This is a genomic window from Bacillus sp. FSL W8-1202, assembly GCF_038006165.1.
In the GTDB taxonomy this organism is placed as follows: Bacteria; Bacillota; Bacilli; order Bacillales; family Bacillaceae; genus Bacillus; species Bacillus subtilis.
On record NZ_JBBOUR010000001.1, the window covers coordinates 3,417,711 to 3,473,276 of the forward strand.

The 55,566-nt window shown below is 43.7% G+C and carries 68 protein-coding genes, 1 tRNA gene and 1 riboswitch (2 of these 70 running past the window's edge); of the genes, 13 read left to right on the forward strand and 56 right to left on the reverse strand.

Going from position 1 to position 55,566, the window contains the following annotated elements; all coding sequences use genetic code 11:
* The 8 genes from NSQ09_RS18000 to NSQ09_RS18035 form a co-directional block, all read right to left on the reverse strand.
* Positions 1-53, reverse strand: partial view of a bifunctional 2-methylcitrate dehydratase/aconitate hydratase gene (locus tag NSQ09_RS18000; RefSeq protein ID WP_086344056.1) — the beginning only. 1,366 nt of this gene lie to the left of the window's left edge; 53 of the gene's 1,419 nt are visible here — the first part of the coding sequence; it begins with the start codon at positions 51-53; the stop codon falls past the left edge of the window.
* Positions 54-67: 14 nt separating this feature from the next.
* The gene (gene mmgD / locus NSQ09_RS18005; RefSeq protein WP_129137778.1) at positions 68-1,186 is read right to left on the reverse strand and encodes a citrate synthase; all 1,119 of its coding nucleotides are present in this window, start codon (positions 1,184-1,186) and stop codon (positions 68-70) included.
* 33 nt (positions 1,187-1,219) lie between these two features.
* Positions 1,220-2,359, reverse strand: a complete 1,140-nt coding sequence (locus tag NSQ09_RS18010) for an acyl-CoA dehydrogenase (RefSeq protein WP_128738009.1) — start codon at positions 2,357-2,359, stop codon at positions 1,220-1,222.
* A gap of 27 nt (positions 2,360-2,386) precedes the next feature.
* Positions 2,387-3,250, reverse strand: coding sequence for a 3-hydroxybutyryl-CoA dehydrogenase (locus NSQ09_RS18015; protein ID WP_270580864.1), 864 nt, complete (start codon positions 3,248-3,250; stop codon positions 2,387-2,389).
* A 24-nt stretch (positions 3,251-3,274) separates the two neighbouring features.
* Entirely contained in the window at positions 3,275-4,456 is a 1,182-nt protein-coding gene (locus NSQ09_RS18020; RefSeq protein WP_106073553.1) for an acetyl-CoA C-acetyltransferase, read from the reverse strand.
* 126 nt (positions 4,457-4,582) lie between these two features.
* Positions 4,583-5,314: a glycerophosphodiester phosphodiesterase gene (locus NSQ09_RS18025; RefSeq protein ID WP_341032262.1), complete on the reverse strand. Its 732-nt coding sequence runs from the start codon at positions 5,312-5,314 to the stop codon at positions 4,583-4,585.
* A gap of 78 nt (positions 5,315-5,392) precedes the next feature.
* Complete coding sequence (locus NSQ09_RS18030) at positions 5,393-6,013, reverse strand: N-acetylmuramoyl-L-alanine amidase family protein (protein WP_080031089.1); 621 nt, start codon at positions 6,011-6,013, stop codon at positions 5,393-5,395.
* A gap of 19 nt (positions 6,014-6,032) precedes the next feature.
* Positions 6,033-6,329: a hypothetical protein gene (locus tag NSQ09_RS18035; RefSeq protein ID WP_014480225.1), complete on the reverse strand. Its 297-nt coding sequence runs from the start codon at positions 6,327-6,329 to the stop codon at positions 6,033-6,035.
* Positions 6,330-6,636: 307 nt separating this feature from the next.
* Here NSQ09_RS18035 and NSQ09_RS18040 point away from each other — a divergent pair, with 307 nt between their 5' ends.
* Together NSQ09_RS18040 and NSQ09_RS18045 are read left to right on the forward strand one after the other, a co-directional pair.
* Positions 6,637-6,789 carry a hypothetical protein gene (locus NSQ09_RS18040; protein ID WP_129137781.1) on the forward strand — a complete coding sequence of 51 codons (153 nt, stop codon included), beginning with the start codon at positions 6,637-6,639 and terminating at the stop codon, positions 6,787-6,789.
* A 71-nt stretch (positions 6,790-6,860) separates the two neighbouring features.
* On the forward strand, positions 6,861-7,979 hold the full coding sequence (locus NSQ09_RS18045) for an NADH-dependent flavin oxidoreductase (RefSeq protein ID WP_017696437.1): 1,119 nt from the start codon (positions 6,861-6,863) through the stop codon (positions 7,977-7,979).
* A gap of 432 nt (positions 7,980-8,411) precedes the next feature.
* On the opposite strand, the gene spo0A is transcribed toward NSQ09_RS18045, so the two are convergent.
* The 27 genes from spo0A to NSQ09_RS18180 all read right to left on the reverse strand — a co-directional run bounded on the left by spo0A (position 8,412) and on the right by NSQ09_RS18180 (position 31,217).
* Positions 8,412-9,215 carry a sporulation transcription factor Spo0A gene (gene spo0A, locus NSQ09_RS18050; RefSeq protein WP_341032268.1) on the reverse strand — a complete coding sequence of 268 codons (804 nt, stop codon included), beginning with the start codon at positions 9,213-9,215 and terminating at the stop codon, positions 8,412-8,414.
* A 275-nt stretch (positions 9,216-9,490) separates the two neighbouring features.
* Positions 9,491-10,771, reverse strand: coding sequence for a SpoIVB peptidase (spoIVB, locus tag NSQ09_RS18055; protein ID WP_041334924.1), 1,281 nt, complete (start codon positions 10,769-10,771; stop codon positions 9,491-9,493).
* Between the two features lie 174 nt (positions 10,772-10,945).
* Positions 10,946-12,676 (reverse strand): DNA repair protein RecN, encoded by a 1,731-nt coding sequence (recN, locus tag NSQ09_RS18060; protein ID WP_017696435.1) that lies wholly within the window; start codon positions 12,674-12,676, stop codon positions 10,946-10,948.
* A 36-nt stretch (positions 12,677-12,712) separates the two neighbouring features.
* Complete coding sequence (gene argR, locus NSQ09_RS18065; RefSeq protein ID WP_017696434.1) at positions 12,713-13,162, reverse strand: arginine repressor ArgR; 450 nt, start codon at positions 13,160-13,162, stop codon at positions 12,713-12,715.
* Positions 13,163-13,259: 97 nt separating this feature from the next.
* Positions 13,260-14,105 (reverse strand): TlyA family RNA methyltransferase, encoded by an 846-nt coding sequence (locus tag NSQ09_RS18070; RefSeq protein WP_003230264.1) that lies wholly within the window; start codon positions 14,103-14,105, stop codon positions 13,260-13,262.
* Positions 14,102-16,003: a 1-deoxy-D-xylulose-5-phosphate synthase gene (gene dxs, locus NSQ09_RS18075; protein WP_017696433.1), complete on the reverse strand. Its 1,902-nt coding sequence runs from the start codon at positions 16,001-16,003 to the stop codon at positions 14,102-14,104. The genes NSQ09_RS18070 and dxs overlap by 4 nt, the downstream gene beginning before the upstream one ends.
* Before the next feature lie 174 nt (positions 16,004-16,177).
* On the reverse strand, positions 16,178-17,068 hold the full coding sequence (locus NSQ09_RS18080; protein ID WP_003230262.1) for a polyprenyl synthetase family protein: 891 nt from the start codon (positions 17,066-17,068) through the stop codon (positions 16,178-16,180).
* Positions 17,058-17,312, reverse strand: a complete 255-nt coding sequence (locus NSQ09_RS18085; protein ID WP_003226409.1) for an exodeoxyribonuclease VII small subunit — start codon at positions 17,310-17,312, stop codon at positions 17,058-17,060. The genes NSQ09_RS18080 and NSQ09_RS18085 overlap by 11 nt, the downstream gene beginning before the upstream one ends.
* The gene (xseA, locus tag NSQ09_RS18090; RefSeq protein WP_015251733.1) at positions 17,309-18,655 is read right to left on the reverse strand and encodes an exodeoxyribonuclease VII large subunit; all 1,347 of its coding nucleotides are present in this window, start codon (positions 18,653-18,655) and stop codon (positions 17,309-17,311) included. The genes NSQ09_RS18085 and xseA overlap by 4 nt, the downstream gene beginning before the upstream one ends.
* Before the next feature lie 137 nt (positions 18,656-18,792).
* Positions 18,793-19,644, reverse strand: coding sequence for a bifunctional methylenetetrahydrofolate dehydrogenase/methenyltetrahydrofolate cyclohydrolase FolD (folD, locus tag NSQ09_RS18095; protein ID WP_003230259.1), 852 nt, complete (start codon positions 19,642-19,644; stop codon positions 18,793-18,795).
* Between the two features lie 11 nt (positions 19,645-19,655).
* Positions 19,656-20,051, reverse strand: a complete 396-nt coding sequence (nusB, locus tag NSQ09_RS18100; protein ID WP_003230256.1) for a transcription antitermination factor NusB — start codon at positions 20,049-20,051, stop codon at positions 19,656-19,658.
* A 262-nt stretch (positions 20,052-20,313) separates the two neighbouring features.
* Positions 20,314-20,721 carry a fatty acid biosynthesis protein YqhY gene (gene yqhY, locus NSQ09_RS18105; RefSeq protein WP_003230254.1) on the reverse strand — a complete coding sequence of 136 codons (408 nt, stop codon included), beginning with the start codon at positions 20,719-20,721 and terminating at the stop codon, positions 20,314-20,316.
* 20 nt (positions 20,722-20,741) lie between these two features.
* Complete coding sequence (gene accC, locus NSQ09_RS18110; protein WP_341032274.1) at positions 20,742-22,094, reverse strand: acetyl-CoA carboxylase biotin carboxylase subunit; 1,353 nt, start codon at positions 22,092-22,094, stop codon at positions 20,742-20,744.
* Between the two features lie 11 nt (positions 22,095-22,105).
* Positions 22,106-22,588, reverse strand: a complete 483-nt coding sequence (gene accB, locus NSQ09_RS18115) for an acetyl-CoA carboxylase biotin carboxyl carrier protein (protein ID WP_341032277.1) — start codon at positions 22,586-22,588, stop codon at positions 22,106-22,108.
* A 155-nt stretch (positions 22,589-22,743) separates the two neighbouring features.
* Positions 22,744-23,400: a stage III sporulation ratchet engulfment protein SpoIIIAH gene (gene spoIIIAH / locus NSQ09_RS18120; protein WP_041334928.1), complete on the reverse strand. Its 657-nt coding sequence runs from the start codon at positions 23,398-23,400 to the stop codon at positions 22,744-22,746.
* A complete protein-coding gene (gene spoIIIAG / locus NSQ09_RS18125) occupies positions 23,401-24,090 on the reverse strand; it encodes a stage III sporulation protein AG (protein WP_014477307.1) in 690 nt (229 codons plus the stop codon).
* Positions 24,083-24,703, reverse strand: coding sequence for a stage III sporulation protein AF (spoIIIAF, locus tag NSQ09_RS18130; RefSeq protein ID WP_341032282.1), 621 nt, complete (start codon positions 24,701-24,703; stop codon positions 24,083-24,085). Before spoIIIAF ends, spoIIIAG begins: the two co-directional genes overlap by 8 nt.
* 13 nt (positions 24,704-24,716) lie before the next feature.
* The gene (gene spoIIIAE / locus NSQ09_RS18135; RefSeq protein ID WP_340956028.1) at positions 24,717-25,916 is read right to left on the reverse strand and encodes a stage III sporulation protein AE; all 1,200 of its coding nucleotides are present in this window, start codon (positions 25,914-25,916) and stop codon (positions 24,717-24,719) included.
* 18 nt (positions 25,917-25,934) lie between these two features.
* On the reverse strand, positions 25,935-26,336 hold the full coding sequence (gene spoIIIAD / locus NSQ09_RS18140) for a stage III sporulation protein AD (RefSeq protein ID WP_003230228.1): 402 nt from the start codon (positions 26,334-26,336) through the stop codon (positions 25,935-25,937).
* A gap of 6 nt (positions 26,337-26,342) precedes the next feature.
* Positions 26,343-26,549 carry a stage III sporulation protein AC gene (spoIIIAC, locus tag NSQ09_RS18145; protein WP_003153142.1) on the reverse strand — a complete coding sequence of 69 codons (207 nt, stop codon included), beginning with the start codon at positions 26,547-26,549 and terminating at the stop codon, positions 26,343-26,345.
* Between the two features lie 22 nt (positions 26,550-26,571).
* Positions 26,572-27,087 carry a stage III sporulation protein SpoIIIAB gene (gene spoIIIAB, locus NSQ09_RS18150; RefSeq protein WP_221776801.1) on the reverse strand — a complete coding sequence of 172 codons (516 nt, stop codon included), beginning with the start codon at positions 27,085-27,087 and terminating at the stop codon, positions 26,572-26,574.
* Entirely contained in the window at positions 27,081-28,004 is a 924-nt protein-coding gene (gene spoIIIAA / locus NSQ09_RS18155) for a stage III sporulation protein AA (RefSeq protein ID WP_029317922.1), read from the reverse strand. Before spoIIIAA ends, spoIIIAB begins: the two co-directional genes overlap by 7 nt.
* Before the next feature lie 75 nt (positions 28,005-28,079).
* Positions 28,080-28,361 carry a YqhV family protein gene (locus NSQ09_RS18160; protein ID WP_004398639.1) on the reverse strand — a complete coding sequence of 94 codons (282 nt, stop codon included), beginning with the start codon at positions 28,359-28,361 and terminating at the stop codon, positions 28,080-28,082.
* Positions 28,362-28,507: 146 nt separating this feature from the next.
* Entirely contained in the window at positions 28,508-29,065 is a 558-nt protein-coding gene (gene efp / locus NSQ09_RS18165) for an elongation factor P (protein ID WP_003226377.1), read from the reverse strand.
* 24 nt (positions 29,066-29,089) lie between these two features.
* Positions 29,090-30,151, reverse strand: a complete 1,062-nt coding sequence (papA, locus tag NSQ09_RS18170) for an aminopeptidase PapA (protein ID WP_014480240.1) — start codon at positions 30,149-30,151, stop codon at positions 29,090-29,092.
* Complete coding sequence (gene aroQ / locus NSQ09_RS18175) at positions 30,148-30,594, reverse strand: type II 3-dehydroquinate dehydratase (protein ID WP_015384075.1); 447 nt, start codon at positions 30,592-30,594, stop codon at positions 30,148-30,150. Before aroQ ends, papA begins: the two co-directional genes overlap by 4 nt.
* 86 nt (positions 30,595-30,680) lie before the next feature.
* Positions 30,681-31,217, reverse strand: a complete 537-nt coding sequence (locus tag NSQ09_RS18180; protein ID WP_072557057.1) for a YqhR family membrane protein — start codon at positions 31,215-31,217, stop codon at positions 30,681-30,683.
* A 226-nt stretch (positions 31,218-31,443) separates the two neighbouring features.
* On the opposite strand from NSQ09_RS18180, the gene NSQ09_RS18185 reads away from it, so the two are divergent.
* Positions 31,444-32,400, forward strand: coding sequence for a DUF1385 domain-containing protein (locus NSQ09_RS18185; protein WP_341032291.1), 957 nt, complete (start codon positions 31,444-31,446; stop codon positions 32,398-32,400).
* A gap of 39 nt (positions 32,401-32,439) precedes the next feature.
* Positions 32,440-32,835 carry an SA1362 family protein gene (locus NSQ09_RS18190; RefSeq protein WP_003226367.1) on the forward strand — a complete coding sequence of 132 codons (396 nt, stop codon included), beginning with the start codon at positions 32,440-32,442 and terminating at the stop codon, positions 32,833-32,835.
* Here the strand turns inward: NSQ09_RS18190 and NSQ09_RS18195 are convergent.
* The 3 genes from NSQ09_RS18195 to lipM all read right to left on the reverse strand — a co-directional run bounded on the left by NSQ09_RS18195 (position 32,832) and on the right by lipM (position 35,197).
* Positions 32,832-33,707 (reverse strand): patatin-like phospholipase family protein, encoded by an 876-nt coding sequence (locus tag NSQ09_RS18195; RefSeq protein ID WP_017696208.1) that lies wholly within the window; start codon positions 33,705-33,707, stop codon positions 32,832-32,834. The two genes, NSQ09_RS18190 and NSQ09_RS18195, sit on opposite strands and share 4 nt — an antisense overlap.
* Before the next feature lie 125 nt (positions 33,708-33,832).
* Positions 33,833-34,261: a transcriptional regulator MntR gene (gene mntR / locus NSQ09_RS18200; protein ID WP_003236923.1), complete on the reverse strand. Its 429-nt coding sequence runs from the start codon at positions 34,259-34,261 to the stop codon at positions 33,833-33,835.
* Between the two features lie 99 nt (positions 34,262-34,360).
* A complete protein-coding gene (lipM, locus tag NSQ09_RS18205) occupies positions 34,361-35,197 on the reverse strand; it encodes an octanoyltransferase LipM (RefSeq protein WP_041334941.1) in 837 nt (278 codons plus the stop codon).
* A 190-nt stretch (positions 35,198-35,387) separates the two neighbouring features.
* Between lipM and NSQ09_RS18210 the strand changes: the two genes are divergently transcribed.
* Complete coding sequence (locus NSQ09_RS18210) at positions 35,388-35,768, forward strand: rhodanese-like domain-containing protein (RefSeq protein WP_041334944.1); 381 nt, start codon at positions 35,388-35,390, stop codon at positions 35,766-35,768.
* Between the two features lie 34 nt (positions 35,769-35,802).
* Here NSQ09_RS18210 and gcvPB read toward each other — a convergent pair whose 3' ends face one another.
* From gcvPB to gcvT, 3 genes are read right to left on the reverse strand one after another with little or no spacing between them, the layout of a single operon-like run.
* Positions 35,803-37,269, reverse strand: a complete 1,467-nt coding sequence (gene gcvPB / locus NSQ09_RS18215) for an aminomethyl-transferring glycine dehydrogenase subunit GcvPB (protein ID WP_069837630.1) — start codon at positions 37,267-37,269, stop codon at positions 35,803-35,805.
* A complete protein-coding gene (gcvPA, locus tag NSQ09_RS18220) occupies positions 37,262-38,608 on the reverse strand; it encodes an aminomethyl-transferring glycine dehydrogenase subunit GcvPA (RefSeq protein WP_017696205.1) in 1,347 nt (448 codons plus the stop codon). Before gcvPA ends, gcvPB begins: the two co-directional genes overlap by 8 nt.
* A 29-nt stretch (positions 38,609-38,637) precedes the next feature.
* Positions 38,638-39,726, reverse strand: a complete 1,089-nt coding sequence (gene gcvT / locus NSQ09_RS18225) for a glycine cleavage system aminomethyltransferase GcvT (RefSeq protein WP_341032299.1) — start codon at positions 39,724-39,726, stop codon at positions 38,638-38,640.
* A 170-nt stretch (positions 39,727-39,896) separates the two neighbouring features.
* A riboswitch (glycine riboswitch) is annotated at positions 39,897-39,998 on the reverse strand.
* A 168-nt stretch (positions 39,999-40,166) separates the two neighbouring features.
* Here gcvT and NSQ09_RS18230 point away from each other — a divergent pair.
* The 4 genes from NSQ09_RS18230 (at position 40,167) to sinR (ending at position 43,380) form a co-directional block, all read left to right on the forward strand.
* A complete protein-coding gene (locus NSQ09_RS18230) occupies positions 40,167-41,840 on the forward strand; it encodes a DEAD/DEAH box helicase (protein ID WP_017696203.1) in 1,674 nt (557 codons plus the stop codon).
* A 20-nt stretch (positions 41,841-41,860) separates the two neighbouring features.
* Entirely contained in the window at positions 41,861-42,655 is a 795-nt protein-coding gene (locus NSQ09_RS18235; RefSeq protein ID WP_017696202.1) for a YqhG family protein, read from the forward strand.
* Between the two features lie 182 nt (positions 42,656-42,837).
* Entirely contained in the window at positions 42,838-43,011 is a 174-nt protein-coding gene (gene sinI / locus NSQ09_RS18240) for an anti-repressor SinI (protein WP_003230187.1), read from the forward strand.
* Between the two features lie 33 nt (positions 43,012-43,044).
* On the forward strand, positions 43,045-43,380 hold the full coding sequence (gene sinR / locus NSQ09_RS18245; RefSeq protein WP_003226345.1) for a transcriptional regulator SinR: 336 nt from the start codon (positions 43,045-43,047) through the stop codon (positions 43,378-43,380).
* A 92-nt stretch (positions 43,381-43,472) separates the two neighbouring features.
* On the opposite strand, the gene tasA is transcribed toward sinR, so the two are convergent.
* The 3 genes from tasA to tapA form a co-directional block, all read right to left on the reverse strand.
* Positions 43,473-44,258: a biofilm matrix protein TasA gene (gene tasA / locus NSQ09_RS18250; RefSeq protein ID WP_014477324.1), complete on the reverse strand. Its 786-nt coding sequence runs from the start codon at positions 44,256-44,258 to the stop codon at positions 43,473-43,475.
* Positions 44,259-44,322: 64 nt separating this feature from the next.
* Positions 44,323-44,895, reverse strand: a complete 573-nt coding sequence (gene sipW, locus NSQ09_RS18255) for a signal peptidase I SipW (RefSeq protein WP_144453308.1) — start codon at positions 44,893-44,895, stop codon at positions 44,323-44,325.
* On the reverse strand, positions 44,879-45,634 hold the full coding sequence (gene tapA / locus NSQ09_RS18260) for an amyloid fiber anchoring/assembly protein TapA (protein WP_017696199.1): 756 nt from the start codon (positions 45,632-45,634) through the stop codon (positions 44,879-44,881). The genes sipW and tapA overlap by 17 nt, the downstream gene beginning before the upstream one ends.
* A gap of 270 nt (positions 45,635-45,904) precedes the next feature.
* On the opposite strand from tapA, the gene NSQ09_RS18265 reads away from it, so the two are divergent.
* On the forward strand, positions 45,905-46,231 hold the full coding sequence (locus NSQ09_RS18265) for a YqzG/YhdC family protein (protein ID WP_026113671.1): 327 nt from the start codon (positions 45,905-45,907) through the stop codon (positions 46,229-46,231).
* A 41-nt stretch (positions 46,232-46,272) separates the two neighbouring features.
* On the opposite strand, the gene NSQ09_RS18270 is transcribed toward NSQ09_RS18265, so the two are convergent.
* The 9 genes from NSQ09_RS18270 to corA form a co-directional block, all read right to left on the reverse strand.
* The gene (locus tag NSQ09_RS18270) at positions 46,273-46,452 is read right to left on the reverse strand and encodes a YqzE family protein (RefSeq protein ID WP_014480252.1); all 180 of its coding nucleotides are present in this window, start codon (positions 46,450-46,452) and stop codon (positions 46,273-46,275) included.
* 71 nt (positions 46,453-46,523) lie between these two features.
* On the reverse strand, positions 46,524-46,898 hold the full coding sequence (gene comGG / locus NSQ09_RS18275) for a ComG operon protein ComGG (RefSeq protein WP_144453292.1): 375 nt from the start codon (positions 46,896-46,898) through the stop codon (positions 46,524-46,526).
* Positions 46,899-47,282, reverse strand: coding sequence for a ComG operon protein ComGF (gene comGF / locus NSQ09_RS18280; protein WP_041334965.1), 384 nt, complete (start codon positions 47,280-47,282; stop codon positions 46,899-46,901).
* Between the two features lie 25 nt (positions 47,283-47,307).
* A complete protein-coding gene (comGE, locus tag NSQ09_RS18285) occupies positions 47,308-47,655 on the reverse strand; it encodes a ComG operon protein 5 (RefSeq protein WP_041334967.1) in 348 nt (115 codons plus the stop codon).
* Positions 47,639-48,070: a comG operon protein ComGD gene (gene comGD / locus NSQ09_RS18290; protein ID WP_041334970.1), complete on the reverse strand. Its 432-nt coding sequence runs from the start codon at positions 48,068-48,070 to the stop codon at positions 47,639-47,641. The genes comGE and comGD overlap by 17 nt, the downstream gene beginning before the upstream one ends.
* Complete coding sequence (comGC, locus tag NSQ09_RS18295; RefSeq protein WP_041334973.1) at positions 48,060-48,356, reverse strand: comG operon protein ComGC; 297 nt, start codon at positions 48,354-48,356, stop codon at positions 48,060-48,062. Before comGC ends, comGD begins: the two co-directional genes overlap by 11 nt.
* A gap of 13 nt (positions 48,357-48,369) precedes the next feature.
* Positions 48,370-49,407, reverse strand: coding sequence for a comG operon protein ComGB (gene comGB, locus NSQ09_RS18300; RefSeq protein WP_041334977.1), 1,038 nt, complete (start codon positions 49,405-49,407; stop codon positions 48,370-48,372).
* The gene (gene comGA / locus NSQ09_RS18305) at positions 49,394-50,464 is read right to left on the reverse strand and encodes a competence protein ComGA (RefSeq protein WP_017696192.1); all 1,071 of its coding nucleotides are present in this window, start codon (positions 50,462-50,464) and stop codon (positions 49,394-49,396) included. Before comGA ends, comGB begins: the two co-directional genes overlap by 14 nt.
* Before the next feature lie 409 nt (positions 50,465-50,873).
* A complete protein-coding gene (gene corA / locus NSQ09_RS18310; protein ID WP_272516111.1) occupies positions 50,874-51,827 on the reverse strand; it encodes a magnesium transporter CorA in 954 nt (317 codons plus the stop codon).
* Between the two features lie 142 nt (positions 51,828-51,969).
* On the opposite strand from corA, the gene NSQ09_RS18315 reads away from it, so the two are divergent.
* Entirely contained in the window at positions 51,970-53,298 is a 1,329-nt protein-coding gene (locus NSQ09_RS18315) for a hemolysin family protein (RefSeq protein WP_017696188.1), read from the forward strand.
* A 52-nt stretch (positions 53,299-53,350) separates the two neighbouring features.
* Here NSQ09_RS18315 and rsbRD read toward each other — a convergent pair whose 3' ends face one another.
* Positions 53,351-54,187, reverse strand: a complete 837-nt coding sequence (rsbRD, locus tag NSQ09_RS18320; RefSeq protein ID WP_017696187.1) for an RsbT co-antagonist protein RsbRD — start codon at positions 54,185-54,187, stop codon at positions 53,351-53,353.
* Positions 54,188-54,273: 86 nt separating this feature from the next.
* Here rsbRD and NSQ09_RS18325 point away from each other — a divergent pair.
* Positions 54,274-54,344: transfer RNA gene (locus NSQ09_RS18325), tRNA-Gln, on the forward strand.
* A gap of 66 nt (positions 54,345-54,410) precedes the next feature.
* Here NSQ09_RS18325 and mgsR read toward each other — a convergent pair.
* Complete coding sequence (gene mgsR / locus NSQ09_RS18330) at positions 54,411-54,791, reverse strand: transcriptional regulator MgsR (protein WP_003230147.1); 381 nt, start codon at positions 54,789-54,791, stop codon at positions 54,411-54,413.
* A 231-nt stretch (positions 54,792-55,022) separates the two neighbouring features.
* Here mgsR and NSQ09_RS18335 point away from each other — a divergent pair, with 231 nt between their 5' ends.
* Positions 55,023-55,268, forward strand: coding sequence for a DUF2626 domain-containing protein (locus tag NSQ09_RS18335; protein WP_041334980.1), 246 nt, complete (start codon positions 55,023-55,025; stop codon positions 55,266-55,268).
* Positions 55,269-55,307: 39 nt separating this feature from the next.
* Here NSQ09_RS18335 and NSQ09_RS18340 read toward each other — a convergent pair whose 3' ends face one another.
* Positions 55,308-55,566: the final stretch of an MBL fold metallo-hydrolase gene (locus tag NSQ09_RS18340; protein WP_014480263.1), read on the reverse strand. The gene runs 377 nt beyond the window's last position; the window shows 259 of its 636 coding nt (coding positions 378-636); the start codon falls outside the window, past its right edge; the stop codon is at positions 55,308-55,310.

The window sequence follows — 55,566 nt, forward strand, 5'->3', positions numbered from 1 at the left end:
TTTTCAAGCACATAGTCTGTGATTTCTTCGATAACACGATCCGTTTTCGGCATTCTACCAGTTCCTTTCATGGTTTTGTTTGATATCGCGGGCCCATGTAACTGACACGGGGACGGAAGAGCCGATTATTGGCATGCTGTTCGATCACATGGGCGCATAAACCGGACGTTCTCGCGCTGAAAAAGACCGGCGTATATAAAGGAATCGGTATGCCGAGCATCCAATACACCGGGGCAGCATAGTAATCCAAATTCGGGTAAAGCCCTTTTTCCTTCTCCATCAGCCGCTCACCCGCTTCACACATCTCATATAAACGATAGTCACCGGCTTTATCGCATAATTGCTGCAGCGCCTCTTTCATCATGAGTGCTCTCGGGTCCATTTTTTTCATATACACCCGGTGGCCGAAGCCCATGATTTTTTCTTTTCTTTTCAGTTTTGTTTGCAGAAGCTGCTCAAAATCAGATGTCGTTTTTGCCTCCAAAAGCAAATACATCACAGCTTCGTTTGCTCCTCCGTGAAGATTCCCTTTCAGGGAAGCGACAGCCCCAGTCAAAGCCCCATAAAGATCTGAATGTGTAGATGCAATGACCCTGGCCGCAAAGGTTGAATTCGGCATCTCATGCTCACTGTACAGGACGAGCGACCGGTCAAAAATCTGTTCTTCCAATGAAGACGGCAATTTCCCTGTCATCATGTATAGAAAATTCGCACTGTAGGATAGGGTATGAAGCGGAAGAATCGGCTCTTTTTTATTAATGATCCTGTAGCTGGCAGCAGTGAGGGCAGGCATTTTCCCAAGAAGCTGATAGGCGCGTTCTTTGTTTGCGGAAGGAGACCGATCATCAATTTGCCGATCATAGCCAGCAAGTGCCGACAGGCCGGTACGCAGACTATCCATTGGATGAGTGCCCTCAGGGAGCAGCTCAAGCAGACGGAGATGATCAGCAGGCAGGCTTGAGGCACTGTTTATTTTACGTTCCAGCGTCTCCATTTCACTTTCTTCTGGCAGCCTGCCCTCCAGCAATAAATGGACAAGCTCCAGATAGCTTTTTGTTTCAGAAAGTTCTATTAAATCATAGCCTCGTATCAAAATCTGGCTGGACTGGGTGTCAAGATAAGAAATATGAGTTTCTGCCGCAATCACACCGTCCAACCCTGGAGAATATTGCTGTTTCTCCTCCATATCCTCAACCTCCGTTTTTGCGTTTTTTGTCTATCAGGTTCCGCCAAGCAAATACTTGGAAATAATCAGTCTTTGAATCTCATTCGTCCCTTCATAGATTTGCGTCACCTTTGCATCGCGAAGCAAGCGCTCAACCGGATAATCCTTCATATAGCCATATCCTCCATAAATTTGAACGGCGTCTAACGCTGCCTTCACGGCTGCATCGGAAGCAAATTGTTTAGCCATAGACGCTTCTTTTCCACAATTTAGGCCGCGGTTATGAAGGTCTGCGGCGTGGTAGACAAGATGCCTTGCCGCCTCTGCCCTAGTCGCCATGTCAGCCAGCTTAAATGATATGCCTTGATTGGCTGCAATCGGCCTTCCAAATTGCACTCGCTGCTTCGCATAATTAACGGCATGCTCAAGAGCCGCCTCTGCAATTCCGAGGGCCTGTGCCGCAATGCCGATCCGGCCGACATTTAAATTCGCCATCGCAATGTGAAAGCCATCACCCTCTTTGCCAAGCAAATTGACTTCAGGCACTTCTGCATTATCAAAAATCAGTTCCGTAGTATTGGAGCCATAAAGCCCCAGCTTTCTTTCTTTTTTTCCAACGGTAAAACCGGGTGTGTTTTTTTCAACAATAAAAGCCGAAATCCCGTGCCTGCCTTGATCTGGAGCTGTTAAAGCAAATGTGATATAGATATCAGCTGCTCCGCCATTCGTTATGAATATTTTCGATCCGTTTAATAGATATTTGCCGTTCTTTTTGATTGCTGTTGTGCGGAGGCTCCCGGCATCTGACCCCGAGTGAGGCTCCGTTAGTGCAAATGCGCCCAAATGGTCTCCTGACGCGAGCTTTGGTATATATTTCATCTTCTGTTCTTCGTTGCCGAAATACAGAATCGGATTTGTGCCGACTGAGGTATGAACGGAGAGAATCACGCCGACAGCCGCGCTGATTCTAGAAATCTCATGAATTGCCAAAATATAAGAAACAACGTCCGCTCCGGCACCGCCGTATTGTTCCGGCACCGGTATTCCCATCAGTCCGTGTTCACCCATTTTTTTGATCAGCTGAAAGGGAAATTCGTCCGTTTTCTCCATGATTTCCGCAGCGGGAGCAATTTCTTTTCGTGCAAAATCACGCACCATTTTTCGCATCATGACTTGCTCTTGGGTTACATGCAACTCGGCCACCCCCGGATGGAATAGACTTCAGGAAGTCCTCTCCTCATAGTCATAAAAACCGCGTCCGCTCTTTTTGCCAAGCCAGCCTGCTTTGACATACTTGCGGAGCAGCGGGCATGGACGGTATTTGGAATCGCCAAGGCCTGAGTGAAGGACTTCCATAATTGATAAACACGTATCCAGTCCGATAAAATCCGCTAATGCAAGCGGACCCATCGGATGATTCATGCCCAGCTTCATCACTTCGTCTATTGCCTCCGGCTTCGCCACTCCCTCATACACGCAATAGATGGCTTCATTAATCATTGGAAGAAGCACACGGTTGGAAACAAACCCAGGAAAATCATTGACTTCTACCGCTGTTTTCCCCATCTTTTCCGCTAATGCCATAACATCTAAGGCCGTTTCTTCTGATGTAGCCAAGCCGGGAATCACTTCAACCAGCTTCATTACAGGGACGGGATTCATAAAATGCATGCCAATAACCCGTTGAGGCCGGTTTGTTACAGCAGCGATTTCTGTAATAGGCAAGGAAGATGTATTGCTGGCCAAAATCGTATGAGGCGGGCAAATGCGATCAAGTGTTTTAAACATCTCAGTTTTTGCCGCCATGTTTTCTGCGATAGCCTCAATCACAATGTCCGCATGCTCTGCCTCCTCAAGCGTTTGAGAAATCGAAATGCGGCTGATTACGCTCTTCACTTCCGTCTCGGTCCTTTTTCCTTTCTCAGCATCACGGGCCAGCTGTTTCTTCAGCCGTTTCAATCCTGCCTCCGCGGCCTCTGGATTCACATCATACATCCGCACATAAAAGCCCGCGCCGGCGGCTGTTTGAGCAATTCCGCTTCCCATCTGACCTGCGCCAGCTACCATGATTTGTTTGATTTCCATTCAAATCCCCTTTTTCATCATGTTTTAATGAACCTGCACTAAGACGGCGTCTCCCTGTGCTGCCCCGCTGCAAATAGCGGCAACGCCCAGACCCCCTCCCCGGCGCTTTAATTCATAAACAAGCGTCATGAGAATTCTCGCCCCGCTCGCGCCGATCGGGTGGCCGAGCGCGATCGCACCGCCATTCACATTTACTTTTTCAAGATCGAAACCTACGATTTTTTCACATGTCAAAACAACTGAAGCAAAAGCTTCATTTACTTCAAACAAGTCAATATCTTGGACAGTTAAACCATTCTTTTTCAGGAGCTTGTTAATGGCAAACCCCGGCGCTGCCGCCAGCTCGTGCGCTGGCATTCCCGTAGTTGAAAAACCAAGAATTGTAGCCAGAGGCCGTTTGCCAAGCTCAGCAGCTTTTTCCTCAGACATCAGCACGAACGCGCCGGCTCCGTCATTGACCCCGGGAGCATTGCCGGCTGTGATAGAACCGTCACTTGCATAAATCGGAGCAAGTTTCGCGAGCTGATCCAGACTTGTGTCACGGCGAATCGCTTCATCTTTATCAACAACGTTTGGTTTTCCTTTTCGGCCGATCCAGTTGACGGGAACAATTTCATCCTGAAACTTCCCTTCATCGGCTGCCTTAGCTGCCCTTGCATGACTTCTCAACGCCCATTCGTCCTGCTCTCTTCGTGAGATTGTATATTCCTTGGCCGCTGTATTTCCGTGAACAGCCATGTGCACCTCGTCAAATGCGCACGTTAATCCGTCATACACCATTAAGTCCCTAAGCTCGCCGTCCCCCATCCGTGCTCCCCAGCGCCCGGCGGGAACGGCATACGGAATATTGCTCATGCTTTCCATTCCCCCCGCAACAAGTATGTCCGCATCCTGCGCCCGAATCATTTGATCACATAAAGTGACAGCGCGAAGGCCGGAAGCACAGACTTTATTCAGTGTTTCTGACGGCACACTCCAAGGCATTCCCGCCAGACGGGCAGCTTGACGGGAAGGTATCTGCCCTGAGCCGGCCTGGACAACCATGCCCATGACGTTTCCTTCTACATCATCTCCAGAGACTCCAGCCCGTTGCAGCGCCTCCTTCATCACAATGCCCCCAAGCTCAGCAGCTTTCACCTCTTTCAATACTCCGCCGAATTTGCCAAATGGAGTTCTTGCAGCACTTACAATGACTGTTTTCCTCATGGTTTCACCTCATTCAGAAGATAGACAGCGCTTACAATTTCTAGTTGTCTTCTATGAATGTATGCTTTGAAACGGGCATGAATGAATGAAAAAAGAAGGCTGCGTCAAACAGCCTCCTTCTAACAACTATTCATTTTTCAGCAATGCCGAAGCCTTTTCTGGAAAGTCGGTAAACATGCCGTCTGCTCCCGCTTCAATGAGACGCTTCATATCTTCCGGACGATTGACTGTATACGGCCTTACCTTAATCAAACCGTTCCTCATTTTCTTCAGCACTTCATCTGTGACCCCTGGGCTGTTTAACTTCGGGTGATAGCCGGAAGCCGGAATAGACGCGATATATCGATCTGCCTGATAAAGCACATCTGAAGTTAATACTGCCCGTTCGATATGCGGCGCAAGCCGGGCGCATATCGCCAAGCTGTCATGATTAAAGGTGGATAGGATGACTCTTTCCTCTACATTGAATCGCTTCACTGCCTCCAGCACTTTTTCTTCCATTCCCTCATAGCGGATCACGCTGTTTTTTAATTCAATGTTGATGAGAAAATCCTTTTTTACCGCCCACGAGAGCACATCTTCTAGCAGCGGCACTTTTATATCGCTGTACGCTTGATCGTGACCAGCGGCCGCATTCGCAGTCTTTACCTCATCATAGGCTGTATCCTTCACGAATCCTTTAAGTGATGTCATGCGATTAAGTCTTTCATCATGAATCACAACAATGCGTCCGTCTTTCGTCAGCTGTACATCAAGCTCTATCCCATCCGCTCCGGCTTCAATTCCTTTTTCAAATGCAAGCATTGTATTTTCGGGAAATTGACCTGATGCCCCCCGGTGTGCAAAAATCTTTGTCATCGTTTCACCTCAAACCCTAAAGTTTTCTCCATTATACTTATTTTGTCGGCTCCACTCTAGGATTAAGGCTGTATCAATCTACTGATCATAATAAGAATCAATGCCGTTGACAATCGCATCTGCGGCCTTTTGCTGGTATTCTTCACTTCCCAGCTTGTCCGCGTCAGAGCTGTTCGTGATAAACCCAAGCTCCGCCAACACACTTGGCATTTGTGAATATGTAATGACGTAAAAGTCTGATTCTTTCACGGCCCTGTCTCTCGTTTGTAAGGAAGAAACGAGCTGTGACTGAATATCGGATGCCAGACGCCGGCTGTTCTCCCTTTCATAATCAGATTGAAAATACGTTTCTGTTCCTGAAACTGAAGCAACCCCAGAATTCACATGAATACTGACAAAAAGGTCAGCCTGATTGGCACTTGCCTTAGCCACTCTTTCCTCCAAGGTCAGAAAATGATCGTCAGACCGGGATGCAACAGGATTGGCTCCCTCCTCTTTTAGTTTGTCTGTCACATGCTCTGAGACAGCCAAATTAATATCCTTTTCAAAGAGCCCGTTTCCGACCGCTCCACTGTCTTCACCGCCGTGTCCGGCATCAATATACACTGTTTTTCCTTCTATCGGCTCTGCTGCCTGTGCACAAGGCGCGAGCGTCAAAGCCAATCCGCACAGCGCCAAGCTCCTCCATAACATTCTCAACTTACTCCCTCCGGTCTTTTTATGACGAGTTCTTTCGCAGCTGAATATCTTCCAGCTGTAAAGTTCCATTATCCTTCTTTGTATATTTCACCAGGACATGTGTCTGATCTGGCAGTGATTCACATTCATCACGTTTATCCTTCGGAACTTGTATCATGGTTTCTTCTCCATTAAGAGAAACCGCAATCGTATGAGGATCAGCCGAGCCAATGTATTTTCCCTCTTCGGTAAACCTTGGCACTGAGTCATCCGCACTTGCAACACTGCACCCCGATAGAAAGAGCGCAGTAAACAGCAAAAGAACCGTTTGTTTCACATGACCACCTCTTCCTGATGTTTGGCTTTTATCTTTGACCAGAATGGCGAATTTGTAAAGACAACGCGAATGCAGGCGAGCAAGTTCCATGATTTTCAAAAGGGCTATACGACCCGATCATTTCCTGTTGTTAGAAAGATAACGAGCAGATTTGTCTATGAGGATGGCTCTAATTGAGGCGCCAATTAGAAAAAATTAGCGGAAAGAAGCAACTTTTTATTCATTTTAAAAAATTTGAGAATAGGGTGAGCAAATCGTTTGACGGGTGGGTCAGCCAAGCGTAACCTTTTAAAGGATATTTACTTTATTGAAAGAAGGTAAAGCCATGAAAAAATTCGTTCTGCTGCTGGCGGCAGCTGTCATCACATGCTCCATCGGCCACCAAATCAGCGGCGGCTACAAAGGCCCCGAAAAAGAGCGGCGAAAACATCACTCTGCACTCAAGATATTCAGTCGGTAAAGCAGATCAATTCATTAATTTTTACATATAGGCTAGAATATGTGCGAATCCAAACGAAAGAAGATGATCAAATGAATCCTAAGTATAAGCCACTTTTTGAACCATTTACGTTTAAAAGCGGCGTCACAATCGACAACCGGATCGCAGTAGCACCGATGACTCATTACGCTTCTAATGAAGACGGTACAATATCTGAAGCGGAGCTTGACTACATCATCCCCCGTTCAAAAGAGATGGGAATGGTGATTACAGCCTGCGCAAATGTTACACCTGACGGAAAAGCATTCCCCGGGCAGCCGGCCATCCATGACGATTCCAACATTCCAGGTTTAAAAAAGTTAGCACAAGCCATTCAGGCACAAGGCGCTAAAGCCGTTGTGCAAATTCATCACGGCGGTATTGAGTGCCCGTCTGAGCTCGTTCCTCAACAGGATGTTGTGGGGCCAAGTGACGTGTTTGATAACGGCAAACAAATTGCTCGCGCATTAAAAGAAGAAGAAGTGGAAAACATTGTGAAGGCTTTTGGAGAAGCGACAAGACGCGCCATTGAAGCCGGCTTTGACGGTGTCGAAATTCACGGTGCAAACGGCTACTTAATTCAGCAGTTTTATTCTCCGAAAACCAATCAGCGCACGGATCGCTGGGGAGGAAGCGATGAAAAACGATTAGCCTTCCCGCTCGCTATTGTCGATGAAGTGAAAAAAGCCGCTTCAGAACATGCGAAGGGTGCGTTCTTAGTCGGCTACCGTCTGTCTCCGGAAGAACCTGAGACACCGGGATTGACAATGACTGAAACTTATACGCTTGTTGATGCTTTAGGGGATAAAGAATTGGATTATCTTCATATCTCACTGATGGACGTGAACTCAAAAGCGCGCCGCGGTGCAGATCCGACTCGCACACGCATGGACTTATTGAATGAACGTGTCGGAAACAAAGTGCCGCTGATCGCCGTCGGTTCCATCCATTCCGCTGATGACGCGCTTGCCGTCATCGAAAACGGTATTCCGCTAGTCGCTATGGGACGCGAAATTCTAGTTGACCCTGACTGGACGGTAAAAGTAAAAGAAGGCCGTGAAAAGCAAATCGAAACAGTGATCAAAGGCACAGATAAAGAAAAATATCATTTGCCTGAACCGCTATGGCAAGCAATTGTGAACACGCCAGGCTGGGTGCCTTATAAAGATTAATGTGCAAAGACTGCCGAAACGATTCGGCAGTCTTTTTTCCCTTTATATAAATAGTTTGTGTACACATCTAAACAGCAAAAGAAAGAGCTCCCCACCAACTTCGAAAAGAAAATCCAGGAAAAACCCCTCACGCTTTCTTGCTTTTTTCTTTTTCATTCGTACGTCTCCTTTTTACATGAATACGCCTTACTTACGATTTTGCAGATGAAAGGTTTCATTTTACAACGGAAACATCTAATGAATGGACCAAGAATGCAGGTAATAACGCCATTAGCTTTCCTTACTTTTCAAACCCATCCTTTACTATATGCGGGTACTTAATATTCTTCTCCCATACTAACAAATGTCCCCAAAACAAAACGCCTCCTATTTATCAGCGCAAACTAATAAATAAAAGACGTTTGATTTAATGACCACTTAATAAGCTCATGTTTAAGAAGCCTTATGCTCTAACCTCAGCTTATCCGCAACCATTGCAATGAACTCCGAATTTGTCGGTTTAGCTTTTGTCATGCTGACAGTATAACCGAACAACGAGGAAATGGAATCAATGTTTCCTCTGCTCCATGCCACTTCAATTGCATGACGGATCGCTCTTTCTACACGGCTTGCGGTTGTGTTAAATTTTTTGGCGATGTCCGGATAGAGGACTTTTGTAATGCTGCCGAGCAATTCGATGTCATTGTATACCATTGAGATTGCTTCGCGCAGATAGAGATAGCCTTTAATATGGGCTGGGACGCCGATTTCATGGATAATGCTTGTGATGCTCGCGTCGAGATTTTTCTTCTTTGGTTCAGGCTGGCTGCTGCGTATAATACTGCTTTGCGATGATGGCGCACGATGCGTCACACTGCTGGCATTTCCGCTGACCTGGCGGATATGGCCGACAAGGTTTTCCATATCAAACGGTTTGAGAATAAAGTAGGACGCGCCTAAATCGACGGCCTTTTTCGTGACATCTTCCTGCCCAAAGGCTGTCAGCATAATGACATTCGGCTGTTTTTTCAGATCTGATTCCCTCAGCCTCTCTAAAACCGCAAGTCCGTCTAAATGCGGCATAATAATATCTAATACGAGCACATCGGGATCTTTTTCTTTAAACAGCGACAGGCATTCCTGTCCGTTATAAGCAACGCCGATCACTTCCATGTCTTCCTGTCCTTCTATATATTCACTTAACAGGTTTACCAGCTCTCGATTATCATCAGCAACACAAACTTTAATTTTCTCCACGTTTCTTCCTCCCCAAATGTAGTTAACAGGATTCACCCTTGCTACATGTTTACATTCGACAAAACCGCTATATACCCTCTAAAAAAATCATAATCACCAATATTAGTGGCATATCTTTGTTATTCTATGTTTTTCTCTGTTTTTCGACTAAAAATGAAATTTGACAAACAAGGAAACGTGAATTTGTCGAAAAATCTTCTTTTGTATATTTTACCGTATGTATTCTGAGAAGTGAAGAGGGATCAAAATAAAAAAACTGCCGGAAACTCCGGCAGTCAGCTTGCTTTTTCTTTTCCATAAATATCGATTCCTGCTTCTGACAGCATCCATTCAATATGAACACCGTAGCCGCTTGTCGGGTCATTTACAAATACATGGGTGACAGCACCGATCACTTTTCCATTTTGAATAATCGGGCTTCCGCTCATCCCCTGTACGATGCCTCCTGTTTCTTTCAACAGCCTTGGATCGGTAATTTTCAACACCATTCCTTTTGTCGCAGGGAATTTTTGCGGCGTTGTGCTGACGATTTCAATATCGAATTTTTCTACTTTGTCATCATCAATAACCGTTAAAATTTCAGCCGGCCCTTTTTTGACTTCGGTAGAAAACGCAACCGGCAATGCTTGATCTGATATGTTGTTTTGAATCGGCTGATGCAGTGTGCCGAAAATCCCAAACGGGCTGTTTCTGTTAATATCCCCGATCGTTTTGCGTTCTGAGGAAAATCGCGCCAGTTTTTCTCCCGGATTACCGCCTGTCCCTTTTTCAATTGATGTTACAGTGGATTTAACGATTTCTCCATTCTCCACTACAATTGGTTTCTTTGTGTCCATATCGGAAATCACGTGGCCAAGTGCTCCGTATTTTTTTGTTTTCGGTTCATAAAAGGTCATAGTGCCGATGCCGGCAGCAGAATCTCTGATATATAACCCGATTCTGTATTTGCCTTCTCCTTCATCCTTTTCTGGGATCAGCTTCGTTTTGATTTTCTGTTTGTCACGTTTGATCAGTAAGTCTAAAGATTCACCAGTTTTCCCAGCCTTTTGAATAAATGGGGCTACATCATTCATTTTTTTAATTTTCTGTCCATTCATCTCAATAATGATGTCGCCCGATTCAATTCCGGCCGTTTCTCCCGGAGATTTTTTGCCTTCACTTGTATTGATTTGATGAAATCCGACGACAAGAACACCGACGGAATGAAGTTTTACACCGATTGATTGTCCGCCAGGTATAACCTTTAAATCAGGAAGAACATGCACTTTTGTTTTTTTAATTGGAAATCCGGCAAGATCATATACCAATTCTGACTCACCTGATTTTTTGCCCGTCACCTTGATTTCATGCGGATCTTTCTTTACTGTAAACGCTTCTGAGGATTCTGGTGTCTGAGCGTTTACCGATAAACTTGTTTCAATCGCTTGTGTTTGGGTTTCAAATACTCTCATTTGCGTTGGAATCAATAAATATTCTTTTAGCGGTTTGCATAAACCTACACTTAATAACGAAACAAGGAGAATTAAACCTACTGCTTTTCTGATGTTATCGGGCATTCACTACTTCACTCTCCTCGCTCCTATCCCACACCTTCTTTATGACTTGCTGCTACATCATTTAATTTTGCCTTCTGACGGCTTATTTATAACTGTCATATGAAGAAAAACATTGGATATACTGATGAACGAATGGATGTGCACGAAAAAAATAAGCTGCGCTTCTCGCGCAGCTTACCCAGTTGTTTTGACTTGATCCGCTTGTTTTAAAAGTTCTTTCGCATGGCGTTTCGTTAAGTCGGTTACTTCGACACCTGCAATCATGCGCCCGATTTCCGCTACCTTTTCCTGCTTAGAGAGCGGCTTGACACGTGTCGTCGTTCTGCCGTCTTTTAACTCCTTCGCAATATAAAGATGCGTATCCGCCATGGCAGCCACCTGAGGCAGGTGTGTAATGCACAGCACTTGTGATCCTATTGACACCTTATGGATCTTCTCTGCGATTGCCTGTGCGACCCTGCCGCTTACACCAGTATCAACCTCATCAAAAATGATCGATGTCACATCCTGCTGTGAGGAAAAAATGCTTTTTATGGCAAGCATCACCCGTGACAGCTCTCCACCTGAAGCGACTTTCGAAAGGGATTTCAGCGGCTCACCTGTATTGGTTGAAATTAAAAACTTCACCAGGTCAATCCCTTGTTCAGTCAGCTGAACGGGCTGGCCGTTTACAAGCGGAGCCTCTTCATTGCGTGACGCTGTTCTAACCTTAAATTCCGTATCAAAAGTTGATTTTTCCATGTACAGGCTTTTTAATTCCCGATGAATCTCATCAGCCAGCTTTTTCGCCCATGTTTTTCGGATTTGTGACACATTTGCCGCTTCCACTGCGACATCTTTGCCGACGGAGTCAAGCTCCTTTTTCAAGCTTTGAAGGTGGCTGTCCCTGTTTTCAATTTGGTCAATCTCTTCTTCAATTTTAGAAGCATATTCCAAAATGTCTTCAACAGTGGCACCGTATTTTCGTTTCAGCTGTTTGATTTCATTAAGTCGTGTCTCAATATAGTTCAGGCGTTCCGGATCAAATTCAAGCTCATCCAGCATATTTCTCATCTGAAATGTGGCATCCTCAAGCAAATAGTAGGAGTTCGAAACACTTTCAGACAGTTTTTTCAGCGGTTCGTTAATATCAGAGATATCTTCAAGCTGCGCTGATGCCATTCCGACCCAGTCCAATCCGCCCTGCTCACTGCGAAGCGCGTTATATGCATTTTGCAGGGATTCATATATCTTCTCAAAGTTTGAAATTTCCTGGCGCTCTTCTTGGAGCTGTTCATCTTCGTTAAGCTCAAGCTTTGCCGATTCGATTTCTTCGAGCTGAAATTGAATAAGATCAAGACGATGGGCCATTTCCTGTTCGCTTTCAGAAAGCTGCTTAAGCTTTTTGAGCAGCTTCATATACCGCTGGTACCCTTCCTGATACGTTTTGAGCGCGCTTTCCACTTCGGCCCCGGCAAACTTGTCCAAAAGCTGGAGATGATTTTCGTCTTCCATTAACAGCTGGTTATCGTGCTGCCCGTGAATATCTAATAAAAGCCTGCCGATCTCTCTTAGCGAGGCAATCGTGACAAGCTTGCCATTGACACGGCAAACGCTTTTCCCGCTCGTGCTGATATCCCTTCTCATGACGATCATTTCGTCTGAAACGTCGATTCCCTGCTCAGCGCATACGCCTAAAACAGGATGGCCGCTCTCCAACAGAAACAGCCCTTCAAGTTCGGCTTTTGCTTCCCCATATCTAACAAATTCAGATGATCCGCGACCTCCGACTAAAAGAGAAATGGCATCTATGATGATGGATTTGCCGGCTCCGGTTTCTCCTGTTAAAACCGTAAGCCCGCGTTCAAAAGAAACCGTCAGTTCCTCAATAATGGCAAAGTTTTTAATCGATAGTTCAGCTAACAAACAGCATTACACCTCTTATCTTTGTTAGATTTTCTGTTACAGCAGTTCAAGCAGCCTGTTTTTTACGCCTTCTGTATCTTCAGGAGTCCGGCAAATAATTAAAATCGTATCATCTCCGCAAATGGTCCCCATCATTTCATCCCAGTCCAAATTGTCCATCAGCGCCCCGATTGCCTGGGCATTGCCCGGCATCGTTTTCAGCACAATCATATGGCTTGCTGAGTCTATTTTCACAAATGCGTCCATCAATGCCCGCTTTAGTTTAGACAGCGGATTGAAACGCTGGTCCGCCGGAAGACTGTATTTGTAAGAACCATTATTTGTAGGCACTTTTACAAGGTGAAGTTCTTTAATATCCCGTGATACCGTGGCCTGCGTTACTTTGTATCCATCCTGCTTCAGCATGTCGACCAATTCATCCTGCGTTTCGATTTCATTTCTTGTAATGATCTCTCTGATTTTAATATGCCTCTGGCCTTTGTTCATGTAAGCACCTCTATTTCCAAGCTTATCTGTTCTTTTATGTTATATGATTCTCTGCACATTGTACATGAATGCAGAAAAAAGGAATAATAGCGCCCTATTATTCCGGTACATCTGCTTTTTTTTCTTTTAACGTCTTATGTGCTTCTTCTACAACGCGCATGATCTCTTCTTCCGGCAGCTCCTGGCCTTCCTGTCCCTCTCCCGGCCAATGCAAATGAAGGAGAAACTCAATATTTCCGTCTCCTCCCGTGATTGGAGAAAATGACAAGCCTTTACAGATATAGCCTTCAGCGGCAGAAAAACTGATCATTCGCTTGAGCACATCAGCATGCACTTTAGGATCTCTGACAATCCCTTTTTTGCCGACGGATTCCCGTCCCGCTTCAAACTGAGGCTTAACTAAAGCCATGCAGTCGCTGCCCGGTACGAGCAAAGTTCTTAGGACAGGCAGGATGAGCCGCAGTGAAATAAAGGACACATCAATTGTGGCAAACTCCGGCATGCCCTTTGTAAAGTCTGCCGGTGTTGCATAACGAAAGTTCGTCCGTTCCATCACGACGACCCGTTCATCCTGTCTAAGCTTCCATGCAAGCTGATTATAGCCTACATCCACAGCGTATGACTGTTTAGCTCCATTTTGCAAAGCGCAGTCCGTAAAACCGCCGGTGGAGGAGCCAATATCAATCATAATTTTATCTTTGACAGAGACGGGAAATTCCTTCAACGCTTTTTCGAGCTTTAAGCCGCCCCTGCTCACATACCTCAACGGGTTTCCTTTGACAGTTAACGGAAGGTCGCGGTCAATTTTTTCTCCAGGCTTGTCCAAGCGGTTTTCGTTTGAATAGACGATCCCCGCCATAATGGCTCTTTTGGCTTTTTCACGCGTTTCCGCCAGCCCTCTTTCCACTAATAATACATCTAATCGTTCTTTCTTTGACGTCATGATCCAATTCCTTTGTGTGTCTTTGGCGACATCAGTAATCTAATACGATTTGCCACCTGCTGTTTTGTCAGTCCAATTTCCTCAAGAAGCGCTGTTACGCTTCCGTGTTCAATAAACCGATCAGGTATACCCATTCTGTCAATCGGAGTATGATATTCACCTTGATCATGAGCGAATTCTAAAATCGAGCTTCCGAAACCGCCTTCTAAGACCGCTTCTTCAATTGTTAAAATTGGCAAGCCTTCTTTTAGGATACTCTTCATCATCTTTTCATCAATCGGCTTAATAAAACGCGCATTCACAACGCGCACGGAAAGGCCTTCTTTCTGCAGCTCTTCGGCTGCTTCAATCGCCATTTCGATTGTTGTGCCGAATGTTAAGATGACAGCATCGTTCCCCGGACGCAGCACCTCCCACGTACCGATCGGAATCGTTTTCAACTGTTCATCCATTTTTACGCCGAGTCCGTTTCCGCGCGGAAAACGCATCGCTATCGGGCCTTCGTCATAGCTAAGTGCTGTATGAACCATGTGCTGGCCTTCATTTTCGTCTTTCGGCATCATTAAGACCATGTTTGGAATGTGGCGCATAAACGCAATATCAAACACGCCTTGATGTGTCTCTCCATCAGCGCCAACGAGTCCTGCACGGTCAATTCCAATAAACACATTGGCTTTTTGGCGGCAGATGTCATGGACAACTTGGTCATATGCCCTTTGCAGGAAGGTTGAGTAAATCGCCAAAAACGGCTTCATACCCTGCATTGCCATAGCTGCCGCCATCGTTGCGGCATGCTGTTCTGCGATTCCTACGTCGAACATCCGGTCAGGGAATTCCTTTGCGAAACCTTCAAGCTTTGAACCGACAGGCATAGCCGGCGTAATGGCTACAATGCGTCCGTCCTCGCGCGCCATTCGCTGCACAGTTCCGCTGACAAGACCGCTCCACGAAGGAGCTGCGGCTTTCGGCTTTACAAAGTCACCGGTATTAATTTTATATGGTCCGGTACCATGCCATGTCCCAATCGTATCGGTCTCAGCCGGTTTGTACCCCTTCCCTTTTTTCGTGATGACATGCAGAAGAACAGGGCCTTTCGTTTTTTTGGCGTATTGAAGATTCTCAATCAGCTCATGATAAGAATGTCCGTCCACTGGACCCAAATACGTAAAACCGAGCTCCTCGAAAAACATTCCGGAGACGAGCATGTATTTCAGGCTGTCTTTGACTCGTTCCGCCGTGGCGGCAAGCTTGCCCCCAACTGCCGGAATCTTTTTAAATAAGTATTCAAGCTCATCTTTGACCCACTGGTATTTCCCCGCAGTACGGAGCCGTCCGAGCATAGAGTGAATGGCACCGACATTTGGTGCAATACTCATTTCATTATCATTAAGGATGACAATCATGTCTTTTTTCTCGTCGCCGATGTGGTTAAGGGCTTCGAGCGCCATACCGCCGGTCAGCGCGCCGTCACCAATGATCGGAATAATATATTCATCCGTTCCTTTAATATCACGGGCAGCTGCCATCCCCATCGCGCCTGACAGAGAAGTCGAGCTGTGCCCGGTTTCCCAAACATCGTGCTCGCTTTCACTCCGCTTTGGAAATCCGCAAAGCCCTTTGTACTGGCGAAGCGTCGCAAATTCTTTTCCGCGTCCTGTCAGCAGCTTATGGACATACGACTGATGGCCTACATCCCATAAAAATTTGTCTTTCGGGCTGTTAAATTCCTTATGCAGGGCAACAGTAAGCTCTACGACACCTAAGTTTGGGCCGATGTGGCCGCCGGAAGCGGATAAACTTGTAATTAAAAACTGACGGATTTCATCACTTAATTTCTCTAATTCATCAATGGACATGTTTTTTAAAAACGACGGGTCCTGTATTGATAAAAGATCCAAAGCGGATCAACTCACTTTCAGCATGAATTTCTGCAATGATACATGTCTTTTGCATGCCGAGCTGACAATAATCTCAGACATAAAAAAAGACAAACGCGCTTTTCCTTTTCATTTTTCATATAAACTGCTTACATTTTACCATATCTCGTGCAGCCGCTTCAAATTAGGATCGTTTTAATGATCTCTTGCCGCAATTAAATCACATAGCTCATATAAAAGGTCTTTTTGAAGAGAGAGTCCGCCGATCAATCGCTTCGCCTCTTTTATATGAACATCCAATTTATGTTTGGCCCCTTCCAATGAAAGAAGCGACGGGTATGTCGATTTGTCATTTGTGGTATCCGAGCCGACACGTTTGCCGATTTTCTCTTCACTGCCTTCTAAATCTAAAATATCGTCTCTGATTTGAAATCCGATTCCAATGTGGCTGCTGAAGGTACGCAGTGTTTCAATGTCTTCCTCAGGCGCATCAGCCAAAATAGCACCGGCTATTACACAAAAGCCAAGGAGCTTGGCCGTTTTCCGTTCATGAATGGATTCGAGCTCTTCAAGCGTGACTTGTCGGTTTTCCGCTTCCATATCAGCTACTTGCCCACCGACCATGCCTTCGGTGCCTGCCGCTGAAATCAGTTCATTCACAAGCCGCAGGCGCTTTTCTGCTGACACCTCGTCTGACACGTGGGAGGTAATCAGCTTAAAGCTTTCTGTGAGTAGCCCGTCACCCGCTAATACTGCCGTCGCTTCACCAAACACTTTATGGTTTGTCGGCTTCCCGCGGCGCAAATCGTCATCATCCATGCATGGAAGATCATCATGAATTAACGAATACGTGTGAATCATTTCGACAGCACAGCCCACCGGAATGCCGTCTTTTTCGCTTTTTCCATATGCGTTTAAAACAGCCAGTACAATCAGAGGCCGCAGCCGCTTTCCGCCGGCCTGTAGAGAATATAGCATAGATTTCTTTAATGAGTCCGGCATATCAAGCTTTTCTGTATAGACAGAAAGCTGATTTTCAATTGTTTTTTTCCGGTCCGCCAGAAAGCTCGTTAATTTATTTGTCACCTTCGTCTTCCTCCTGAACACTGAAAGGTGCCAGTTCGCCGTCTTCTTTTAAAATGAAGTCCATTTGCTTTTCGACTTTTTGCAGCTTTTCATGGCACATTTTTGACAGAGCCATGCCTTCTTGGAAATAGTTAATGGCTTGCTCTAGAGGCACATCTCCCTCTTCAAGCTTTGATACAATGCTCTCAAGCCCTTTCATCGCTTCTTCAAATGTCATGTTTTCATTTTTTTTCACGTCTGTCATTTTTCTTCCCCTCTCTTTTCTAATACTTCACAGGTCAGCACGCCATCCTTCAGCTTGACTTCAAGCCGGTCCTGCTCTTCTATTTGACTGACACTTTTAATGAGTTTATCTTCTTTATAAGCCAAGCTGTATCCTCTTTCCATCACTTGAAGAGGACTTAGTGCATTCAGCTTGCCAAGAACGGTTTGAAATTGGGAATGCAGCTGCTTCATTTGGATATTCATATTTTTTCTCAGCTGATTTGTTTGTTCCTGGTATCGTGTTCTCGCTTGTTTCAGCTGTTCATGAGGATGCAGTGCCTCTAATCTGTACGTTTCACGCTCCAGCTGTCTGCTTTTCCGATCTAAAAGAGCGGTCAGCTGTGCTTGAAACTGCTGGTACGCGAGGTCAAACTGCTGCTCTTTTTGCGCATACAAACGCTTTGGAAAACGAAAGGCATAGGACGATTGCAGCGTTTGAATCCGTTCTTTTTTCTGGCCGAGGTGCTGCTGCATCGCTCTTGTCATTCTGACTTCCGCTGTTTTTGTGCGTTCGATTAAATCAGTGGTATGAGGCACAGCAATCTCAGCTGCTCCTGTCGGCGTCGCGGCTCTGATATCGGCGACAAAATCACTGATCGTAAAATCCGTCTCATGTCCGACTGCCGATATAATCGGAATATTGGAAGCAAAGATGGCGCGTGCTACAATTTCTTCATTGAATGCCCACAGTTCTTCTATCGAACCGCCGCCTCTCCCGACAATTAATACGTCGCAAATCTCTTTTTCATTTGCCTCTTCAATGCGCGTAACGATGGATCTGCTCGCATTTTCACCTTGTACGAGCGCTGGAAGAACAATGACTTTTACAAGGGGATATCTTCTTTTTAGAGTTGTAATAACGTCTCTGACAGCGGCACCCGTAGGAGATGTCACAACCCCGATTGTGGCTGGAAATGCGGGGATTTGTTTTTTGTAGCGGTCGTCAAATAAACCTTCTCCGGCAAGCTTCTTTTTTAATTCTTCGTACGCTAAATAAAGCGCTCCAACCCCGTCAGGCTGCATTTCTTTGGCATATAATTGATAGTTTCCGCTCGGTTCATATACGGAAATTCCGCCTCTGACCAGCACTTTCATTCCGTTTTCAGGTTTAAAAGGCAGACGCTCGCTTTGTCTCGCGAACATCACCGACTGCATTCTTGCGTTTTCGTCTTTTAAAGTGAAATAAATATGCCCTCGTGTGTGTATCTTTACATTCGACAATTCGCCTTTAATCCAAATATTTTCAAGGTGAGGATCTACATCGAATTTTCGTTTTATATACTTTGTCAGCGCTGAGACGGTCACATACGCTGCTTCACCCATGTCTAAAAACTCCTCTCCTAAGCATTCCTGCACCATAACTAAAGAAAACCCGCCCTGGCTTTAGGAGCCTGAAGAAGCGGGTATCGTGCTCATATTCAAGGCGGGTAAACATTTCGCCTGTGAATATCTCCAATTATCTATGATAACGTACGTTTCGCAGATTTAACAGTATTATGCGCAAGCATCGTGATGGTCATCGGACCTACTCCGCCCGGAACCGGCGTGATGAAGGACGCTTTTTCCTTTGCCCCTTCAAATTCAACGTCTCCGCAAAGCTTTCCGTTTTCCAGACGGTTAACGCCGACGTCAATGACAACAGCGCCCTCTTTGATCTGGTCTGCACTGATGAAGTTGGCTCTGCCGACTGCCACCACCAGGATGTCCGCTTTTTTCGTATGTTCAGTAATATTTTCTGTTCTTGAATGACAGTAAGTAACCGTCGCGTTTTCATTTAATAAAAGCTGGCCGACAGGTTTGCCGACAATGTTGCTTCGGCCGACTACAACAACCTCTTTACCGGAAAGGTCAATATTGGTTTTCTTCAAAAGCTCAACAATTCCATGAGGCGTGCAAGGAAGAAACGTATCTTCGCCAAGCAGCATTTTCCCTACGTTTAACGGATGAAAACCGTCTACATCTTTATCAGGAGAGATACGTTCGATCACCGCTTTTTCAGAAATATGGTCTGGGAGCGGAAGCTGAACGAGAATGCCATGAAACTCAGGGTCTTGGTTATATTGATCAATAATGGAAAGCAGTTCAGCTTCTGTGAGGCTGCTGTCAAATTGATCGAGCTTGAAATTCATTCCCATTGTTTCTGCCGCTTTTTTCTTTCCTCGCACGTAAGAGTGAGAAGCAGGATCATCTCCAATCAAAATAACCGCCAGTCCGGGAGTGACGCCTTGCTTTTTAAGCTCTTCTACCTCTTTTGCCAATTGTTCGCGTTTTTCTCTAGCCGTTTCTTTTCCGTCGATGATTGTTGCAGTCATTTTCTTTCCTCCTATGATTGTTCAATATCAGATTTAATGTTAGAAAGAACCCCGTTTACAAACTTTGTCGCTTTGTCATCACCAAACCGTTTTGCCAGCTCAATCGCTTCGTTCATGGAGACATTAACCGGAATGTCTTCGGCATATGCCATTTCATATGCTGCCAGGCGCAAAATCGCACGGTCAACATTGGCAATCCGATCGAGCTTCCAATTCACCAGATGCTTGGAGATCATTTCATCCAGCTGGTCTTGGTGTTCCAATACCCCGTGTACAAGCTGTTCAAAGAAAGGATCTGTTTTTTCTTCATCCAGTGCGTGTTCTATGGCTTCATTCACTGCAATATCGCTGACATCAATTTGAAATAGTGCCTGCAAAGCTTTTTCTCTTGCTGTTCTTCTTTTCATTTTCTTTCTCCTTTGATCCTCTTTATCCGCTTGTCGTTAAGCCACAAAGAGATCATAACATATTTTTTTCGTATCCGCATATTGAAATCAAGGTTTTTTACCCTATTGCCGAATATTTTCACACACCTTAATATGATTATTCGGATTTCACGTTCATGAAGAAACTCGGCTATGTAAGCCGGCTTTCTTCATGCTTTGAAATAAAGGGTAACGTGTAAAAAAACCAAAGGGCCGCCCTCCCCTTGGTTTCGTGTTAAGCCATTTACATTTCTTCGTCGATTTGGACTTCTTGGGCTTTTGTGTCAAATTGAATGCCGACGATGTGAATATTGATCTCGTTAATCGAAAGAGACGTCATATTTAATAAGGTTTGACGAATGTTTTCCTGAACGGATGCTGCAACTTTCGGAATCGAAACGCCAAATGTAACGACACAGTATACATCGATCGTAATTCCGTCATCCGCCAGGTCGACTTTGACACCTTTGCCATGATTCACTTTGCCAAAGCGCTCAACGACGCCTGTCGCAAAGTTTCCGCGCATTTCGGCAACCCCATCAACTTCTGATGCTGCAATGCCGGCAATGACCTCAATGACCTCCGGTGCAATCTCAACCTTACCCAAATGCGTATCTTCGTGATCCATTTTAAGCAAGCTGTTGTCTTTCATTCAATTCACCTCCGTAAAAATTATGAGCCCATTACATCATATGTTTCTAAAAATTTCGTATTAAACTCTCCGCTCACAAATGTTTCGTGTTCAAGCAGTTTTAAATGGAAAGGGATTGTTGTCTCAATGCCTTCGATGACGAATTCGCTCAATGCGCGCTTCATGCGGGCAATCGCTTCATCCCTCGTTTTTCCGTATGTGATTACCTTTGCAATCATGCTGTCATAGTACGGTGGGATGGAATAGCCAGGGTACGCAGCTGAATCGACACGGACACCAAGACCGCCAGGAGGCAGGTACATTTTAATTTCACCAGGTGACGGCATGAAATTTTTACTTGGGTTTTCTGCGTTGATTCGGCATTCGATGGCCCAGCCTTCAAATTCAACATCTTCTTGCTTGAGGCTCAGTTCCATTCCTGATGCCACTTTGATTTGTTCCTTGATCAGGTCAGTTCCCGTCACCATTTCTGTGACTGGGTGCTCCACCTGAATTCTGGTGTTCATTTCCATGAAGTAATAGCGCTGTTCATTGTAGTCATAGATAAATTCAACTGTTCCAGCACCAGTATAGCCAACCGCTTTTGCAGCCTTTACCGCTGCATCTCCCATTTGCTCCCTGATTTCTGAATCAAGGGCAGGAGATGGTGATTCTTCCAAAAGCTTTTGCAGGCGTCTTTGGATCGAGCAGTCGCGTTCGCCCAAATGGATCGTATTTCCATAGTTATCAGCAAGCACTTGGATCTCAACGTGGCGAAAATCTTCTATGTATTTTTCGATGTATACACCTGGATTTCCGAATGCAGTTGCCGCTTCCTGCTGTGTAATCTTAATGCCATTAATCAATTCCTCTTCAGTGCGGGCAACCCTAATTCCTTTTCCGCCTCCGCCTGCGGTGGCTTTTATAATTACAGGATACCCAATTTCATTAGCAAGCGAAACCGCTTCTTCCACATTTTCTATAATTCCCTGTGAACCCGGTACGATTGGCACGCCCGCCTGTTTCATCGTCTCCCGCGCAACGTCTTTTGTTCCCATTTTTGAAATGGCCTCAGCGCTTGGTCCGACAAACGTGACATTCACTTCTTCACATAATTCCGCGAAGTCGGCGTTTTCAGCTAAAAATCCGTATCCCGGATGAATAGCGTCTGTGCCGGTAAGCTTGGCGACACTTACGATATTTGTAACGTTTAGATAGCTGTCTTTTGATGCTTTCGGTCCGATACAAAAAGCCTCATCAGCCATTTGCACATGCAGGGCATCTTTATCAGCTTCTGAATAAACAGCGACAGTCTCAATGCCGAGCTCTTTGCAGGCTCTGATGATTCTGACAGCAATTTCTCCTCTGTTGGCGATCAATAGCTTTTTTATCATGTTAAGTCTCCTTACTCCGCTTTTACAAGAAATAGAGGTTGTCCATACTCAACCAGCTGGCCGTTTTCAACTAATACTTCAACGATTTCGCCTTTTACTTCCGCTTCGATTTCGTTGAATAGCTTCATTGCTTCCACAATGCAGACAACTGTGTTTTCATTTACTTTAGAGCCTGCAGTTACATAAGGACCGGCTTCCGGTGATGAAGAAGCATAAAATGTTCCTACCATTGGTGAAGTGATTTTATGCAAATTCTCATCTTGCTTAGGTTCTTCTTGGGCAGGTGCAGGCGCTGCTTGCTGCACTTGCGGCTGAGTTGCCTGCGGAGCCTGTGCCTGTACAGGTGCTGCCGGCGCCTGCTGCATGACTTGAACAGTGCCTGCTTCATGTTTTTTCAATTTTAAGGATGCACCTTCATTTTCATATACGAATTCGTCAATTGTAGACTCGTCAATTGCTTTAATCAGCTCGTGGATTTCTTTGATATTTAACATTCAATCGCACTCCTATGTATGAAATTTCTTTTTTATAGGTTACTACTAAAAGTACATACTATGTTCATCTTACAGGAGCGGACTTTTGAATTCAACTCTAATATGACAGCAACGCAAAAAGCCCGCTTGTTTAGCGGACTTCTTTTTCCTCTTTCTTACTTGGATGGTTCAAATGTGACAGCGACATCTTTCATTGTTTTAATTTCTTTTGCCACAAGGTCTATAATGGCTGTCGCCTTCGATTTGGAGTGTTTGTCTGATTTGACTGTAATATTGATTTTATCTCCTTCAGCATTAACAAGCGCATCCTCGTAACCTTGTGTTTTAATCAGCGTTTCCAGCTGTTTTTCTGTTCCTTCCACTTCACTGAGAGCCGTCATTTTATCGTATGCTTCGCTTTTCTCCTTGGCTGTTGCATCATCGCTTGACACAATGGCATTCAGCTCTTCTCTTTCTTTGCTTCTGGCATCTTCTAAATCAAGACGGTACGTTGTAAACAAATCATCATCGGCTGTTTCCGTAACAACAGTTCCTTTTTCACTGGCTTCAGCGGATGTTTCCTTGTCTGCTGATGAATCTTTCGTTCCCTTTGTTCCATCTTCTTTTCCTTTTTCAGTTTCTGTACCGCTTTTTTCCTTCGTGTCTTGCTTGGCAGGCGCTTTTTCAGTTGCGACCTCTCCGCTGTCAGACGAGCTTTTTTCACTTTGCATCTGCACGGCGTTTTTGCTTTCCGGCGACATGATATAGTAGACGCTTAACACCACGACAAGACTAAGCATTGTTAATAGCCAAACGGTTTGTTTTTTAAGCATTTATGAATCCTCCTTTATTTTTTTAGGGGCAACCGCAACCCGGTGGCTTGGAACATCCAGGACCCGTGTCACCGCTTCGATAATGGTTTGTTTTATTTGAACGTTGTCCACTCCCTGAGCAACAACGAGTACACCGCGTATATCAGGTTTTTTCGTTTGGACGACGACAGGTGTTTCTTTATCGCCGTTTTTGATCATGACGATTTCTTCCTCCGATGTTTGGTCTGTAACGCTTCTTGTTCCGCCTTCTTTGTCAGTTTCTTCAGTGGTTGTATTTTTGTTTGATTTGTTTTTTTCGTATACTTTCAGCGACGTTGCATCTACATTCACGACAACCGAGACATCGTCCACACCAATGATTGTTTCAAGAATTTCTTTCAGCTGATTTTCGTATTCTTTTTCATAGTCATCGATCGAGTCTTTAGGTTTATCAGATTTTGAGGCTTTAAACACTTCGGCTGTTTTCTCTTTGCTGTCTGCGGAATGTTGTGATGATACGGCCGTTATCGTTTTGGCGTTTTCTGTTTTCTCAGGTGAAGAAAACAGCTGGCTGACAAGCATAAAGGAAACTCCGAGAACAAAAACGAATAGAAAGTAATGATATTTGGTCAGCTTCGGCTTTTCGCCGTCCTTCGTTTGTCCCGGAAGAAACTGCTTTTTCAATACATTCCATAATCCGTTTTTATTCATTGCCGACACTCTCCCCGCCATCCATATGAACCGTAATTTTCTCACTTCCGATTTCCCAAATGTCCGCGAGCTGCGTTTTTATCTGTTTGGCTTCTTTTTGTTCGGCTGCTTCTTTCGTTACGTATGCATGATCTGTATCAATGTGGACCGGCGCGACCGTTTGGACCGTTTTTTCAGAAGACGGGGCCATATACACGCTGATTGTTTTAATATCCTCTTCTGAATCTACCTTTTCTCCTGCCGTGAGTTTGATGCGGCCTACTTTATATTCATCATGACTGAATCTCTCCTCCGCTTTCTTTTTTAGTTGGACAGCCATTTCTTCTAGAATATATGCGCGCTGGGAAGCTTGTATTTCTATTTTTTTTGAATTGATTTGATTTTTTATGTCGGCAGACTCTGACTGCCCATTTTTTGTGAGATATTCAAAGATGACTTCGGGGTCTGTCTTGAAAAGTTTAAAAATCGGCGTAAGCATGACGACAATCAAGAGCAGGCTGACTACCATTTTTGCGTACTTTTGCATGCTGGAGCTCGGCAGCAGCATATCAATCACAATTGCAAATAGGATAAACAACACGATGGTGGTAAGCCATTCCGTTAAAAAACTCATTCGCCTGCCTCCTTCATTTCATCATCATCGTGAGGTTTCCGGCTGTGATTATGACAGTAAGGCTTAAAAAAAACATGAGAGACACAATGGCGAGAGCTGCAAAAATATAAATGACGCTTTTGCTGATGACGTCGAGGCAGGTGATGACGGGCCCTCCTCCTAGCGGCTGAAGAATCGCGGCTGCCAGCTTATAAATAAAAGCGAGGGAAAGCACTTTGATTGCCGGAAATGCCGCGATACAGATCAAAATAGCGACACCGAGAATCCCTACCGTATTTTTCAGCAGTAAAGAGGCGCTGATTACTGTATCTGTTGCGTCTGTAAACATTCGGCCAAGCACAGGAATAAAATTTCCGGTTATAAATTTAGCCGTCCTGAGCGTAATGCCGTCTGTCACTGCAGCCGAGGCTCCCTGAACAGAGATGACGCCGAGAAAGATGGTAAGAAAAACAGCCAGCGCTCCGATGGCGATATTTCTGAGCAGGTTGGCCAGCTGCGTTACTTTGTATTGTTCGGTCATGGTGCTGACAATGCTCAGAATCGCTGATAAGAAAATCAGCGGCATGACGATATTCTGAATCAAGAGACCGCTCGTGTTCATCAGGAAGAGGATAACAGGATGAAAGAAGGCAGCAGATACAGCTCCGCCTGAGGAAGCCAAAAGCGCCAAGAGGAGCGGAATGAGCGCCAGGATAAAGCTGGTCATCGTCTGAATCGCCTCAGTTGCATAGTTAATTGCCACATGAAAGCTATTAAGCGCAAGGATAATCAGCACCATGTACACAATTGAGTAAGCGACCTTACTGACGGTGCTTTGCTGAAAAGCATTTTGCAAAAGCTGCAGAATGACGCAAAAAATCGTGAGCAAAATCAATGTGCCCAGCAGCTTTCCGTTGGCAAGCACTTCATGAAACAAATAAGAAAAGAGAGCTTTCAGCCATTCTTGCGGTGAGAATGATTTATCGCCATTGATAAACTCCATTAAGCTGCCTTTTTGGCTTTCCGGCAGCAGTCCGCCGTATTCTGTCATAATGTCATTCCAAAATTCCCCGATCTTATCTGTTTCAAGCGAGGCTGCTGTCCTTTCCGCTAATTGCTCAGCTGTTTCAGCATGGTCTTCCGTTTTTTCTGCATTACCAGCTGCTTGTACAATTTCTGCACGGCCTGCTATGATCAGCACGGCCAAAAGCAAAGCCCATTGAAAGCGCTTCAATCTACCGCCTCCTTTCGGTTATGACATAGAAGGTATAAGTCCGAGAATCGTTTCAATAATGACGGTTAAAATAGGCACAGCCATTACGAGTATTAAAATTTTCCCCGCCAATTCTATTTTCGAGGCGATGGCTCCTTGACCGGCATCTTTTGTGAGCTGTGCCCCGAATTCAGCAATATAGGCGATTCCGATAATCTTTAAAATGGTTTCAACATAGACCATGTTGACATTTGCATTAATCGCAATTTTTTCTATCATTCGAATAATGTCGTAGATTTGGTCTACCAAATAAAGAAAAATGGCACATCCGGCAAAAACGACGATTAAAAACGCAAAAGTCGGCTTTTGTTCTTTTACAATTAAAGAAAGGAAGGTGGCGATCAGCCCTAAACCTACAATTTGAACAATGTCAATCTGCAAGCCCCCCTATCCTTGGAATAAAAACACAGCTTTTATCTTTTTAAATAGGTCATCTACAATCGTGGCGACCATAAATAAAATATAGATAAAACCTAACAGCGTCACCCACTGAGCGTATTCTTTCTTGCCCATCTGATCCAATATCGTGTGTAAAAAAGCGACCACGATTCCCACTCCGGCAATTTGAAATATGACATTCACGTCTACTCCCATTTTATTTTTGCTCCCCTCACGTTTACATCAATAGAAGAATGAGTAACAAGCCCGCTAAAAAGCCCAAACTTTTTATCATTTTTTCATTTTTCGCTTGCGCCTGCTCAGCATCCGCTTCAGAGGCTTCCAAATGTGTCAGCGCCAGCTTGATGTGCTTTTGCTGAGAGATTCGATCATGAATCCCGAGCGTCTCGCCAAACTGCTTCAGCACTTCGTATTCGCTTTTTTTCAAAGACAGGGTGTCCCATACCTTCTTTAAGCTTTGATCCCACGCCGTTTTCGCGGAATCACTTCCCTTGTCCAGCTGATCACTGAATGCGGAAAAAAGAGCTGAAACAGGCTGTGCGAGCTGTTTGGCAATCTGCTGTGAAGCAGTATGAAGCGGTGTATGGCCGTACATGATTTCAGCCTCGAGGGATTGAAGCGCCGCACGCAGCTGGCGGATTTGCCGCGGCCGTTCTGTATAAATCTTCGCCATCTCAAAACCTGTCCATGTTGTCGCTACCACAATAAATACAGCGCCCAGCAGCTTCAGCATGTTTTCACGCCCGTCGTCCTAGACAGCACATTTCCGTCTTTGTCATAAATTTGGCTCACTGTGCCCGGCCCTTTTGCTCTTGATAATTCCAAATAGCGGTCAAAGGCTCTTTCTTCCCACAAACGCTTCAATGAAGGCCGCTTCATCAGGTCGGATATGCTCCAGCCATGCGCCGATACGATTACTGAAACACCGGCATGCAGCGCCTCCAGAAGTGCATCTGTATCTTCCATACGCCCGATTTCATCGACAATCATCACCTCAGGGCTCATGGATCGAATCATCATCATCAGCCCTTCAGCTTTTGGACAGGCGTCTAACACGTCAATTCTCTGACCAAATTGATGCTGCGGAATGCCGCGAAGACATCCGGCAATTTCTGACCGTTCATCGACGATTCCTGTCTTAACGGGCAGCATGGGTTTTTTGCCGGTGCTTGAGAGCCTCGCAAGGTCCCGGAGAAGTGTTGTTTTGCCTGTTTGGGGCGGTCCGATAATCAGCGTATTCAGCCAGCTGTTTTGATATAAGTATGGAAGCAGCGGCTCCGCAATCCCCAGCTTTTGCCGGGCAATTCGTATATTAAAAGATGCGATGTCACGGAGGCCTTTCACACCTCCGTTTTCCGTAATGACTCTGCCCGCCAGTCCGACTCTGTGGCCGCCTCTGATCGTGACATACCCTTTCTTCAGCTCTTCTTCAAGAGTATACATACTATAGTTGCTAAGCCGGCTCAGGATCAGATGGGCATCCTCGGCCGTGCCCGCATAGGACAAATAAACAGGTTGTCCTCTTCGAATCAATTCAACAGGGCGGTTGATCCGAATTCTGACTTCTTCGATTTCCAGCCATTGTTGTTCCGGTATTTCAGAAAGGGCGTTTTTCATGGATTCGGGGAGAACCTCAGCGATTTCATTCAACAGAGCCTCCTCCTTTCTACCGATTGGCTTCTTTAAAATGTATGATGTGAGGCAGACTTTATGACAAGCCTCTCTTTATTTATGAACACCCGCCAAAATCAAAACAACACCCGTAAAAATCAGAATCAGCTTTGCATACGAAAGCTGCCCGGCAATTTGGTAGATTCCGACAGTCATCGTAATGATAAAAATCAACGGACCGACAATAGCGAGAATGCTGTTAACCACAACCGCCTTCCGGACATCGTTGGTCACAAGCATGACAATTGCTGCCGTCAGCTCAATCATAGAGGATAAAACTCGTAATCCCGCCATTGTTAAAACAGTAGAATTGATATTTCCAAGTAAAAATTTCATAGCACTCTCCCAACCTCCCATTTTTTTATATGATATGCTCTAGCTTGCTGAAGTAGTCTTGTCATTTTCGTATAAAAGAAAGATTCTGTTTTTGGGCACAAAAAAAAAGCCTGCTCCCATTTGGGAACAGACTTCTTTTTTTCTTTCTATGCTCTTGAAACGTAAGAACCGTCTGATGTATTGACAACAAGTGTGTCGCCTTCATTCACAAAGAACGGCACGTTTACAACAAGCCCGGTTTCAGTTTTCGCAGGTTTTGTACCGCCTGACGCTGTATCACCTTTAATACCAGGTTCAGTTTCAACAACTTTCAGCTCAACTGTGTTTGGAAGTTCGATACCAAGTGTTTCATCCTGGTACATCATGATATGCACAGACATGTTTTCTAGCAGGTATTTTAATTCTTCTTCGATTTGAGTTGCGCTCAGTTCAAGCTGCTCATAAGAAGAAGTATCCATAAATACGTGCTGATCTCCGTTTGCATATAGATATTGCATTGTTTTGGTTTCGATTTGCGCTTTCGCTACTTTTTCACCAGCGCGGAATGTTTTTTCCTGAATGGCGCCAGTGCGAAGGTTGCGGAGTTTAGAGCGGACAAATGCCGCACCTTTTCCAGGTTTTACGTGCTGGAAGTCAACGACGCGCCAAATGCCGCCATCTACTTCAATTGTTAATCCTGTACGGAAATCGTTAACTGAAATCATGTTTAATGTCCTCCTATATTCCAATCACAAAATAATAAGTTCTTTTGGGGAATGGGTGATTGTCCGGTTGCCGTTTTCTGTAATCACGATGTCATCTTCAATGCGGACACCGCCTGTTTCTGGTATGTAAATGCCCGGCTCCACTGTGACCACCATACCCGGTTCAAGGATAGCTGAAGATCTGACGGATAATCCCGGCGATTCATGAACTTCCATGCCGAGCCCGTGCCCGGTTGAATGGCCGAAATAGTCACCGTAGCCTTTTGCAGCAATATGATCCCTTGTGAGGGCGTCAGCCTCTTTTCCTGTCATTCCCGGCTTAATATGTGCGACGCCGAGCGCCTGAGCATCAAATACAACCTGATAGATCTCCTTCAATTGATCACTGGGCTGACCTACAGCGACCGTCCGGGTAATATCAGAACAATATCCTTTATAATAAGCGCCAAAATCAAGCGTAACAAGGTCTCCGCTTTCAATCAGTTTGTCACTGGCCACACCGTGCGGAAGGCTTGAACGAAGGCCTGAGGCGACAATCATATCAAAAGAAGAGCTGTCTGCTCCCTGGCTTCTCATATAAAACTCCAGCTCATTGGCAACAGCGATTTCAGAAATGCCGGGTTTCATAAACGTCAAGATATGTCTGAAGGCATCATCTGCAATCTTCGCAGCTTCCTCTAATATCTTAATCTCTTCACTAGACTTAATCAAGCGCAACTTTTCCACGGATTCAGCCACAGGCACTAATTCGGCATCACTGATAACGGCGCTGTATGAAGCATAAGTGCCATATGTCATGCTGTTCTGTTCAAAGCCGAGACGCTTGATGCCAAACGATTCAACAGTGTCGGCAGTGGTCTGAATCAAGCTGCCGCCATGTTCAATGATCTCAAAACCCTTTACCTGAACCTTCGCCTGCTCAGTATAACGAAAATCCGTAATAAACGCTGCTTTGTCACCCGATATAACAGCCAAACCCGCTGAACCTGTAAACCCTGTCATATAGCGTACATTCGTGCTGCTTGTAACCAGCATGCCGTCAATTCCCAGCTGTCCAAACAGGTTTCTTAATTTCTCTAGCTTCATCTTGATTCTCCCCCTTGCTGGCTTAATAAGTAGCGAACAGCAAGCTTGTAGCCTTCAGCTCCAAGACCGACAATCTGCCCTTTCGCAACAGGAGCGATAACCGACTGATGCCTGAATTCTTCCCTGGCGTATAAGTTTGATAAATGCACCTCTACCACAGGAAGACTGATGCTTGAAACAGCATCCCTGATCGCATAGCTGTAATGACTCAGGGCGCCAGGGTTCAGAACAATCCCGCTGTATTGCTCCTCAGCCTCATGTATCGCATCTATCAAATCACCTTCGTGATTAGACTGGAAGAAAGTGAGCTGGATATGTAAGGCTTCAGCAAACTGAAAAAGATCTGTTTCAATATCGGTCAGTGTCTGGCGGCCGAATACTTCAGGCTCACGCTTCCCAAGCCGGTTAACATTCGGTCCGTTCAAAATCAAAAAATGAGGCACATAATCTCTCCTTTTCGCGAGGGTTTCTCATGTAAAAAATGTTCACTTCTCGTGAACATTTTATCATACTGGAAAAGGATTATACACTATTCTCTATGCATTCCCAGCGCACGTGCAAGCTTTTCCGAATTCAGCTCATTGTATTCAAATGAAATGGAATACCCGACAAACAGCCCGTAAAGCAAATAAATGCAAATGGTCGTAATAATTGTATCTGATGTCAGTTCGGTCACCGTGCGCACTTCTGGAAAAATCGGATTAAAAACAAAAAACACGAGCAGCCAAAGCACCAAGCCGTATAAAATACCCGGCCACATTGTTTTTAAACGTTTCAATAGAAGAAAATAAAGAAACGCTGCGCCAATTGAAATTACTCCAATCAAAATGATGCTGATTACCGTTCCCAGCCCATGTTTTTTCCACTCTCCGAGCACAAACGGCTGCAATATCATATTCGGGCTGATTTCGGAAAAATGAAACAAATATGCGATATAAGCAACGAAACTCCAAAGTACACCTCCGCAAAAACCTGTTGCCGCCACTCTGCCGGCCATTGAAACAGGCGGCTTTTGCTTCTCATTCAATTCTTCATTTTGTTCTGTATCTTTTTCGCTTGTCATCATGGCACCTCCAGTTAAAGTGTGCCCAAAAAATGAAATGTCAATAAAAAAGCTCACACTTTTTGGCAGCTGCGAGTAAAATTTGAAAATAACGGGTATAATGCATGTAGAAAAAGCAAGGCTATGGCAATTTTTTCAGCCTGTCAATCTAGAGGTTTAGCGCTGTTTCCTGTACAATAGAGTGAAAGGAAATGGTTAGCAATCCTAAAGAAATAGGCAGGTTGATAATATGTCAAAACATAAAGTTCCGCCCGCTTACGGCGGGCAGGCTGTTGTGGAAGGCGTTATGTTTGGCGGAAAGCATCATTACGTTACAGCCATCAGAAGAACGGATGGAAGCATTGACTTTTTTAAGCTTCCACGCAAACACAACCCGAAACTGAACATCGTGAAAAAGATACCGTTTTTACGGGGGATCGCGGCCATTATCGAAGCGAGTGCAAACGGCACAAAGCATCTGAATTTTTCAAGCGAACGTTACGGGCTCGATCCATCTGAAGACGAGACACTTGAGCAGGAAGAAAAAAAATCCTCCGGGCTGTCTATGTATCTCAGCCTCGCAGTTATAGGCGTCCTATCATTTTTGTTCAGTAAATTCGTATTTACATTGGTTCCAGTTTTCTTAGCTGAACTGACAAGGCCGATTTTTTCCTCGGACACAGCGCAAATCGCGGTTGAAAGCCTGTTTAAGTTGATTTTGCTGCTCGGTTACATCTATTTTTTGTCCATGACACCGCTCATTAAAAGAGTGTTTCAATATCATGGAGCCGAACATAAAGTCATAAACTGTTATGAACAGAATTTGCCAATTACCGTAGAGAATGTCCAAACCCAATCTCGGCTTCATTACCGCTGCGGATCAAGCTTTATTTTATTTACGATTATTGTCGGCATGTTTGTTTATTTACTCGTTCCGACAGATCCGCTTTGGCTGCGTGTTATAGATCGTGTCGCACTGATACCGGTCGTGCTTGGTATATCCTTTGAAGTTCTGCAGCTGACAAACAAAGTGCGTGACATTCCCGGTCTGAAATTACTTGGGTACCCGGGACTTTGGCTTCAGCTGTTAACCACAAAGGAACCTAAGGATGACCAGGTTGAAGTTGCCATCGAAAGCTTTAACGAACTTCTCAGACTCGAAGCATTGTCTGAGCAAAATCAGAAGCCTTCTCACAACGTCATCTAAAATCCGTTGCCCTGCTATTACTTTCGGAGGTGGACAGTTATGAATCATCGTGTACAACCTATTATTGCTGTATTAATTGCGCTGGGAGCGTTCGGTTTCCTCTATGTGCTGGTAACCAATCCCGGAGAAATGGCAAAAATGGCGGTAACCGTCATCGTGGCAGGTATCATTATTTATTTTATTGTGAAATATGTAATGAATCGAAATGCGGGCAGCGAAGGAGCAGCCTTCAAAAAAGCGGCGAAACAATCGCGGCGCCGGATGAAAGAACAAAAAGCAAAACACCGCGCCGGACATAAGGGACGTGTCAGCCACCTGCGAAGCGTTCCGAGCGCCAGCAAGCCTAAGCCGATGATTCTCAAGAAAAAAAGCCAGACTCAGCTGACTGTTATAGAAGGGAAAAAAAATAAAAAGAAAAACAGAGCGCTTTTTTAATAGGTCCACTGCTTTAAAAACAGCTCTGTCCGTCTTTTACCTAGCTCAATCAGGGCTAGTTTTTTTTGTTGTGTTAAATGAAAATCAGTGGCCATTACGTCATCGACAGGGAGAAAAATGATATTTTGTTCATAGCGTGACGCAATGTGCCTTGCGTCATGAGCATCCTTCATCGTTTCAAACAGGGTGCCGAACAGTTCAAAAGCGTTGCGGATATTTTTTTTCGGACGCTCTCTTTCACGCGGCGCAAGCGTGACACCGATCACAGGGCGCTTTCTTTCCTTTGAAAACAGCCAGATTGGGAAATTGCTTAACACACCTCCGTCGACAACCGTGGCGGTGCCTGTGTCCGTTTTTAATTTTATCGGTTCAAAGAAATATGGAATGCTGCAGCTCATTCTGACCGCTCTGGCAACCGGGAACATATCTGGATTTAACCCGTAACGGGCCAAATCGTCTGGCAAAACAATCATGGTGCCGTTTGTCAGATCAGAAGCAATAAGGCGCAGAGACCCTTTCTGCAAATCGCCGAAAACCCTTATGCCTTTCGCTCTTAACAGATCAGCAATCCATTTTTCTATCGTATCTCCTTTGTATAAGCCAAGACGCCAGTAGATGGACACCCACTGGAGCATCTTTAAGGGGAGAAATGAGTACCTCTGATCCAGCAATTTCTCTCCGTCCACTTCTTCAATTAAAGCGTGGATTTCCTTACTGGTGTAACCTGACGCAATGAAAGCAGCAATAATGGCGCCGACGCTTGTACCCGCAACTCTTTTAAAGCGGAAGCCTTTTTCCTCAAGCACTTCATAAGCGCCTGCGAGCGCAATGCCTTTTACTCCTCCGCCGGAAAACACACCGTCAATATACATCTCATTCCCTCCCCCTCCATCCGATCGTTTATTACCATTTTAAGAAAACACGCGAAGAAATAGACCAACGAATGACGGGTGGCGTCAGCGTATCAAAAAAGACGGCCTCCTTCGAGACCGCCTTTTTACTGATTATGATGTTCTGTTTTCTTTTGGATTGATTTCAGATCTTTTTTACGGGCATCATCTTCTTCAAAATATTGAACAAGATCCCCGATGCGATCAATACTGTTCCAGCTTAAATGATGTTCGATTCCTTCGACATCGTTATATATTTTCTCTTCATCAACACCAATGATTCTTAAAAACTGCTCAAGCAATTCATGTCTGTATACCAGCCGTTTGCCTATTTTTTTCCCTTTAGACGTTAACACGAGACCGCGATATTTTTCATAAATTAAATATTCGTCTTTATCTAGTTTTTGAACCATTTTTGTTACAGAGGAGGGATGGACTGCCAATGCTTCCGCGATATCGGAAACTCGTGCATATCCTTTTTCTTCAATCAGCATATAAATCTGTTCAATATAATCTTCCATACTTGGTGTTGTCATCGAAACCCTCCCAAAAAGCACCTTAACTTTATAAACCATTACAAGTTTACACTAATGAACTTGAAAAAACAAGGATGCTCCGCGGGTCAAAAGCCCTGTTTACCGCTTATAATTCCATTCATCTGAAGCGTACTTTGTTTCAGCCAAGTGATGAACAAAATCAAGCTCTTCCTGAGAAAGTTCATATGGCTCCAAATGAATGTTAAGACCTGTTTCAAACCCTTCTTTAAAGGCTTTACGAGCCTCATCCATCGTCACCCGCTTTTCAGTGAGTTCATTAATGGCAACCGCTTTATTTTTGAAATTGCGCTGCATCCGTTCTCTTACTCTTTCACTCGGATATAAGAACAGATCGAACAGCTTGTCCTCATCCAAATCAAGCAGAATGGAGCCATGCTGAAGAATCACGCCTTTTTGTCTCGTTTGCGCGCTTCCCGCCACCTTGCGCCCCTCAACCACTAGCTCATACCACGAAGGCGCGTCAAAACAAACAGATGACCGCGGATTTTTTAAGCTTTCTTTCTCTTTTTCGGTTCTCGGGATGGCAAAGTAAGCGTCCAGACCGAGATTTCTAAAGCCTTGAAGTATGCCTTCTGAAATAACCCGGTAAGCCTCAGTAACAGTCGCCGGCATCTCAGGGTGCTCTTCCGAAACAATTACGCTGTATGTCAGTTCCTGATCGTGCAGCACACCTCTCCCGCCGGTCGGGCGTCTGACGAATCCGAGATTATATTTATGTACTGCTTCAAAATTGATTTCCTTTCTAATATTTTGAAAATACCCTACAGAAAGTGTCGCCGGATTCCAGCCGTAAAAACGGATAACCGGGGGGATTTTCTTTTCGCTGTGCCAATATAAAAGCGCTTCATCAAGCGCCATATTGAATGCAGGACTTGCATTGCCTGAGTCTATAAACCGCCAAGTTTCTTTTTGCATTTTAAGACCTTCCTTACCGTTTTAATAGAATCAGTTTATCAAACTGCCGGGAAAATGAAAAATATTTTAGTTCCATTATAGATGACAATCACGCTGTGCTTTACTATAATAGTATTTGTCGAAAACGGCTCTATGACCTTGTTTTATGAAGCAGGGTTTTGATTTTATATGCTAAAGGAGTAGAATCACATTGTCTAATATGATCGTTTTGATTATTTTTGCTGCGTTTATCATCTATATGATTGCTTCATATGTCTATCAGCAGCGAATTATGAAAACACTTTCCGAGGAAGAATTCCGCGCGGGTTACCGCAAAGCGCAGCTTATTGACGTTCGTGAACCAAATGAGTTTGAGGGCGGACATATTTTAGGCGCCCGCAACATCCCGCTTTCCCAGCTGAAACAGAGAAAAAATGAAATCCGTCCGGACAAGCCTGTTTACCTGTACTGCCAAAACAGTGTCCGCAGCGGACGCGCGGCACAAACCCTGCGCAAAAACGGCTGCACTGAGATTTACAACCTAAAAGGCGGCTTTAAAAAATGGGGCGGAAAGATTAAAGCGAAGAAATAAAGCAAACAGCTGTCTGGTAGACAGCTGTTTTTATTTATCTTTCTTCTGCCTCGTATCTTAGCACTGGGTGTCTCGCCGCTTTTGTTTCATCCATTCTTTTTGCAATCGTTGTATGCGGGGCCTCCTGAACAAGCTCCGGATTCTCCTCCGCTTCTTTTGCGATTTGAATCATAGCATCAATAAACGCGTCCAGTGTTTCCTTTGATTCGGTCTCCGTCGGCTCGATCATGATGCATTCTTCAACATTAAGCGGGAAATAAATCGTCGGCGGATGATAGCCGAAATCAAGGAGCCGTTTTGCAATATCAAGCGTACGCACTCCCAACTTTTTCTGCCGCTTCCCTGATAATACAAATTCATGCTTGCAATGGCGGTCAAACGGAAGATCGTAATAAGGCGCGAGCTTTCTCATCATATAATTGGCGTTTAACACTGCGTTCTCAGTAACAGCCTTTAATCCGTCAGGCCCCATGGAGCGAATATACGTATACGCTCTCACATTAATGCCAAAGTTGCCGTAATACGGCTTCACACGGCCGATCGCATGAGGGCGGTCATAATCAAACGTAAAGCGCCCTTCTTTTTTGACTAAAACTGGCTTTGGCAAATAAGGAACCAGATCTTGTTTTACGCCGACAGGGCCTGAGCCGGGGCCTCCGCCGCCATGAGGGCCTGTGAATGTTTTATGCAGGTTGAGGTGCACCACGTCAAATCCCATATCTCCAGGTCTCGCCTTGCTTAAAACAGCATTTAAATTAGCGCCGTCATAATACAGTTTCCCCCCCGCTTGGTGTACAATTTCCGCCATCTCTGTAATCTGCTCCTCAAACAAGCCGAGCGTGTTCGGATTCGTCAGCATAAGAGCTGCAGTTTCTTCATTCACTGCTCTTTTTAAATCCTCTAAATCAACAAGCCCTTTTTCATTCGATTTCACCGTAACGGTTTCAAAGCCTGCTACTGTCGCTGATGCAGGATTCGTCCCATGCGCGGAATCAGGGACAATGACCTTCGTCCGCTTGAAATCCCCGCGAGCTTCATGATAGGCACGGATCATCATCAGCCCCGTCCATTCGCCGTGCGCTCCGGCAGCAGGCTGAAGCGTAACCTCATCCATTCCCGTTATTTCTTCAAGGTGCTTGCTTAAATCATATAAAAGCTCTAATGCGCCTTGCACCGTGTCTTCATCCTGAAGGGGATGAATTGCTGCAAAACCGGGTATACGCGCGATTTTTTCATTGATTTTCGGATTGTATTTCATCGTGCAAGAACCGAGAGGATAAAAACCGGAATCCACCCCGTGATTGCGTTTGGACAGCGCTGTATAATGGCGCATGATGTCCAGCTCTGAAACCTCCGGCAGCGCTGCGTCTTCGTCACGAATATAGGTGTCTGACAAGAGGTCCCCCAATTCGATTTCCGGTACATCGAGCTCCGGCAGACTATAGCCGATTCGGCCTTCTCTTGAAAGTTCAAAAATAAGTGCCTGGTCCTGATTACTCATGGCGATCCCCCAATTCCTGAATGAGTGCGTCAATTTCTTCTTTTGTTCTCAGCTCCGTTACAGCAATCAGCATATGGCAGTCCAGCTCCGGATACGTCAGCCCAAGATCATATCCGCCAATCATGCCTTTTGCCAGCAAACGCTTGTTCACAGCTCTCACCGGCTCATCCAGTTTGATGACAAATTCATTAAACATCGGCCCGTCAAACATAACGGTAAGGCCTGCTTTTTTTGCTTCTTGCTTTGCATAGTTGGCTTTTAAGAGATTTTGGCCGGCTATATCTTTTACGCCGTTTTTTCCGAGAGCAGTCATGGCCACTGATGCTGCCAGCGCATTTAAAGCTTGGTTCGAGCATATATTTGATGTTGCTTTATCCCGGCGGATATGCTGCTCCCTGGCTTGCAGGGTAAGCACAAAGCCTCTTTTTCCGTTTTCGTCTTCCGTTTGTCCGACGAGACGGCCCGGCACCTTTCTCATTAATTTTTTAGTAACGGCAAAAAAGCCGCAATGCGGGCCGCCGTATGCTGAAGGAATGCCGAAAGGCTGCGCATCACCGACGACGATATCAGACTGAAACTTGCCCGGCGGAGTGAGAAGACCTAGCGCCAGCGGGTTGGCTGAAACAATAAACATGGATTTCCCTTGATGAGCGATAGGCTCAATATCCTTTAATGGCTCGATCCGGCCGAAAAAATTCGGGTACTGAACGATCACTGCGGCTGTGTTCTCGCAAACGGTTTGGCGCAATGCATCAAGATCCGTAACGCCATCCGCAGCGGGTACTTCAACAACATCAATATACTGACCTTTTGCGTACGTTTTCAGCACTTCTCGCGATTCAGGATGCACGGTTTTTGACACAACGATTTTTTTCTTTTTCGTGTGGCCTGAAGCTAGCATTGCTGCTTCCGCCAAGGCTGTTCCGCCGTCATACATCGAGGAGTTGGCGATATCCATGCCTGTCAATTCACAGATCATCGTTTGGAATTCAAAAATAGCCTGGAGTTCTCCTTGTGAAATCTCTGGCTGATAAGGCGTATATGCGGTATAAAACTCAGAGCGCGAAATGACATGATCCACAATGACAGGCTGATAGTGGTCATATACACCCGCTCCTAAGAAAGAAGCGTGTTGTATGGTATCACGATTTTTAGAGGCCAGCTTTGTCAGTTCTCTTGTTAATTCTGTTTCTGATTTCGCTTTTTTGATTTGATACTCTTTTTTATATTTGACGTTTTCCGGAATATCAGCAAATAAATCATCGATGCTGCTTACGCCGATAGTAGCAAGCATCTCCTGTTTATCCTTTTCTGTTGCGGGCAAATAACGGTGCTTCATGTGTTGTCTCCTCTCTCCAAGAAAAAATATTAGCGTTTATAAAATGGTGTTTTGACAACCTTTGCTTTCACTAATTTTTTGCGAATCTCTACATCTACAACAGTCCCGATCTCACTCGTTTCCGAATCAATTAAGGCAAGGCCGACGTTTTTCCCTAATGTCGGTGACTGCGTGCCGGTTGTCACCTTTCCGACAGACCTGCCATTTTGGAAAACCTCATATCCGTGCCGCGGTATCCCTTTTTCAATCATTTCGAGACCGACAAGTTTGCGCTTCGCTCCGTTTTCTTTTTGTTCACTCAATACTGACTTACCGAAAAAGTCAGACTCCTTTTTGTGCTTTACAGCAAAGCCTATACCTGCTTCAATCGGTGTAATATCCCTGGTCAGCTCCTGACCGTAGAGCGGGAGCTTCGCTTCAAACCGGAGTGTATCACGTGCACCGAGACCGCATGGAATCAATCCGTATGCATCCCCTGCATCGATGATTTTTTTCCAAATATGCATAGCATCATCACTGCGGCAGTAAATTTCATACCCGTCTTCTCCCGTATAGCCAGTGCGTGAAATAAGTGCTTTGCGGCCGCTGATATCGGCTTCATCAATAAACGCAAACAGCTTTAATGCAGACACATCTGCATCTGTCAGATTTTTTACGACCGCTTCTGCTTTCGGTCCCTGTACAGCCAAGAGCGCGATTTGATCTGACTGATTGTCAATCTGCACATCACCTGCTGCATGTTCTTTCATCCAAGCCAAGTCTTTATCTATATTAGAAGCATTAATGACAAGCAGATAGCGGTTCTCTCCTTTTTGATAGATAAGCAAATCATCGACGGTTCCGCCATCCGGGTAACACATCGCTGTATATTGAGCACGGCCTGGCGTTAACGCGGAAACATCATTTGTCATCAATCTTTGCAAAAAAGACAGACTGTCGTTCCCTGACACTTCGACTTCTCCCATATGAGATACATCAAACAAACCGGCTGCAGTTCGGACAGCCTCGTGTTCTTTTTTTATAGAAGAAAATTGAACAGGAAGCTCCCAGCCTCCGAAATCAATCGTTTTTCCTCCATATTCCTTATACAGGTCAAATAACGGCGTTCTTTTCAGCATCTAATTCCTCCCCTTTATCAACGGCGCAGCTAAAAACATACAAAAAAGGACAGAGAAACACCTCATGTAAAATGAAGGTTCTCTGTCCTGGCACCTGAAAGTTTACTTTGCATACGCAAAGACGTCCCCTTTGGTGGTTTGCGCATCCGCACAAACACTCTCCAGAGTTGCGTCGAGCAAGAGTTCTTTTGCCTGAGAGATTCACTCCGCAGTTTGCTCCTTCGGCGCCTGTATCCCGAGGTTTTCGGTCAGGTCTCTCCCCTTGCTGTCATTCGCTCATATTTTCATGCTGTTATGGACATACTATAGCAATATCTTACATCAAATACATACTCATATCCTACCATCATCACTATATGCTGGGCAACAGCAATTTGGGCAGATTTTTCTTATATTGTTCATCTTAAGAATCGAAGAATAAGAAAGGCGGTTTCAAAGCAATGAATACAGAAATGATCTACGATGCAAAATGGCCTGAAGAATTTGCTGAAAGACTGAAAAACGATGGCCCTTGGGCAAACTGGGAACTGTACAAGCTCTCTGCAGAAATCCAAAAAACATTAGCAATTCCAGAGTTTGAAGGTTTACGGGCTCCTTTATATCTGCCTTCCTTTACGCCGCTCCCCCACCAGCTTGAGGTGGCGCAAAAAGTGGTTGAAAAAATGAACGGCAAAGCGATTTTAGCAGACGAGGTTGGTCTCGGGAAAACGGTTGAAGCTGGACTGATTCTAAAAGAATATATGATTCGCGGGTTAGCAAAAAAAATTTTGATCCTTGTGCCCGCTTCCCTTGTGTCACAATGGGTCAAAGAGCTTCAGGAAAAATTTTTGATTCCGGCTGTTGAACAAAAGAAAAGCTATGTGTGGGAGCAATGCGATATTGTCGTCTCATCAATAGACACCGCGAAGCGCTCGCCCCATCGCGAAATCGTTCTGTCAATCCCATATGATCTTGTCATTATTGATGAGGCACACAAACTGAAAAATAGCAAAACGAAGAACTATGAATTTGTCCGGAATCTCGTAAAAAAATATTGCCTGCTTCTTACCGCGACGCCAATCCAGAACCGTATCGAAGAGATTTTCAATTTGGTGTCCTTATTAAAACCCGGCCATTTAGGCAGTCAGAATCACTTTCAGGAAGAGTTCACCAAGAAGAAATCCAGTTTAGAAGCGCATGAACATTTAAAAGATCTTGTGAATAAAGTCATGATCCGTAACAGGCGGCATGATACAGGGCTGAATTGGAAACAGCGCCATGTTGAAACAGTGCCAATTGAATTTTCTCCATCAGAGCAGGCGCTTTATGATGAAATTTCCCGCTTGAAGGACAGTATCAATAAACCAGCCAGCATGTTCTCGATTATGACCTTGCAAAGAGAATGCTGTTCGAGCAGAGAAGCGGTGTATATGACGCTGAAAAAGATGCTTGATCAAAAAGAGAAACAAGCACCTGCCATTGATGAGGATACGATTTCAGTTTTAATAGATCGCATCAATCAAGTGACACAAAACTCTAAAGCGCTTCAAGTTGTTGATTTGATCAAAAAGATCGACGATAAGGTCATCATTTTTACAGAATACCGTGCAACCCAGATTTATCTGCAGTGGTTTCTTCAGCAAAACGGCATCAGTTCTGTGCCGTTTAGAGGCGGATTTAAACGTGGAAAAAAAGACTGGATGAAGGATCTTTTCCGCGGAAAGATCCAAGTCCTTATTGCAACTGAAGCAGGCGGTGAGGGAATTAACCTGCAATTTTGCAATCACATGATCAACTATGACCTGCCATGGAACCCGATGCGGCTTGAGCAAAGAATCGGAAGAATTCACAGACTCGGGCAGGAGCGTGACGTGCATATTTATAACATGGCGACAAAACATACGGTGGAAGAGCATATTCTAAAGCTTTTATATGAAAAAATTCATTTGTTTGAAAAAGTGGTCGGTGAACTTGATGATATTTTAACGAAAATTCAAGTGAACAATTTTGAAGAGCACCTTCATGACATTTTGTATCACTCAGCAACAGAAGAAGAAATGAAAATAAAAATGGATAACTTAACCTCATTTTTGTCTTATAAAAAACAGCAGCCTGCTGAAAAAAGAGGATCTTAGCCTGTAAGGAGGTTTTATTAGTGAGACAGCAAGAGGTTCACGATTTTCTGCTGCGTTTTTTTCAAGCAAACAGCTGCCAAATCGTCGATCAAGGCTTAGGCTATATGACAGTGCAGCTTACAGTTGAAATGGACAAACAAATCATGAACCGCCCTTTCTACTGGCATTGGCGCGAGAAGACAGGCGGTGATCCGAATCCAATGAAAATCACTTTTATTACAGATAAAGAAAATGCGCCAAAAGACCTAGATGGTGAATTTATATATTTTGGGGCCCCGCGTCTTTTTCAAATATTTAAAGCTGTTAAACAAAATGGGAGATTTACCAGAATGTATGAGAAAATTGAATCAGCCGGAGCTAAAGTCCCACTTCAGCCTTGGCTTGGTATAAATGTCACGATTTCATACCAGTCCGACATGAAAAAGGATAAGTTATTGTCACTAGGTCTTCACCTAGTCTCTGGAACGATAATTGAAGATTTTCAAAGCAAGCTGACCCAGTTTTCACTGACGTCTCAAATATGTGACTATTGCTTCACCATTTCACCTATGATCAAACCAGAAAGCGGACTTAAGCGTATGGAAAACTATATTTCCAAATCCGCTATGCAGGAGCCGTCCGACTGGGCGGAACAGGCGGTTAACAGGTGGAAGAATGATATGACATTGCTTGATAAGTTTTACGAGCATATAGAAGAAAAACCAGAAGAATACTATCTAGAAAAACAGGCGCTGAAAACCTTGTATCAACCAAAGGTATCAGTTGAAATTGAAAATGGCGGATTGTTTTATCTGCAAAATAATATTTCAAGCTAACTTTTTTACCATTCGACATCATTCTCGTTTTTTTTGAGAAAATACGATTATAATAAAGGTATATTGGAAAAAAATGCTGGCGATTTAATGGCAAATGACTTCCAGAGACTAATGAAGCATACAATAAGTCATGGCCGGACTGGCTGAAATACATAAACAAGTATTTTAGGAGGAGAAACTGCATGAAGAATGCAAAACAAGAGCACTTTGAATTGGATCAAGAATGGGTTGAATTAATGGTGGAAGCCAAAGAGGCAAATATCAGCCCGGAAGAAATACGAAAATATTTACTTTTAAACAAAAAGTCTGCTCATCCTGGTCCGGCAGCCAGAAGTCATACCGTAAATCCTTTCTGAATGTGCTATAATATCACAAGGAAGGTGATGACATTGATTGGCCAGCGTATTAAACAATACCGTAAAGAAAAAGGCTACTCACTATCAGAACTAGCTGAAAAAGCTGGGGTAGCGAAGTCTTATTTAAGCTCAATAGAACGAAATCTACAAACGAACCCCTCCATTCAATTTCTCGAAAAAGTCTCCGCTGTTCTGGACGTCTCGGTTCATACTTTGCTCGATGAGAAACATGAAACCGAATACGATGGTCAATTAGATAGTGAATGGGAGAAATTGGTTCGCGATGCGATGACATCCGGGGTATCGAAAAAACAATTTCGTGAATTTTTAGATTATCAAAAATGGAGAAAATCCCAAAAAGAGGAGTAGTGCCTGAGCAGAGGCACTAACTCCTCTTTTGTCAATAAACATCGAGACGGCCCAGTATATGAATACTGGGCCGTCTCTTTTTATGGCTGTTATTAATTTTTATCCTCGCTGTGCGCTTTTTCATTTTCTTTCACATAACCGTCTTTATCAGTATGGTCCTTTTTGATTGTCAAGCCGTTCCACTGTGTAGCTTCGAACGAGAATTGAAGCTTAATGGAGTTGCCTTGATATTTATTTTGAACCATAAGCCCGTTTTCATCTTTTGTTTTATCATCTTTGAATTGGATTTCCATTTGAACCTGATCGAAGTCAGTTGGTGTTTTTGGAACACCATCATATTCAGGAGCGGTTTTACCGTCAATTGTTGCTACATTGACTTTACCGCTTGCATTTAAGAATTTAGGGTCAATTTGTTTTTTGATTTTTTCAGCAGCCGCTGCATCATTTTTAGCAGACATCAAATACAAGTCTTTAAGGTTCGCATCATCTAAAATAATGTTTTTCGGGTAACCATTGCCGCCCTCTTTTCCAACTGTCAACAATGTCACTTCAAACTGGCTGAGGAAATCTTCTGGAGATGTATTGCTGCCGCCGTTTGCTTTAAAATCTCCATAATTAAGCGCCATTAAAACTTCTTTGATCGCAAGTGATCCGTTATTTTCAAATTGGAAATCCTTTGTCAACTTATCTCCCGGCTTTAGATTTGATAAGTTCACACTCGCTGAATTCTCTTTAGCAGATAAATCAAGCGTACCTGATGCAAAAGTAGCATCCTTTGATTTAATGTCGTTAAATGCTGCCCATGTTCCTCCTCCAACTAAAGCTAATCCTAGTGCTGCAGAAGCAACTCCTAAACTCAATTTCTTTTTCATACCCATGGTTAAAACTCCCCTTTTATTGAATGTTTTATATCGAAACCTGTTGCCAGGTTTACAACTGAAGTTAAGTAGACATGGTGCTGTCCTTTGTATCTGTTTCCAAGGCTTTTGTCTTTCTTTCAATTTCTCTAATGGCGCTGCTGATCGTCACAAAAGCGTACACTAACAGCATCACGCCGGGAACAATCAATAATATAGCCGTTCCAATCGGCTGACTGGCAAAATGAAGCATATAGCCGGCATATGGAAGCTGAAAACCTGTGTATTGCGCGCGAATATTTTCGTCCGATACAGGCGCTGAATCAGCTGCTGCATTATTATCACCTTTTGTTTTAAATAACAAATGGTCTCCTTGCTTTGTTATGTCAACAATTCTGTGGGTGACAGCCGTATTTGCATCCTGCATAAATGTAATAACGTCACCTTTTCGGAGCTCTTTCACATCAGCGATTTCTTTGACCAATATTAAGGAACCCGTATTGAACTCCGGCTCCATCGAACCTGACAGAACTGATTTCAGCGTATACCCAAACACCGCCGGCTCTCCCCCCGATGAACGTGTTGAAATCACGACAAGTGTCAGCACAATAATAAGAGTAAAGATGATCACGTATAAAATATTACTGATCAGCTTCATTGCTTTTTTCATCCTCTTCCCCGCTTTCCTTCTGGTCTGATTGAGTTTCATTTTCTTTTGTTACAGCTTCTTGAGATGTTTCTTCTTTTATTGTTTTTTTCTGTATATCCTTTTGTGTTGTTTCCTTGTTGACGTGCGACTTCGTTTCTTTTTTAGGAACTGTCGGTTTTTCATCGCATTTTGCAAGCGTCATAGGCTCCGACCACTCAAATGTACTGCCGTCTGCCGGGTAGCCGGCCGGTTTATATACTTTAAATGCATAAATGCCGGGTTTCATTTTTTTCTTCGTCTCAATTTTATAAAGTGAATCGCCGATTTGATTGGAGACAAATCCTTTTTCGATCACATTCCCATTCTTTAACGGTTTGCGGGCATTTTCCAGCTTATGAAGCTCCCACTTCCACTTTGATTTCTTAAGTTTCTCGCCTGTATTTTTGAGTTCAGCAAATAAGGTAATAGGTGAGCATACAGTCCCTTTCGTATTTGTTTGATCTGATATGTGCAAATCACTTTGATCCCAGCGTTTATCATATTGGCAGTTTTGATCTGTATGCTGAAAGTCTTTACACGTTTGAAGTGAGACATCCAATGTTTCAATATCATGAAAAGCAGCGCTTGTATCATCGGAAAATTGTAAGCATATTGCGGCAGTCAGACTGAAAATGACTGAAAGCTGAAAGATAAGCAGCACTTTCAGTTTCGTCTTCGCCTTTTGCTGATTGCGAAACAATCGAAACATATCTTACCTCCTGTAAAACACTGTAACTTGATATGACAATCGTTCTTTTTAAAGAACTACACAAATAGAGTATAATCAACGATTTATAGATTTAAAAACACCGAAATCGCTCATTTTGTTCGTTTAAAAGAATATTTTCATCATATTACAAAGTCTTGCTCAGTATTGCTCATTTTTTCATTTTTTAGAAATTTTTAGGATTGTTATGTGAGAATTTAAATGCATATCCCATTATTATTTGGTAATAATAAACAAAGAAAGGGTGACAGCATGATGATCAAACAATGTGTGATTTGTCTATCTCTTCTCGTCTTTGGCACCGCAGCCGCTCACGCAGAAGAAACACCGCTTGTAACCGCCCGCCACATGTCCAAATGGGAAGAGATTGCTGTAAAAGAAGCAAAAAAAAGGTACCCGCTCGCACAGGTACTGTTCAAACAAAAAGTATGGGACCGTAAAAGAAAAGATGAAGCAGTGAAGCAATACCATTTAACTCTGAGGGAAGGGTCAAAAGAATTCGGCGTTTTTGTGACGATTTCATTTGATCCTTATAGCCAAAAGGTCAATAAAATTGCCATATTAGAAGAATATCAATAAGGTCCTCCATTTTTTGAAGGACCTTATTCGTTTATTTGCGGTTATTTTTTCCGTTTCAGCCAAAGTCGGAAGCCATAGGGTAAAATACCGAACCACTGCTGGGAAGCAGGCGTTTTTGTTTCTTTCCGCACCTCTTTTCGTTCTTTTCGCTCATCTCTCGGAGTATCTATATATTTGACAAATTGCTGCGTCATATATTTAACATAATCATTCGTTTTCACGTGATCACCTCATCATTCAATTATTATGAAGTGTTGTCTCACATGACTTTTTTTATACCCTTTACACTGTTTTATTCTGTCCATCTCAGCAGTTTTTTCTGTTTTTGATCAAACACGATCTGTGCAGTTCTTTCTGTTCCCGACTCCGTTGACACTCTTAAGTTGATTTCTTTTTGTTCTTTTATCGATGTATCATGAATGTAATAAGAAACCCGTCCATATGGAAATTGCTGCTTACCCTCCTGGCCTTTTCGTTTCTCTAGAACGTGCCGAATCGAAAGAAGCGTACCATTTTGAAGCAAATTCTCTCCTATGTATAACTCTTTTGTTTCCTTCTCAAACATGCAGCGTGAAATATATTGAGCAGCAGCAAAGTTCACGATTAACAGCACAAGCGCTGACACAAAAAGAACAGCTGGATAAATAAACCCTCTTGTACGATACATTCACCCCCCTCCTAAATACGAATAGACTGGAAAAGCAGTTTGATACACTTTTTGGTCCTCACTCTCAATTTTCAGCAAAACAACACCATTTACAAAATCAGCTTTCATGGCAGTAATATGATCTAAAATCGGAACATGCCCTTTGCCATCCACTCTTTTTCTTATCATTGAATGATAAATGTCAAAACGGATGTCTTGCCCGGAAAGATTGGTGCAGATTAACACGCTCCCATGCTCGGCTGTCTTAACTGCCTGTGACTCCTTGCATTCATTCATCATCTGTTCTATTGAAATCATCCATTCTTGCTGTGTGAAACCGTCATGTTCCTGCTGTCGAGACAAAAACAGATGGAAAATCGCAGCTAACGATCCTGATATGAGCAAAAAGACTGAGAGCGAAAATAATACGTTAAGAAGCGTGTAGCCATTCTGTCTGCAGGATGCTGAGGCAATATGATTTCTCTTTATAAGCTGTAGCTTTGATACATACGTTTTGATATTCGCCCTCCTCCTCCCACTTCATTGCATAGATATGATTGTTCTTTGTAATCGTTTTTGACGCGGCTCCTTCACCACTCATGACATATTTGCTAATGCTCTCATTCATCATCTGATAGCCGATTTCTCGTGATTCCGCCATTTTTTCATCAGTTATCAACTTGTCCCACAAGGGGACGACTGTCAGCACCACAAACAGCCACAGGCTTAGCGCAGACATTGTTTCTATTGTAGAAAAACCTTTATTTTCTCTCCACATTGACTCTCCCGCTCCCTAGATAAACTGTTATGTCATAAACGGCATGGCCTTTTACTCGTATTTTTCCGCCTACATTCGGGTGCCCTTTCTCATTAAATTCCAAACGGTCTTTTAATGTCAGCAGTTCTATAGAAAGTCCCGTTGCATACGGACGTTCAATAACCGTATCACCCATGACTAATTGATATTCTTTTTTATGAAAGAGAATTTTTGTTCTTTGTTGACGGGAAATAGCAGTCTGCTGTGTGAGCATCATATCATTTTTCAGCTGCCTTGCTGCCTGGCGGACAGCTGTATTGTCATAAGCAGGAGGAAGTGTGGTGAAGACGGCAATCAGGAGGATAGAGGCAAGGCTTAACACAAGCAAACTTTCTAAAAGGGTAAACCCCTTCTCCTCGTTTAATTTAATGTTCAACCTTAACTTCTCCGCCGGTGATGATAATGTGCTTACCATTTGGACAGACAGCATCCTTTTTCACATAGCCCTCTGACTGTAAATCGGCAAGGGTCGGAGTTTGCCCCTCATGATCAAGCTCAAATGCAGTCATTTGTGCCTTAACCATGTTTTGTAAGCCTTCACAGCCCTTTTTTTGAATGGTTTGATTATGTTTCGTGACGTTCGGTATCGTAATTAAAAGCAAAATCGAAATAATAAAGAGCACGATTAACATTTCAACAAGTGTAAATCCTTTCTCATTCATCAGCCTCTTCCTTTCACATTTGATTCATCATCTGATACATAGGCACAAGCATAGATAAATACACAAGTAAGATCATCGCTGCAACAAATCCATAAATCATTGGCTGAAGGATGCCTGTCCATTTTTGCGCTTTGTGTTCCAGCCGCTGTAATATGAATTGGCTGTATGTGAAAAGCTCCCGATCCAATCGGCCGCTCAGCTGGCCGTGAGATATGACTTTTGAAAAATCAGCTTCATAAAAAGGGCTTCCACAAATAGCGGCTTCAATTGACTCACCGGCTTTTAGCCGTTCAATCAATTGTTCAGCCTCGCAGCGGTAGAAAGGGAGAAACGTTTGATGTTTAAATGCATTAAGGCTGTCATAAATGGAGAGGCCTGATTTTAAAAGGCTGCTTAGCTGCAAAGAAAAAAAGTAGCTGTTAAACAGCTTGACAAGCTTTCCAATCAAAGGAATCCTGACACAAATAAGCATTTGCCTGGCAGGTGATTTTTTCTTAAACACAAGCCAGTAATAAATCCCGATACCAGCTGAAAAAAGAATCAGCAAAATGATCACAAGATCAATATGCTGAAAAAAAGCAAAAAGCATATCGGTTGAACGTGAGGTTTCCATATTCATCGATTGATAGATACCGGAAAATTGAGGAATGATGATGGACTGTAACATATAAAACATGACAGCAACGGTGAAGATGAGGAAAAGCGGATAGCGCAGCACCCTTTTCAGCTGGTCTGCCTGTGCAATTTTTCGTTCAAGCAGCTCTCCGCTCTGGATCATGGAAGCAGGCAGTTCACCATGTGTTTCAGCAAAATAACAAATACCTACAGCTTCCTTATGAAATGACAAACGCTTTAATACTTGATAAAACGGAGCCCCTTCCCTCAAACGAGTGACCGTGTCAGTCAAGTCAGCTGACTGCTTCTTATTCATCTGAAGTTCCATCAGTCGCAATCCATCCAGAAGTGTATATCCGCTTGCCGTCATTTCTCCGAGCCGCTTTAATAACCGGGCCTGATCCTTTAACGGCCAGGTTTTTCTAATCTTTTTCATGATAAACCCACCGGTCATAGTTGTTTGTCGTTAAATAGCCGAGCGCAATTCCTTTTCTGATAATTTGACGAAGCGTTTGATATTGGTAATTTGCATGATTTCCTTTTGCCTCCTGGATACATTGCTGAAGGTTTTTCCCATAAAGAAGCTCATAAACGCTAGCTCTTCTGGTATTTCGTGACTGACGGCAATATACTGATGAACATCCGTTTTCACAAAATGGACAAGCCAAATCAACCAAGCGCTGAGCCGCTATTGCAATGACGGTCTGTTCAATTTCATTCATATTGATACCGAATTCAAGCAGCCTGTAAATTGCGCCCTTTGCGTCTCTCGTATGAAGGCTCGTCAGTACCAGATGTCCCGTCATCGCTGCCCGCACCGCAATTTCAGCTGTTTCCGCATCTCTGATCTCACCTAAAATAATCATATCGGGGTCATGGCGCAAAATTGCCTTCAGACCTGCGGAATAAGTTACACCGGCTTTTTCATTCACCTGAACCTGAAGAACGTCTTCGTCCCTAGTTTCAACAGGGTCCTCTAATGTAACAATATTTCGATTAAAGTGTTTTTTTGCGTATTGAACGAGAGAGTATAATGTGGTAGTCTTCCCTGAACCAGTCGGCCCGGTAAAAATGAGCATGCCATGGGAATGTTTTAAAAACGAGAGTAATGTGGCTCCTGTCTTGGGAAATAGCGACAATTTATCAATCGAAGGGATATTGTATTGGGGCATCACTCTGATCACGAGGCTTTCTTCATTAATTGTGGGCAGTGTTGACATTCTTAAATGAACATTTCCCTCTTTCAGCTTTAACGTAAGCGAACCGTTTTGCGGCTTTCGCCTTTCACCTATATCCATTGCTGAAAGAAATTTAAAATGTGAAATCAGTCTTACGCACTCTTCTTTTTTCATGTCCCTTTTTTTCAGCAAGGCATGATCGACCCGAAAATGAATGATAGCGTCTCGCTCCCTCGGCACGATGTGAATATCAGAAGCCTTTGTTAGATATGCCTCTTCAATCAAGTTTTTGCTTATCTTTTCTATTGAATCCAATTTGATTCCCTCTCCTTTCAACGCATATTGTAGAAAAAGAAGGAAAGGTAATCAAACAGGGAAAACGTGATTTTGTGAGATGTTAAATGCTGAAAAACCAATTCTTTCTGGCAAGAAAAAAATTTTCAACTGAATGTGCCCCTTTCATTATAATTTTTCCAATAATAAAAAAGCAGACACGGTCACCATGCCTGCTTGATTCCATTTTCATTATGCTGTTTTCGCTTTTTGACCAGTATCTTTCTCAACGGAAAGGTCGCCTAATGCAACAATACCGGTCATTTGGTCATTTTCAAGAATCGATAAACTGCGGATTTGATGCTCTGTCATAAGCGCCTTGACATCGTATCCGGTCACCCTGATATGTCTGGTGAAAAAGCGGGGCACGCTTCACAAAATATGAAACATCCTATAGAGTCCGCCTTTTTCGAGGTTTCTTTTTCTTCTTCCGCTCCTGCAGCATATCTCCCGTCCAGCCTTTTTTTCTCAAATAGAGATAGATCAGGACTGTAGATGTGACAATCAATAAGAGAGAAAAGAGATATCCGTATTTCCAATTCAGTTCCGGCATCACTGAAAAGTTCATCCCCCATAAGGCACCCAGAGCTGTAATCGGCGTAAAAAGTGTCGTGAAAATGGTCAGTGCTTTTACAATTTCATTCCCCCTATGTGAGGTAATGACTTCCTCTGAATGCAGCAGATTGTTAAGCTCCCCTTCAAATTCGCTGATGTATGAAAATCCCCTGTCAATTTTCAGTTGTGTCCGCTGATAATCCTTTTTCTCTTCATTTTGAGGTAAAAAGGTTTCTTTCAACGCCATTTCAATTTTTTTAGCGCTTAATATCAAATTTTTCCAAATCATCAGTTCATGGCGCAGGAGATGGACGCGGTTTAAAATGCTTTTGCTATTGTCGTCTTTAATCTGCCATCTAAGCTTTCTCAGCTTTACTTCAAATTCATCAACACCGATTAAATACGCATTCATTAGTTCGCCGAGAAGAATTAAAAACCCCTCTATCGCATTGTCCGCTCTTTCCATTTGCCGGACAACTTCTTTGTCTTTAATCTCTCTCAAAATCGAAAAGTCAAAGTTGATTGTAAAAAAATATTGTCTGGTGATATAAAAGTGAAAAACAGTATGGTCTTTTTCTTCACCAAGCCCCTGATCATAAACAATCGACCCAAATACCGCTTCATTTTCCGTATCAGTTGTATCTACCCGCAAAAAATTAACGTGATGGTTATTTTCAAACCACTTTTCACACTGAGGCCAGTGAGAAAAATGGATTAGATCCCTTGCCTTACTTCTTTCTTGAGGCCCCATTTGGTACCAAAACCAATCCTTTCCCGTATGTGCCTTCATGTCAAGCTCCTCCAAACTTTTGTTCTTTATTCTTTAATTGCCCAATAACCGCGTCACTAAACCAGTCTGCCGCTTCCACACATGTTTTATGAGCATTTTCAGGTGGTATGGAATGTAGAAAGACATCGGAAAAGGGAGGTGCATGCCTTCCTTGGAGAAGGCAGTTGTTTTGGAATTTGTCAATTTACTAGCAGTCGCTATTCTTATTTTGTTAACAGGATTTTTTGTTGCCGTAGAATTTTCAATCGTAAAAGTGCGGCGATCCAAAATTGATCAGCTTGTCGCAAAAGGAAAGAAAGGTGCTAAAGCGGCAAAGCATGTCATCACTCACCTTGATGAATATTTATCAGCCTGTCAGCTGGGCATCACAGTCGCAGCCTTAGGACTGGGATGGCTTGGGGAACCGACTGTGCAAACTCTGCTTCGACCGCTTTTTCATAAAGCAGGCTTAAATGAATCGCTTACCCACCTGCTTTCACTCGTCATCGCATTTTTAGCGGTTACGTATTTAAATGTCGTTATTGGGGAGCTGGCGCCAAAGAGTTTCGCCATTCAAAAAGCAGAAAGCATTACCTTGTTGTTCGCTAAACCGCTTATTTGGTTTTATAAGATCATGTTTCCATTCATTTGGCTGCTGAACCACTCTGCCCGATTGATTACAGGAGTGTTTGGGCTGAAGCCGGCATCAGAGCATGAGCTGGCTTATACAGAGGAAGAACTTCGGGTCCTATTGGCTGAAAGCTATAACAGCGGCGAGATCAGAAAAAGTGAATTAAAGTACATGAATAATATCTTCACCTTTGATAAACGAATGGCAAAGGAAATTATGGTGCCGCGAAATGAAATGGTCAGTTTGTCACTAGATGAAGACTCCATTTCAAATCTTCAGGAAACAGTCAAGCAAACAAAATATACACGGTACCCAGTTGTAAGAGAGGATAAAGATAACGTTATTGGCGTGATTAATATGAAAGAAGTGCTGTTTTCCATGCTGACGAAAGATTTTTCAATCAAGAAGCATCAAATTGAACCTTTCGTACAGCCCGTTATCCATGTCATTGAGACGATTCCTATTTATAAACTACTGCTGAAAATGCAAAAGGAACGCACTCATATGGCGATCCTCATAGATGAATATGGCGGGACGTCCGGTTTGGTCACTGTCGAGGATATTATCGAGGAAATTGTAGGAGAAATCCGTGATGAATTTGATGCGGATGAAGTGCCTCATATTCGCGAACTTGGAAAGGATCATTACTTGTTAAATGCAAAATTATTAATCAGCGATGTTAACAACCTGCTTGGAACCGATTTATCGGACGCAGAAGTAGACACCTTGGGCGGCTGGTTTTTGACACAAAACATAGACGCTGAGCCTGAAAGTGCCATAGAATATGATGGCTACTCTTTTAAGGTAAAAGACATCAACAGCCATCACATTTTATTTATAGAAGTTAAAAAAGCTGAATAGCCCGTGAAAGGCTGTTCAGCTGCTATCTTTCAAGATAAACATGGCAAAGGCATCAACACTCTTTTATTTTAAACCCTTTATTGGCCAGGGCTTTAGCAAGACTTTGCTCGGTTTTCACATTCGAAAAATCCAGACCCAGCTTCACGACAGTTTGGGCAATTTCCGGCCTGATTCCTGAAATAATCGTCTCAATGCCGAGCAATTTGGTGCTGTCAATCACTTTAAAAATTTGATAGGCTACCATGGTATCAACGATAGGAACGCCCGAAATATCTAAAAATAAATACGAGAGCTTTAACGCTGAGCACTGCTCCAGCACAGACTCCAAAATCGTCCTCGCTCTGTGCGTATCAATTTCACCAACAAGCGGAAGAATCCCAATTCCATCAGTAATCGGCATAATCGTCGCACTCAATTCATTAATCATTTCTTTTTGCGCGTTTAATTGTATCATGGTCACCTGGTGATATTCTTCCGTAAACACTTCGATGATCTCATCAATGTTTTGATTCAAGATCCGGCTCCACTCATAAAATTCCTGAATGCTGATGTCTTGAGAAAAAGCTTCGCTGAATTTCTGAATCCATTCAAACATGATGTGCCTGAAAGTGTTAAACTGGCCGACACTTTGTGTAACCGTCACTTCATGAACGGCACGGTCTCTGGCGCATTGAAGAGACCACCTGTTGAGCTCATCCTCTACGTCTTCTTTTCTAAGGGATTTTGCTACGATGGTCACCAATAATTCATGCTGGTCTTTTAACTTTTGTTCTAGTTTTTGCTGATCTTTCGCTGAATACAGCCAGCTGCCGTTTGACGTACAAACTTCCAGCCATTGTTGCGTGATATCTTCTTTGTGCCCTGTTAAGTGCTGATCAAGAGCTATCATCTTAATGAGCTCCCTCCTGTTTTTGAAAAATGTACGCTATATATGTATAACGCGTCTGCCTTTACACATACTATGTTTAGATTCAATGGGCTATAGCCAAGCGGTAAGGCAATGGACTTTGACTCCATGATCGTTGGTTCGAATCCAGCTAGCCCAGTTTCTGAACAGGTGAAAAACCGAAGATAAGCTGATTCGAATAAATCAGCGGATCTTCGGTTTTTCATCATGCAGATTGATGAACTGTTTTCTTCTTCGATAACTTCAACAGTTCTCCCGGGTTATAACCAATCACCAGCTTTTTGTTGTCTACTAGAATCGGGCGTCGCAAAAGCTTCGGCTTCTCGATTAAAAGTTCCAGCACCTCATTTACCGTCATTTCTTCAATGTTTAAATTTAAATTTTTGAAAGTCTGGCTTCTTGTCGCCAAAATTTCATCAATTCCTTCTGTCGTTAACGATAAAATGTACTTTAATTCTTCTCTTGTCGGGGTTTCTCTGAATAAATGCCGTTCGTTAAATTCAATTTGATGTGCTTTAAGCCAATGTTTTGTTTTTCGGCATGACGTGCAGCTTGGATATGAGTAAAAAGTTAATTGTTGTTCCATTCGTTTTTTCCTCCTCAGTTAACCATCTCTTTGTAGAATAACTACCCGGATCATTTTTCATTTAAACCATTTACAGAACTTTTTTCGGATTATTTTTTAAAAAACATTCATACAATAGAAAACACAATCAAAGGGACAAATTCCATTTGTATATTAATAATGAAAATGTTTACATTTCTAGGTGTGATCTATTATAATAACAGTCAGAGGGACTCTCGGGAGGGGATAAAAATGAATCGCATGTTCCGGGTGTTAGGATTTTGGACGGGAATTTTTGCAGTCATGTTTTATTTAGGTGATATGAAAGATGCTTCCCTTTTATTTTTTGGACAGACGATCTTATTTGTGTTTCTATCGTATTTGAACTTAACCGAACGCATGTATATTTATATTTTTGGCGCTTATTTAACGATTTTCTTCGCCGGCTTTACATATTACTCAATTTTTATTATGGTGCCCGGCGTTGGAGGCCATTAAATGCAAAAAGAGACAAACCTTATCGGTTTGTCTCTTTTTTTACAATGAAAACCCATTTAAAAACGGATTTTGATCCTGCTCAGTCAGTACGTCTGTTTCAGGTCCATGGCCGCTTAACACCAGCGTGTGTTCCGGAAGCGTAAGCAGTTTTTCATGAATGGACGTCAGCAGCGTCTCTTGATCGCCGCCTATTAAATCCGTACGTCCTATACCGCCTTGGAACAAGACATCTCCGGAGATGACCAAGTCTGCATCTTTCACGTAGTAAGACACACTGCCTGGTGAATGTCCCGGCGTA

Coding starts and splice junctions, on each gene's coding strand:
- mmgD (WP_129137778.1), bottom strand. CDS start 1,186: ATGGAGGAGAAACAGCAATATTCTCCAGGGTTGGACGGTGTGATTGCG.
- NSQ09_RS18015 (WP_270580864.1), bottom strand. CDS start 3,250: ATGGAAATCAAACAAATCATGGTAGCTGGCGCAGGTCAGATGGGAAGC.
- NSQ09_RS18020 (WP_106073553.1), bottom strand. CDS start 4,456: ATGAGGAAAACAGTCATTGTAAGTGCTGCAAGAACTCCATTTGGCAAA.
- NSQ09_RS18025 (WP_341032262.1), bottom strand. CDS start 5,314: ATGACAAAGATTTTTGCACACCGGGGGGCATCAGGTCAATTTCCCGAA.
- NSQ09_RS18045 (WP_017696437.1), top strand. CDS start 6,861: ATGAATCCTAAGTATAAGCCACTTTTTGAACCATTTACGTTTAAAAGC.
- spoIVB (WP_041334924.1), bottom strand. CDS start 10,771: ATGCCCGATAACATCAGAAAAGCAGTAGGTTTAATTCTCCTTGTTTCG.
- argR (WP_017696434.1), bottom strand. CDS start 13,162: ATGAACAAAGGCCAGAGGCATATTAAAATCAGAGAGATCATTACAAGA.
- NSQ09_RS18070 (WP_003230264.1), bottom strand. CDS start 14,105: ATGACGTCAAAGAAAGAACGATTAGATGTATTATTAGTGGAAAGAGGG.
- NSQ09_RS18085 (WP_003226409.1), bottom strand. CDS start 17,312: ATGACAGACGTGAAAAAAAATGAAAACATGACATTTGAAGAAGCGATG.
- xseA (WP_015251733.1), bottom strand. CDS start 18,655: ATGGGTGAAGCAGCGTATGTGACCGTCTCAGCGCTGACAAAGTATATA.
- folD (WP_003230259.1), bottom strand. CDS start 19,644: ATGACTGCAACAATCATCGACGGAAAAGAAACGGCTAGAGAAAAACGC.
- nusB (WP_003230256.1), bottom strand. CDS start 20,051: ATGAAAAGAAGAACAGCAAGAGAAAAAGCTTTGCAGGCACTATTTCAA.
- yqhY (WP_003230254.1), bottom strand. CDS start 20,721: ATGAAAGACAACAGCTTGCTTAAAATGGATCACGAAGATACGCATTTG.
- accC (WP_341032274.1), bottom strand. CDS start 22,094: ATGATAAAAAAGCTATTGATCGCCAACAGAGGAGAAATTGCTGTCAGA.
- accB (WP_341032277.1), bottom strand. CDS start 22,588: ATGTTAAATATCAAAGAAATCCACGAGCTGATTAAAGCAATTGACGAG.
- spoIIIAH (WP_041334928.1), bottom strand. CDS start 23,400: ATGCTTAAAAAACAAACCGTTTGGCTATTAACAATGCTTAGTCTTGTC.
- spoIIIAG (WP_014477307.1), bottom strand. CDS start 24,090: ATGAATAAAAACGGATTATGGAATGTATTGAAAAAGCAGTTTCTTCCG.
- spoIIIAF (WP_341032282.1), bottom strand. CDS start 24,703: ATGAGTTTTTTAACGGAATGGCTTACCACCATCGTGTTGTTTATCCTA.
- spoIIIAC (WP_003153142.1), bottom strand. CDS start 26,549: ATGGGAGTAGACGTGAATGTCATATTTCAAATTGCCGGAGTGGGAATC.
- spoIIIAB (WP_221776801.1), bottom strand. CDS start 27,087: ATGCTGAAGCTGCTGGGCGCTGTATTTATTGTGGTAGCGACAACATGG.
- NSQ09_RS18160 (WP_004398639.1), bottom strand. CDS start 28,361: ATGAAATTTTTACTTGGAAATATCAATTCTACTGTTTTAACAATGGCG.
- efp (WP_003226377.1), bottom strand. CDS start 29,065: ATGATTTCAGTTAACGATTTCCGTACAGGATTAACAATTGAAGTAGAT.
- papA (WP_014480240.1), bottom strand. CDS start 30,151: ATGAAGCTAGAGAAATTAAGAAACCTGTTTGGACAGCTGGGAATTGAC.
- NSQ09_RS18180 (WP_072557057.1), bottom strand. CDS start 31,217: ATGATGACAAGCGAAAAAGATACAGAACAAAATGAAGAATTGAATGAG.
- NSQ09_RS18185 (WP_341032291.1), top strand. CDS start 31,444: ATGTCAAAACATAAAGTTCCGCCCGCTTACGGCGGGCAGGCTGTTGTG.
- NSQ09_RS18190 (WP_003226367.1), top strand. CDS start 32,440: ATGAATCATCGTGTACAACCTATTATTGCTGTATTAATTGCGCTGGGA.
- NSQ09_RS18195 (WP_017696208.1), bottom strand. CDS start 33,707: ATGTATATTGACGGTGTGTTTTCCGGCGGAGGAGTAAAAGGCATTGCG.
- mntR (WP_003236923.1), bottom strand. CDS start 34,261: ATGACAACACCAAGTATGGAAGATTATATTGAACAGATTTATATGCTG.
- lipM (WP_041334941.1), bottom strand. CDS start 35,197: ATGCAAAAAGAAACTTGGCGGTTTATAGACTCAGGCAATGCAAGTCCT.
- gcvPB (WP_069837630.1), bottom strand. CDS start 37,269: ATGAGTAATCAGGACCAGGCACTTATTTTTGAACTTTCAAGAGAAGGC.
- gcvPA (WP_017696205.1), bottom strand. CDS start 38,608: ATGAAGCACCGTTATTTGCCCGCAACAGAAAAGGATAAACAGGAGATG.
- gcvT (WP_341032299.1), bottom strand. CDS start 39,726: ATGCTGAAAAGAACGCCGTTATTTGACCTGTATAAGGAATATGGAGGA.
- NSQ09_RS18230 (WP_017696203.1), top strand. CDS start 40,167: ATGAATACAGAAATGATCTACGATGCAAAATGGCCTGAAGAATTTGCT.
- sinI (WP_003230187.1), top strand. CDS start 42,838: ATGAAGAATGCAAAACAAGAGCACTTTGAATTGGATCAAGAATGGGTT.
- tasA (WP_014477324.1), bottom strand. CDS start 44,258: ATGGGTATGAAAAAGAAATTGAGTTTAGGAGTTGCTTCTGCAGCACTA.
- sipW (WP_144453308.1), bottom strand. CDS start 44,895: ATGAAGCTGATCAGTAATATTTTATACGTGATCATCTTTACTCTTATT.
- tapA (WP_017696199.1), bottom strand. CDS start 45,634: ATGTTTCGATTGTTTCGCAATCAGCAAAAGGCGAAGACGAAACTGAAA.
- NSQ09_RS18265 (WP_026113671.1), top strand. CDS start 45,905: ATGATGATCAAACAATGTGTGATTTGTCTATCTCTTCTCGTCTTTGGC.
- comGG (WP_144453292.1), bottom strand. CDS start 46,898: ATGTATCGTACAAGAGGGTTTATTTATCCAGCTGTTCTTTTTGTGTCA.
- comGE (WP_041334967.1), bottom strand. CDS start 47,655: ATGTGGAGAGAAAATAAAGGTTTTTCTACAATAGAAACAATGTCTGCG.
- comGC (WP_041334973.1), bottom strand. CDS start 48,356: ATGAATGAGAAAGGATTTACACTTGTTGAAATGTTAATCGTGCTCTTT.
- comGB (WP_041334977.1), bottom strand. CDS start 49,407: ATGAAAAAGATTAGAAAAACCTGGCCGTTAAAGGATCAGGCCCGGTTA.
- corA (WP_272516111.1), bottom strand. CDS start 51,827: ATGAAGGCACATACGGGAAAGGATTGGTTTTGGTACCAAATGGGGCCT.
- NSQ09_RS18315 (WP_017696188.1), top strand. CDS start 51,970: ATGCCTTCCTTGGAGAAGGCAGTTGTTTTGGAATTTGTCAATTTACTA.
- rsbRD (WP_017696187.1), bottom strand. CDS start 54,187: ATGATAGCTCTTGATCAGCACTTAACAGGGCACAAAGAAGATATCACG.
- mgsR (WP_003230147.1), bottom strand. CDS start 54,791: ATGGAACAACAATTAACTTTTTACTCATATCCAAGCTGCACGTCATGC.
- NSQ09_RS18335 (WP_041334980.1), top strand. CDS start 55,023: ATGAATCGCATGTTCCGGGTGTTAGGATTTTGGACGGGAATTTTTGCA.